At 47.4% G+C, this 57,671-nt stretch carries 54 protein-coding genes and 1 riboswitch; of the genes, 5 read left to right on the forward strand and 49 right to left on the reverse strand.

The window, feature by feature from the left end:
• Positions 1 to 373: 373 nt before the first annotated feature.
• Positions 374 to 1,273 (reverse strand): hypothetical protein, encoded by a 900-nt coding sequence (locus ACFPYJ_RS07190; RefSeq protein ID WP_379187406.1) that lies wholly within the window; start codon positions 1,271 to 1,273, stop codon positions 374 to 376.
• Between the two features lie 527 nt (positions 1,274 to 1,800).
• Between ACFPYJ_RS07190 and ACFPYJ_RS07195 the strand changes: the two genes are divergently transcribed.
• A complete protein-coding gene (locus tag ACFPYJ_RS07195; RefSeq protein WP_379187407.1) occupies positions 1,801 to 2,118 on the forward strand; it encodes a hypothetical protein in 318 nt (105 codons plus the stop codon).
• A gap of 65 nt (positions 2,119 to 2,183) precedes the next feature.
• Here the strand turns inward: ACFPYJ_RS07195 and ACFPYJ_RS07200 are convergent, their stop codons facing one another.
• The 8 genes from ACFPYJ_RS07200 to ACFPYJ_RS07235 all read right to left on the reverse strand — a co-directional run bounded on the left by ACFPYJ_RS07200 (position 2,184) and on the right by ACFPYJ_RS07235 (position 12,292).
• Positions 2,184 to 3,500 (reverse strand): deoxyguanosinetriphosphate triphosphohydrolase family protein, encoded by a 1,317-nt coding sequence (locus ACFPYJ_RS07200; protein ID WP_379187563.1) that lies wholly within the window; start codon positions 3,498 to 3,500, stop codon positions 2,184 to 2,186.
• Positions 3,501 to 3,653: 153 nt separating this feature from the next.
• Positions 3,654 to 4,940: a 2-oxoglutarate dehydrogenase complex dihydrolipoyllysine-residue succinyltransferase gene (gene odhB, locus ACFPYJ_RS07205; RefSeq protein ID WP_379187408.1), complete on the reverse strand. Its 1,287-nt coding sequence runs from the start codon at positions 4,938 to 4,940 to the stop codon at positions 3,654 to 3,656.
• A 4-nt stretch (positions 4,941 to 4,944) separates the two neighbouring features.
• Positions 4,945 to 7,833, reverse strand: a complete 2,889-nt coding sequence (locus tag ACFPYJ_RS07210) for a 2-oxoglutarate dehydrogenase E1 component (RefSeq protein ID WP_379187409.1) — start codon at positions 7,831 to 7,833, stop codon at positions 4,945 to 4,947.
• Between the two features lie 187 nt (positions 7,834 to 8,020).
• Complete coding sequence (locus ACFPYJ_RS07215; protein ID WP_379187410.1) at positions 8,021 to 8,509, reverse strand: disulfide oxidoreductase; 489 nt, start codon at positions 8,507 to 8,509, stop codon at positions 8,021 to 8,023.
• Positions 8,506 to 9,222, reverse strand: a complete 717-nt coding sequence (locus tag ACFPYJ_RS07220) for a DsbA family protein (protein ID WP_379187411.1) — start codon at positions 9,220 to 9,222, stop codon at positions 8,506 to 8,508. Before ACFPYJ_RS07220 ends, ACFPYJ_RS07215 begins: the two co-directional genes overlap by 4 nt.
• A 113-nt stretch (positions 9,223 to 9,335) precedes the next feature.
• The gene (locus ACFPYJ_RS07225; protein WP_379187412.1) at positions 9,336 to 11,294 is read right to left on the reverse strand and encodes an ATP-dependent DNA helicase; all 1,959 of its coding nucleotides are present in this window, start codon (positions 11,292 to 11,294) and stop codon (positions 9,336 to 9,338) included.
• 139 nt (positions 11,295 to 11,433) lie between these two features.
• Positions 11,434 to 11,634, reverse strand: coding sequence for a cation transporter (locus tag ACFPYJ_RS07230; protein WP_379187413.1), 201 nt, complete (start codon positions 11,632 to 11,634; stop codon positions 11,434 to 11,436).
• A 19-nt stretch (positions 11,635 to 11,653) separates the two neighbouring features.
• Complete coding sequence (locus tag ACFPYJ_RS07235) at positions 11,654 to 12,292, reverse strand: hypothetical protein (RefSeq protein ID WP_379187414.1); 639 nt, start codon at positions 12,290 to 12,292, stop codon at positions 11,654 to 11,656.
• 248 nt (positions 12,293 to 12,540) lie between these two features.
• On the opposite strand from ACFPYJ_RS07235, the gene ACFPYJ_RS07240 reads away from it, so the two are divergent.
• Positions 12,541 to 13,023: a C40 family peptidase gene (locus tag ACFPYJ_RS07240; RefSeq protein WP_379187415.1), complete on the forward strand. Its 483-nt coding sequence runs from the start codon at positions 12,541 to 12,543 to the stop codon at positions 13,021 to 13,023.
• A 156-nt stretch (positions 13,024 to 13,179) separates the two neighbouring features.
• On the opposite strand, the gene ACFPYJ_RS07245 is transcribed toward ACFPYJ_RS07240, so the two are convergent.
• Positions 13,180 to 14,418, reverse strand: a complete 1,239-nt coding sequence (locus ACFPYJ_RS07245) for a voltage-gated chloride channel family protein (RefSeq protein ID WP_379187564.1) — start codon at positions 14,416 to 14,418, stop codon at positions 13,180 to 13,182.
• Positions 14,419 to 14,593: 175 nt separating this feature from the next.
• A riboswitch (Fluoride riboswitch) is annotated at positions 14,594 to 14,657 on the reverse strand.
• Positions 14,658 to 14,777: 120 nt separating this feature from the next.
• Between ACFPYJ_RS07245 and ACFPYJ_RS07250 the strand changes: the two genes are divergently transcribed.
• A complete protein-coding gene (locus tag ACFPYJ_RS07250) occupies positions 14,778 to 14,933 on the forward strand; it encodes a DUF1540 domain-containing protein (protein ID WP_379187417.1) in 156 nt (51 codons plus the stop codon).
• A gap of 137 nt (positions 14,934 to 15,070) precedes the next feature.
• Here the strand turns inward: ACFPYJ_RS07250 and ACFPYJ_RS07255 are convergent, their stop codons facing one another.
• The 5 genes from ACFPYJ_RS07255 to ACFPYJ_RS07275 form a co-directional block, all read right to left on the reverse strand.
• Positions 15,071 to 15,871, reverse strand: a complete 801-nt coding sequence (locus ACFPYJ_RS07255; RefSeq protein ID WP_379187418.1) for a sugar phosphate isomerase/epimerase family protein — start codon at positions 15,869 to 15,871, stop codon at positions 15,071 to 15,073.
• 84 nt (positions 15,872 to 15,955) lie between these two features.
• Complete coding sequence (locus tag ACFPYJ_RS07260; protein WP_379187419.1) at positions 15,956 to 16,924, reverse strand: D-alanyl-D-alanine carboxypeptidase family protein; 969 nt, start codon at positions 16,922 to 16,924, stop codon at positions 15,956 to 15,958.
• 126 nt (positions 16,925 to 17,050) lie between these two features.
• The gene (locus tag ACFPYJ_RS07265; RefSeq protein ID WP_379187420.1) at positions 17,051 to 18,145 is read right to left on the reverse strand and encodes a sensor histidine kinase; all 1,095 of its coding nucleotides are present in this window, start codon (positions 18,143 to 18,145) and stop codon (positions 17,051 to 17,053) included.
• Positions 18,135 to 18,845: a response regulator transcription factor gene (locus tag ACFPYJ_RS07270; RefSeq protein ID WP_379187421.1), complete on the reverse strand. Its 711-nt coding sequence runs from the start codon at positions 18,843 to 18,845 to the stop codon at positions 18,135 to 18,137. Before ACFPYJ_RS07270 ends, ACFPYJ_RS07265 begins: the two co-directional genes overlap by 11 nt.
• Before the next feature lie 168 nt (positions 18,846 to 19,013).
• Positions 19,014 to 20,852 carry an ABC transporter ATP-binding protein gene (locus ACFPYJ_RS07275; RefSeq protein ID WP_379187422.1) on the reverse strand — a complete coding sequence of 613 codons (1,839 nt, stop codon included), beginning with the start codon at positions 20,850 to 20,852 and terminating at the stop codon, positions 19,014 to 19,016.
• A 242-nt stretch (positions 20,853 to 21,094) separates the two neighbouring features.
• On the opposite strand from ACFPYJ_RS07275, the gene ACFPYJ_RS07280 reads away from it, so the two are divergent.
• On the forward strand, positions 21,095 to 21,217 hold the full coding sequence (locus tag ACFPYJ_RS07280; protein WP_379187565.1) for a glyoxalase superfamily protein: 123 nt from the start codon (positions 21,095 to 21,097) through the stop codon (positions 21,215 to 21,217).
• On the opposite strand, the gene ACFPYJ_RS07285 is transcribed toward ACFPYJ_RS07280, so the two are convergent.
• From ACFPYJ_RS07285 to lepB, 6 genes are all read right to left on the reverse strand, one after another.
• Entirely contained in the window at positions 21,195 to 22,187 is a 993-nt protein-coding gene (locus tag ACFPYJ_RS07285) for a serine hydrolase domain-containing protein (protein ID WP_379187424.1), read from the reverse strand. The genes ACFPYJ_RS07280 and ACFPYJ_RS07285 overlap by 23 nt on opposite strands.
• Before the next feature lie 86 nt (positions 22,188 to 22,273).
• Complete coding sequence (locus ACFPYJ_RS07290) at positions 22,274 to 22,585, reverse strand: rhodanese-like domain-containing protein (RefSeq protein WP_379187425.1); 312 nt, start codon at positions 22,583 to 22,585, stop codon at positions 22,274 to 22,276.
• Positions 22,586 to 22,666: 81 nt separating this feature from the next.
• On the reverse strand, positions 22,667 to 22,978 hold the full coding sequence (locus ACFPYJ_RS07295) for a heavy metal-binding domain-containing protein (protein WP_379187426.1): 312 nt from the start codon (positions 22,976 to 22,978) through the stop codon (positions 22,667 to 22,669).
• A gap of 13 nt (positions 22,979 to 22,991) precedes the next feature.
• Positions 22,992 to 23,351, reverse strand: a complete 360-nt coding sequence (locus tag ACFPYJ_RS07300; RefSeq protein ID WP_379187427.1) for a DUF3889 domain-containing protein — start codon at positions 23,349 to 23,351, stop codon at positions 22,992 to 22,994.
• Between the two features lie 54 nt (positions 23,352 to 23,405).
• The gene (locus ACFPYJ_RS07305) at positions 23,406 to 24,335 is read right to left on the reverse strand and encodes a DUF4184 family protein (RefSeq protein WP_379187428.1); all 930 of its coding nucleotides are present in this window, start codon (positions 24,333 to 24,335) and stop codon (positions 23,406 to 23,408) included.
• A gap of 6 nt (positions 24,336 to 24,341) precedes the next feature.
• Positions 24,342 to 24,896 carry a signal peptidase I gene (lepB, locus tag ACFPYJ_RS07310; RefSeq protein ID WP_379187429.1) on the reverse strand — a complete coding sequence of 185 codons (555 nt, stop codon included), beginning with the start codon at positions 24,894 to 24,896 and terminating at the stop codon, positions 24,342 to 24,344.
• Positions 24,897 to 25,086: 190 nt separating this feature from the next.
• Between lepB and ACFPYJ_RS07315 the strand changes: the two genes are divergently transcribed.
• Entirely contained in the window at positions 25,087 to 26,295 is a 1,209-nt protein-coding gene (locus ACFPYJ_RS07315) for an MFS transporter (RefSeq protein ID WP_379187430.1), read from the forward strand.
• A gap of 54 nt (positions 26,296 to 26,349) precedes the next feature.
• Here ACFPYJ_RS07315 and ACFPYJ_RS07320 read toward each other — a convergent pair whose 3' ends face one another.
• The 28 genes from ACFPYJ_RS07320 to dapG all read right to left on the reverse strand — a co-directional run bounded on the left by ACFPYJ_RS07320 (position 26,350) and on the right by dapG (position 57,603).
• On the reverse strand, positions 26,350 to 26,838 hold the full coding sequence (locus ACFPYJ_RS07320) for a YlbF/YmcA family competence regulator (protein WP_379187431.1): 489 nt from the start codon (positions 26,836 to 26,838) through the stop codon (positions 26,350 to 26,352).
• Positions 26,839 to 26,900: 62 nt separating this feature from the next.
• Positions 26,901 to 28,496 carry a tRNA (N6-isopentenyl adenosine(37)-C2)-methylthiotransferase MiaB gene (gene miaB / locus ACFPYJ_RS07325; RefSeq protein ID WP_379187432.1) on the reverse strand — a complete coding sequence of 532 codons (1,596 nt, stop codon included), beginning with the start codon at positions 28,494 to 28,496 and terminating at the stop codon, positions 26,901 to 26,903.
• Between the two features lie 359 nt (positions 28,497 to 28,855).
• Entirely contained in the window at positions 28,856 to 29,425 is a 570-nt protein-coding gene (pduL, locus tag ACFPYJ_RS07330) for a phosphate propanoyltransferase (protein WP_379187433.1), read from the reverse strand.
• Positions 29,426 to 29,516: 91 nt separating this feature from the next.
• Entirely contained in the window at positions 29,517 to 30,383 is an 867-nt protein-coding gene (locus ACFPYJ_RS07335) for a 2-oxoacid:ferredoxin oxidoreductase subunit beta (RefSeq protein ID WP_379187434.1), read from the reverse strand.
• Position 30,384: 1 nt separating this feature from the next.
• On the reverse strand, positions 30,385 to 32,118 hold the full coding sequence (locus ACFPYJ_RS07340) for a 2-oxoacid:acceptor oxidoreductase subunit alpha (RefSeq protein WP_379187435.1): 1,734 nt from the start codon (positions 32,116 to 32,118) through the stop codon (positions 30,385 to 30,387).
• A gap of 193 nt (positions 32,119 to 32,311) precedes the next feature.
• Positions 32,312 to 33,259, reverse strand: a complete 948-nt coding sequence (locus ACFPYJ_RS07345; protein WP_379187436.1) for a dipeptidase — start codon at positions 33,257 to 33,259, stop codon at positions 32,312 to 32,314.
• 132 nt (positions 33,260 to 33,391) lie between these two features.
• Positions 33,392 to 33,652, reverse strand: a complete 261-nt coding sequence (locus ACFPYJ_RS07350) for a stage V sporulation protein S (protein ID WP_025335291.1) — start codon at positions 33,650 to 33,652, stop codon at positions 33,392 to 33,394.
• Between the two features lie 143 nt (positions 33,653 to 33,795).
• Positions 33,796 to 34,590 carry a TIGR00282 family metallophosphoesterase gene (locus ACFPYJ_RS07355; protein WP_379187437.1) on the reverse strand — a complete coding sequence of 265 codons (795 nt, stop codon included), beginning with the start codon at positions 34,588 to 34,590 and terminating at the stop codon, positions 33,796 to 33,798.
• Positions 34,591 to 34,665: 75 nt separating this feature from the next.
• Entirely contained in the window at positions 34,666 to 36,204 is a 1,539-nt protein-coding gene (gene rny / locus ACFPYJ_RS07360) for a ribonuclease Y (RefSeq protein WP_379187438.1), read from the reverse strand.
• Between the two features lie 180 nt (positions 36,205 to 36,384).
• A complete protein-coding gene (locus ACFPYJ_RS07365) occupies positions 36,385 to 37,116 on the reverse strand; it encodes a regulatory protein RecX (protein ID WP_379187439.1) in 732 nt (243 codons plus the stop codon).
• A gap of 66 nt (positions 37,117 to 37,182) precedes the next feature.
• On the reverse strand, positions 37,183 to 38,232 hold the full coding sequence (gene recA, locus ACFPYJ_RS07370; RefSeq protein ID WP_379187440.1) for a recombinase RecA: 1,050 nt from the start codon (positions 38,230 to 38,232) through the stop codon (positions 37,183 to 37,185).
• 391 nt (positions 38,233 to 38,623) lie between these two features.
• Positions 38,624 to 39,877 carry a competence/damage-inducible protein A gene (locus tag ACFPYJ_RS07375; protein ID WP_379187441.1) on the reverse strand — a complete coding sequence of 418 codons (1,254 nt, stop codon included), beginning with the start codon at positions 39,875 to 39,877 and terminating at the stop codon, positions 38,624 to 38,626.
• Between the two features lie 96 nt (positions 39,878 to 39,973).
• Complete coding sequence (pgsA, locus tag ACFPYJ_RS07380) at positions 39,974 to 40,558, reverse strand: CDP-diacylglycerol--glycerol-3-phosphate 3-phosphatidyltransferase (RefSeq protein WP_379187442.1); 585 nt, start codon at positions 40,556 to 40,558, stop codon at positions 39,974 to 39,976.
• Positions 40,555 to 41,883 carry a 30S ribosomal protein S12 methylthiotransferase RimO gene (gene rimO, locus ACFPYJ_RS07385; RefSeq protein WP_379187443.1) on the reverse strand — a complete coding sequence of 443 codons (1,329 nt, stop codon included), beginning with the start codon at positions 41,881 to 41,883 and terminating at the stop codon, positions 40,555 to 40,557. The genes pgsA and rimO overlap by 4 nt, the downstream gene beginning before the upstream one ends.
• Before the next feature lie 133 nt (positions 41,884 to 42,016).
• Positions 42,017 to 42,508 (reverse strand): YajQ family cyclic di-GMP-binding protein, encoded by a 492-nt coding sequence (locus tag ACFPYJ_RS07390; RefSeq protein WP_379187444.1) that lies wholly within the window; start codon positions 42,506 to 42,508, stop codon positions 42,017 to 42,019.
• A gap of 123 nt (positions 42,509 to 42,631) precedes the next feature.
• Positions 42,632 to 43,555 (reverse strand): helix-turn-helix domain-containing protein, encoded by a 924-nt coding sequence (locus ACFPYJ_RS07395; protein ID WP_379187446.1) that lies wholly within the window; start codon positions 43,553 to 43,555, stop codon positions 42,632 to 42,634.
• 17 nt (positions 43,556 to 43,572) lie between these two features.
• Positions 43,573 to 44,337, reverse strand: a complete 765-nt coding sequence (locus ACFPYJ_RS07400) for a DUF3388 domain-containing protein (RefSeq protein ID WP_379187447.1) — start codon at positions 44,335 to 44,337, stop codon at positions 43,573 to 43,575.
• Between the two features lie 149 nt (positions 44,338 to 44,486).
• On the reverse strand, positions 44,487 to 44,738 hold the full coding sequence (locus tag ACFPYJ_RS07405) for a DUF3243 domain-containing protein (RefSeq protein WP_379187448.1): 252 nt from the start codon (positions 44,736 to 44,738) through the stop codon (positions 44,487 to 44,489).
• A 128-nt stretch (positions 44,739 to 44,866) separates the two neighbouring features.
• Positions 44,867 to 45,598, reverse strand: a complete 732-nt coding sequence (gene ymfI / locus ACFPYJ_RS07410; protein WP_379187566.1) for an elongation factor P 5-aminopentanone reductase — start codon at positions 45,596 to 45,598, stop codon at positions 44,867 to 44,869.
• Between the two features lie 14 nt (positions 45,599 to 45,612).
• Positions 45,613 to 46,899 (reverse strand): EF-P 5-aminopentanol modification-associated protein YfmH, encoded by a 1,287-nt coding sequence (gene yfmH, locus ACFPYJ_RS07415; RefSeq protein ID WP_379187449.1) that lies wholly within the window; start codon positions 46,897 to 46,899, stop codon positions 45,613 to 45,615.
• Positions 46,900 to 46,902: 3 nt separating this feature from the next.
• Positions 46,903 to 48,183, reverse strand: coding sequence for an EF-P 5-aminopentanol modification-associated protein YfmF (gene yfmF, locus ACFPYJ_RS07420; protein ID WP_379187450.1), 1,281 nt, complete (start codon positions 48,181 to 48,183; stop codon positions 46,903 to 46,905).
• A gap of 128 nt (positions 48,184 to 48,311) precedes the next feature.
• Complete coding sequence (gene sleB / locus ACFPYJ_RS07425; RefSeq protein WP_379187451.1) at positions 48,312 to 49,100, reverse strand: spore cortex-lytic enzyme; 789 nt, start codon at positions 49,098 to 49,100, stop codon at positions 48,312 to 48,314.
• A 98-nt stretch (positions 49,101 to 49,198) separates the two neighbouring features.
• Positions 49,199 to 51,880 (reverse strand): FtsK/SpoIIIE family DNA translocase, encoded by a 2,682-nt coding sequence (locus ACFPYJ_RS07430; RefSeq protein WP_379187452.1) that lies wholly within the window; start codon positions 51,878 to 51,880, stop codon positions 49,199 to 49,201.
• A 131-nt stretch (positions 51,881 to 52,011) separates the two neighbouring features.
• Positions 52,012 to 52,233 (reverse strand): YlzJ-like family protein, encoded by a 222-nt coding sequence (locus ACFPYJ_RS07435; protein WP_379187453.1) that lies wholly within the window; start codon positions 52,231 to 52,233, stop codon positions 52,012 to 52,014.
• Entirely contained in the window at positions 52,230 to 53,048 is an 819-nt protein-coding gene (locus ACFPYJ_RS07440; RefSeq protein WP_379187567.1) for a ClpP family protease, read from the reverse strand. Before ACFPYJ_RS07440 ends, ACFPYJ_RS07435 begins: the two co-directional genes overlap by 4 nt.
• Before the next feature lie 209 nt (positions 53,049 to 53,257).
• Positions 53,258 to 54,934, reverse strand: coding sequence for a ribonuclease J (locus ACFPYJ_RS07445; RefSeq protein WP_379187454.1), 1,677 nt, complete (start codon positions 54,932 to 54,934; stop codon positions 53,258 to 53,260).
• Between the two features lie 487 nt (positions 54,935 to 55,421).
• Entirely contained in the window at positions 55,422 to 56,285 is an 864-nt protein-coding gene (dapA, locus tag ACFPYJ_RS07450) for a 4-hydroxy-tetrahydrodipicolinate synthase (RefSeq protein ID WP_379187455.1), read from the reverse strand.
• Between the two features lie 103 nt (positions 56,286 to 56,388).
• Positions 56,389 to 57,603 carry an aspartate kinase gene (gene dapG / locus ACFPYJ_RS07455; protein ID WP_379187456.1) on the reverse strand — a complete coding sequence of 405 codons (1,215 nt, stop codon included), beginning with the start codon at positions 57,601 to 57,603 and terminating at the stop codon, positions 56,389 to 56,391.
• Positions 57,604 to 57,671: the final 68 nt, after the last annotated feature.

Consider the following 57,671-nt stretch of genomic DNA (forward strand, 5'->3'; position numbering starts at 1 on the left):
CACCTCCCCCTACTACTAGTCTAATAAAATGGGGGCTACGACTCCAGTTTAATTAGGGGGCCGTGGAGTTTGGACTTTTTTAAGTGGATATATCCAGTATAGGCCCTGATTTGAATGAAATGAGGAGCAAATAACGATAATTTTCCAGTATAGAGAGGCCTGAAATTTTAAATGAGCTGCTACTCAAAGGAGGCTTGAAGCTCCGGAGTAATTCACCAACTTAACTTTATGAGTTGACAGCTTTAATTTACCCGCTGATGTTCTTATAGACTGCGAACATTAATTTGCCAGCTGCACCATGTATTCGCCACCTGCTGCTCCAATGAGCAGGCTCTATTCTTTCACCTGCTGCTGTGCTGATCGCCAGCGAACATTAATTTGCCAGCTGCTGTTCCAGCATTTGTCCGAGGCTCTCTTCGCTATCCCAGATGAGCGGCCGAATACGGTCAAAAGGCATTTTCATTTTATTCGCATCTGCCGAATGGACTACCCATAATACTGGAACATCGACACCGAGTGCATAACCGGCGGCGAAACAAGCTAAAGATGCCTGACCCGAAACATCTGCTATGAGAAGCTTACTCTCTGATATCAGCTGCATCGTTTGTGCGTTTAATGCTCCGGAATCGGTGATTTCCATCATACGCGGCAGATATCCGCACTGCTCCAGCTTTGGAAACAGCTCCTCCGGCCATTCCACACGCTGTTCACTTGTTCCTGAAACCAGCAAGAGACATGGCTTAAGGCGCTGCCCTCCGGCGCAAAGAACCGCTTCCTGCCATCCTTTATCGGTAAGCCAGAATTTTCCCCCGACCCGCTCGATATATTCTTCTCCCTTAAGCTTCTCAATAATGTAGACAAGCTCCTGCAGATTCATGGAATAAGTTAAGTTGTAGCTTGAGGACAGCTGATGAATAACGACCGCCTCTCCAGGCTTGCTGCAGTGACGATGCAGGTAACGCAGCAGCTTTATTCCTTTCTCTTCAATTGTCGTCGGAATAATCGGTGAGCTCTCGAACATCTGAATATCCTTATAGGACAAACGTACCTGTTCATCGCAATCCGTCATTTCTCTAATATAAGCCGAGATAACCGGAAACAACTGACGTTTCTCCGAATAAGACAACGCATAATAAGAATCGTAGCTCGCCCGGTCCAGTGCATATGTACCTCCTGGTGAACAGTTACAGCTAATATACCAGTCATCCATACCCTTTTGTTTAACAGCCACAATTTGATCGCAAAATAAACATCGTTTTGTTTCAGTTTCCATTTTTATAGCCTCCTAATCGTTTTTGTGTAATTTAGGCATCGTTTTTGCATCATTTTTGAAAATGAAAATATTAACTTTCTTTCAGCAAAAAACAACTTCGAAAACTTAAGCTTCGTGTTTTTGCGTAAATGAATAAAAATTAAAAATAGTTAATTTTCTTTAGTCAAAAACGGCTTCCAAAGCTTAAGCTTGGTTTTTACGTATTTTGAAGATAAAGTGATTTACCTTATTTTTGAACAAAAACCTACATCTAAAGTAATGACTTAAGTACTATAATCTTTCGCATATGTTACAGGAAAAAAGGGCGCCAGAGCGATTAGTATTTTCTCATGACATGTTTATTTTTCTCATACTCCCGTTAATAATTCCTCCTTTTCCCAAATTATTTGAAACTTTAACTTGTACAATAACCACACATGCCGCTGGTTAAACTACCAGACAGGAGGGTAATGAAACTGGAACTAAAAACCTATAATTGGAATAACAAATGCAGGTTCTTTCGATGAATCAAAGAAAGGATGATAACGATGAAAACCGCTTCAGATTTGCATCAAACCCATGATACAGTCCAGGAGACTGGAAGCTATGTTTGCTCCGCGGGAATTACAAAACATTTGGATAAGGGCGAAAGCTTCCCGGTATGCCCGAAATCCAAGCAGGAGACAGCGTGGCGCCATGTTGACCATGAACATCAATCAGGTGATAAAGTCACTGAATTCGGCGCATATGTGGACAAAGACGGGGAGCATGTCGAGCTGTTTGAAGGCGAAACCTTTCCTAGCTGTCCGAAATCCGGTCAATCCACGACTTGGAAGCACGATGGAACGATAGAAGTTAATGCCTGAATAGATAAAAGACGACCGATTGACAGCAGCAATCGGTCGTCTTTTATTCATTCGTCTTATCCATGCTAGTCCCGCTCATAGATCGAACCGGACCGGCTTGCAAAAAATTCCGCGTACACTTTTTCCGCGTAAGCATCCGTCATTCCGGCTATATAATCGGCAACCATTCGCTCCCACTGCCATTTGCCCCTTTGCTTCTCGAAGCTTTCGATCCAGTCAGGCGGAATGATGAGCCGGCCGGTTTCCTCTTCTTTAAAGCTGTCCCAAAGCCGCTTTATCATGACTTCACTTCGTTTATGCAGCCGCTGCACACGGAAGTCCTTGATCAAAGTAACCCACGCCAGCTTCTTCAAAATTTCCATCGTTCGCAGCAAATCCAAGTTTTGCTGTCCATCTTTAACAAAGGTAACCCGCTTCCAGCCTGTTGCCGGGTCGTCAATAATGCCGACGCCGCTGACAAATCTGCTCACCCACCGCGCCTTCATCTCACGCCTCGTACGAGAAGGCTCACGGCCGCATTCGTTAAAAATGATTTCCCATTGGATCAAATACTGATGAAGCACCTGCTTCACCATCGCTCTCATATCGACCTCATCCCAGCTCATCACCTCGTTACCGGGATCGTCGATAATCTCCTGTACGACATGGGAAACCAGCCAATCATCCTCGAACAAGCTGGTGTTCATCTGAATTTTTCCTGCACGTATGCCATCTTCTATGTCATGCGTGGAATAGGCAATATCATCGCACAGATCCATCAGCTGCGCTTCCAATGTCGCACAGCCTTCCGGCATTCCCCACAATTGACGAAGATGATCGATGCCCTGCCACTCTTCCCGGTATACTCCTTTTAAACGGCTCGGATCATCGATGCAGAACGGATATTTATTAATTGCAAGAAGAACGGCTGCTGTCAAATCCAAACCGCTATCGCTCCCTGCCCGCTTCTCCAGGAACATCAGGATGCGGAAATTCTGAGCATTCCCTTCATAGCTGAGACCATGCTCCTCAAGCAGCAGCCGGTTAAGCACTTCTTCCCCCTTATGGCCAAACGGAGGATGTCCCAGATCATGAGCGAGCGCAGCAATTTCAACAACTTCCGGATCCAGCATCAAACCCGGATGCTGTTTGGCATGAAGAAAGGGGTAGCTCTTCCCAAGGCGTCTTGCGACTTCCCTGGCGATTTGGGATACCTCAAGTGAATGCGTCAGTCGCGTACGATAGTAATCCCCTGAGCCTGCGCCAAAGACCTGCGACTTCCCCTGAAGTCTTCGGAAGGCCGGAGATTGAATCAGTCTGGCATAGTCCTTCTCGTACTCATCTCGGTCCTCACTGGAGTGGATGTTCTCGGAGTCATCCAATCGGATTTTGCGCAATTTCATATCCATCCACTTCCTCTCCTTATCTTTAAACTTTATCTATAGTTTTATTGTATGAATAACACCCGTGAATAGCAAATAAAACCAAACAAGCCATTGCCCGCCTGATCGCGGACAACAGCTTGTTGGACTTCCTCGGAGACCGTCTTCCGCTAGTTATACTTCAAGCAGCAGAGCTTCTGGGTCTTCCAATAATGTTTTCACCGTCACCAGGAAACGCACCGCTTCCGAACCATCGACGATACGGTGATCATAGGAAAGCGCGATATACATCATTGGGCGGTTTTCCATTGTTGTTTCGTCAATTGCTATCGGACGCAGCTGGATTTTGTGCATACCCAGAATACCAACCTGCGGAGCGTTAAGAATTGGCGTTGACAGCAAAGAACCGAATACACCGCCGTTCGTGATCGTGAACGTGCCGCCCGACAGGTCGGACAAGGCTAGGGTATTGGAACGCGCTTTGCCGGCAAGCTCTGCAATTTGCTTCTCGATGCCAGCGAAGCTAAGACGGTCTGCATCGCGAACGACAGGCACGACAAGACCTTCTTTAGCAGAAACCGCTATTCCGATATCATAGTACTGTTTGACCACGATTTCGTCGCCTTGAATTTCTGCATTGAGCAGCGGAAATGCTTTAAGCGCTCCGATAACAGCGCGGGTAAAGAAGGACATGAAGCCGAGGCCAATATCATGCTTTTCTTTAAATGCAGTTTTACGGCGATTACGAAGATCAAGAATCGCTGTCATATCCACTTCATTGAATGTTGTAAGCATGGCCGCTGTCCGTTGTGCTTCAACTAGACGGTTCGCAATCGTAACACGGCGGCGTGACATCTTGCGGCGCTCATGCGGTTTGCCTGGATCAGCAGCTGGAGCAGATGCTTGGGCTGCAGGTGCGGCTTTAACCGGTGCAGCAGCAGGTTTTTGAATATGAGCCTGGATATCTTCCTGGCGGATACGGCCGATCGGATCCTGCGTTTGTACTTGTCCAAGATCGATGCCGCGCTCTCTTGCAAGCTTGCGGGCAGCAGGCGATGCCGCGTAAGCCGAAGAACTGTCACTTCCAGCTGCAGCAGGTGTGCTTGCTTGTGCTGCAGCTGGAAGTTGGGATGCCGCTGCAGGAGCCGTTTCTACCGCAGCAGGGGCCGCTTCCACAGCTGCCGGTGCTGGTGTCGGAGCTGCTGCTGGCGCACTTGCAGCTGCTGCACCGCTGCCGATTTGAGCAATCGTTTCGCCAACCTGAACGGTTTCGCCTTCTTTGCTAAGGAGCTGAGCAATGACGCCGCTCTCCTCCGCACTGATCTCTATGTTAACCTTGTCCGTTTCGAGCTCTGCGAGTACGTCGCCTTGGTTGACTTGGTCTCCTTCTTTCACATGCCATTTGGCAATTGTGCCCTCCATGATCGACTCGCCCATTTCAGGAACTTTAACTTCACTCATGGCTCTATTCCCCCTGTGTGGTTGTATTTAATGTACTTTTATTTAGTGCTACGGAAAGAATCCGCTGTTGTTCCATGTTATGGACAAACTGGAATCCGCTTGCCGGGCTTGAGCGTTTCGGACGGCCGACATAACGAACCGTCGCTCCCTTAGGCGCGCGAGCGCGGATGCGAGGCTCGATATAGTTCCAAGCGCCCATGTTTTGCGGTTCTTCCTGAACCCACAAAATTTCTTTCAGGTTCGGGTACCGGTTGATGACTTGCTCCACGTTCGCTTTAGGGAAAGGGTACAGCTGTTCGATACGAGCGACATGAAGCCAATCAAAGTTAGTTCCTTCTTCTGCAGTCATAGCTGCTGCAAGGTCTACGGATACTTTACCGGTACAGAACACAAGACGTTCAACCGCAGCGGTATTTCCGCCAAGACCCGGCTGTTCGAGGACCGGCTGGAACGCACCTTCGCTAAATTCCTTTGGGTCAGAAGCAACGTTAGGGTTACGGATAAGACTTTTCGGAGACATCACGATAAGCGGTCTTGCTTCATCGGTATTCGTGATTGCCGCTTGGCGGCGCAGCAGGTGGAAATACTGTGCAGCCGTAGTCAGGTTAGCGATCGTAAGGTTATCCTCTGCTGCAAGCTGAAGGAAACGCTCCAGACGTGCGCTTGAATGCTCAGGACCCTGCCCTTCGTATCCGTGAGGAAGCAGCATAACAATGCTGGATTTCTGCGACCATTTCACACGTCCGGCTGTTATGAACTGATCAATGATAACCTGAGCGACATTCGCGAAATCACCATATTGACCTTCCCAAATAACAAGCGTTTCAGGTGAAAATACGTTATATCCATAATCGAAGCCAAGAACAGCTGCTTCGGACAACGGGCTGTTGTATACCGCAAAGGAAGCGTTCGCCTGCGGGATTTGATGAAGCGGACAATAGGTTGCCCCGGTCACCACATCATGAAGCACCAGATTCCGGAAGGCAAAGGTCGCCCGTTCCGAGTCTTGACCGCTAAGCCGGATCGGTTTGCCGCTCTCAAGGATGGTTGCGAACGCCAGCGTTTCCGCGAGTCCCCAATCCACTTTATTGCCTTCATCAAGCGAGGTGGCACGGCGCATCAGAATACGCTCAAGCTTCTCATAGACGTTGAAGCCGGCCGGCCATTTCAACAGCTCCTCATTGATGGCTTTCAGCTTCTCAAGAGGTACGCCTGTAACCAGTTCTTTCTTCTGGCGGCGGCGTGACGGCTCTTCGACTTGGCGGTTTTGTTTATCATTCTCTTTCACTTCATCAAGCGCTCTCTGCAGGATGTTAAGGCCTGCTTGTCTCATTTGGGCGACCTGTTCATTCGTGATCAGCCCTTTTTCTTGAAGCTTCTCCGCATAGATGATGCCAACTACCGGATGTTTACGCAATTTTTGGTACACAAGCGGCTGTGTAGTCTCCGGATCATCGGTTTCATTATGACCATGACGTCGGTAACCGACCATATCAATGAGGAAATCCTTCTGGAAACGTTGGCGGTATTCACATGCCATACGTGCAGCTGCAATACAAGCTTCAGGATCATCCGCACTGACATGGACAATCGGAATTTCATATCCTTTTGCCAGGTCACTTGCATAATAAGTCGAACGTGAGTCACTGCTCTCTGTTGTAAATCCGAGGCGGTTGTTCACGATGATATGGATGGTTCCGCCGCTTCCATAACCTGGAAGCTTCTTGAAATTCAATGTTTCAGCAACGATACCTTCGCCTGCGAAAGCTGCATCACCATGCATGATGACTGCTGCCGCACTGCCAAAGTCCGCCTTCGGGTAACCAGGGGCGGTGCGATCATCCTGCGCTGCGCGGGCAAAGCCCTGCACGATTGGATTCACATATTCGAGATGACTTGGGTTGTTGGCAAGTGTCAGTCGAGTTTCAACCGTTTCGCCTTCTTTAACCGAACGGTGTGCACCCAAATGATACTTCACATCACCGGTCCAACCGATATTAATGCCTGTTGAGCCTTCAGAAGGAATCAGATCCTTATTCGGTGCATGATGGAACTCGGAGAAAATCCCCGTATAAGGTTTACCCAGTACATGGGCCAACACATTCAAACGGCCCCGATGCGCCATACCCATCAGAATATGCTGCGCTCCATCATGGGCAAGATCCCGTACAATCTCGTCCAGTATCGGAACGAGCATATCCGTGCCTTCAATGGAGAACCTTTTTTGCCCGACGAAAGCACGCTGAAGAAACGTTTCGAACTGCTCGACATCAATCAATCGATTGAGGAGCGCCGCACGTTCCTTAGCGTTCATCGGTTTTGCAGCCATGCCGGACTCCACTTGACGTTTCAGCCAAATGCGTTCTTCCTGCTCATGGATATGACTGAATTCAATACCAAACGACTTTGTATATACCTCTTTCAAGTACTGGATCGCTTGCCATCCGTCGCGTACTGTTTCAGGAGCCTCTTCCCAAATCAGTGAAGCAGGAATAGCGGCAAGATCATCTTGAGTCAAATTAAAAGTTTCTGGCTCGAGCAGTCTCGTATCCGGAGCCGTACCTATGCCAAGCGGATCATTATCAACGGCTAGATGACCGTAAGTGCGGATGTTCCGAACAAGCTTGCCCGCATCCACCACTCTTTTTAGAAAAACCGGATCCATCAATTTAGCTCCGTCAACCTGAACCGGATTCGCTTGAGGTACTGCGGCAGCGCCGTTAGCAGCCTTCGTTGAAGGTGGTGCCCCCCATTGCGCGAACGTTTCGCGATACACCGGATCTACTGTTTCCGGGTTTTCCACATACTTCTCGTACATCTCCTGTATGTACCCAAGATTGGGTCCATAGTACTGCTCCCAGGGCGACTGACTTATGTTGTTGTCTGCTGCCATTGCCTTTACCTCCGCTATCTAAAATAAGGGACATAAATAACGCCTACTATCTTATTAACCCTTTAATCACGCATCCATACATTATAACAGAAACTTCATGCTTTCGACAAAGCTCTACAGACCGTTATTGTGTCATTTCTTATAACAAAATACCGCAATCCTCTTAAGGACTGCGGCATGATTAGAATTATTTTGATTTTCGGCCGACCAACAGCAGCAGTGTGATAAGAATAAATGCAATTCCCGCCATAAAAGGGATCGTCACGACTCCGCCGAACCAGTCCAAATAATCCTTGTTACAGGGAATTCCTTGCGTACAGGGCAGGATCTTGGCGAAAGCGGGAATTTTTTGCTCTGCATAGTGGTAGATCGAGATGAGTCCTCCGATGATTGAAAGCGGCAGCACATAACCAATCTGTTTACGGTCGTTCTTATAACTTGCGATGCCAAGCAGGATAACAATAGGATACATGAAGATCCGCTGGAACCAACAAAGCTTGCAGGGCACAAAGCCCATAACATCGCTCAAATACAGACTCCCGCTGACGGCCACAATAGAAACCACCCAGGCTAAATATAACGCATATTTACTGCAAAAGGCGATAAATCCCTGAGGTTCTTCCACGAAATCCAAATCTTCAGCAGAATCATCTATGGGCTGAACATCCTTGATCATTTGAGATCCTTTTGCGCCTGTTCGATCGCTTTCTTGAGCGCTTCGTAATCGAAGACATCTTCAAACATTACCCCATTGATAAACAGCGTCGGCGTAGATTGAACATTAAGCTGTCTTGCCTTCGAATTGTGGCTGTCCACTTCGGATTGATATTTGGCGCTCGTGATGTCGCTATTCAGCTTATCGTAATCCACATCCAATTTCTCTTGTTTAGCCAAATTGGTAAGGAACTCCGGTGTCGCCCATGTTACATGCTCTTGGCCTTGGTTCTTGTAAATGGAATCATAAAAACCCCAGAATGCTTCATTGTTCTGATGGTAGATCGATTGCGCCGCAAGTGCAGCGGTTACAGAGTCAGGATCAATAATAGTGAAATTCATGAATGATAACGAGACCGTTCCATTATCAATGTAGTCTTTCTTCAGCTGCGGCTCGATTTCCTGGCTGAAAATTTTGCAGGACGGACATTTGTAATCGCCAAATTCGACGATTTTTATTGGCGCGTCTGTTTTTCCGAGCGTTGGGAGCTCATCGTAATTAAAAGATACCACACCCGGTTTTGGAGCAAAAATAACTGCGACGATGATTAATGCTGCCACAACAATTCCGGTAATCCAAAACAGTTGCTTCATTCGCTTACGCTGCTTCTCTTGCTGTATTTGCTGGATCTTTCGCAAGCTCTTGTACTCGGATTTTTTCGTTGCCTGTGCCATAAGAATTCTCCATCCTTCACATTTAATAACTCTCCCGAATCTAGCACTTCGGGCGATAATACTTAAATTGTAGTGGTGCCTATAATAGAAGTCAATTGGAGAAAAACCGACATTTAGAGATTTACGGAAAGCTCCTGCATAGTTACACCTTGCGGCAGAATTTGTTTGACTTTCTCCCTGACCTGCTCGTCAATAATCGCATGACCAAGGATCGACACTGTGCCGCTGTCCTCACGCATACGTATTAAACGACCTATACCCTGCTTCAGACGAAGCAGCATATGAGGCATGTCCACCGTTTCAAAAGGATCTGAAGAATCTCTGCGTTTGGCAGCAAATACAGGATCGTTGGGAGGGAATGGCAGCGACCAAATAATAACCTGCGATAAGGAAGGCCCAGGAATATCAAGCCCCTCCCAGAGCGTCACTGCGCATAGGACGCTGAGCTCATCATTTTGAAACTCACTGATCAGGTGGCTGATCTCACTGGTTCCCTCGAACAGGAAACGGTAACCGGCCGAATCGGGATGCTGTGCGCTCTCCTTCTTGAATACCTCCAGCTCTTCCCGGGAAGGAAAGAGAATGAGCGCTCTGCCTTCTGTCAGCCGGAGCAGCCCTAAAGTCTGCTTCAGCTTCTCCTTCTCTTGTTGAGAGGAATAGGGCCGTATTGGAGCAAACACTTTCATCTGACGCTCATAATCGTAAGGTGAAGCGATGGAGAAGGACAAGCTGTTCTCTACACCAAGGCTTTCAGATAGATAAGCGAATGAACCGTCAACGGACAAAGTTGCGGAGGAGAAAACGATCGGCATTTTCTTCGAGAAGACCCGCTCCCTCAAAACTTCCTTCACTAATTTAGGCATAATCACGAGTGTCGTACCCTCGAGGTCTTCCTGCACCCAAGTAATTAATCCTGTCGGCTGTTTGAATAAACTGAGCGCAAGCTGAATCATCTCCAAATGCTCTTCGACAATCTTCAGCTGGTAATCGTCAAGCGTGAATAGAGCGCTCTCGAACACAAGCTCCTCTTCGATTGTGCCCAGTATATCCTGAAAACGATTGATCTCACGCAGCAGTTCAGCGCTCAATATGACTTCTTTACGGTCTGAGGCAGCAACCTTGCGGCTTGTCATATTAAGCATATGGAAGAGATTCTCACTCTGATCAATCGCTTCATCAATAGCAACGGCTAAGGATTCCCTTACTTCACCATTCAACAGTCTGGTGATAATCGATTCAAAGACAGCATGCTTCAGTTTGTAAGTGAGGGCCTTCTGTGCGGCGTTTTCAAGTAAATGCCCCTCATCAAAAACAACCGAGCTGTGCTCCGGCAGCAATGGCAGCTGACCTTCGCGTTTCCTCGCTTCATACGTCCAAATATGCTCCATATAGAAATCATGGGAACAAATAATGATATCGGCCGCTTTGCGGTAATGCTCCCTTGATAAGGTCTGTCCACAGCGGTGCCGTCTAGTGCAGACGAGGCAGTCCTGGAAGACATCATAGCCAACCTTGCCCCACTGTTCATCCGTAAGCTCCGGATAATCCTTTCGATTCCCATAAGGGGAGAACACTTGCATTGTACCAGGGGTATGAACGAAATCCGGAAGTCCGCGGTAAATTTGATGAAAGATCTCAGGATCATCGATACTGCCCTTCGCATCATCGAGCTTGTTCAGACATAGATATTGATCCATCGATTTACCGAGTCTGGCATCAATCGTTAAATTCAGATGCCGAGCCAGCTTGGCAATATCACCTTCCGGTTTCACCAATTGCTCAATCAACGATTCATCCGCGCAAGCGATAATGGCAGGCATTCTCATATAACGCGCATAGTTAATGGCATATAACAAGTACACGAAGGTCTTACCTGTCCCAACGCCCGCTTCGGCAAAAATCGTCTGTTTCTCGCTGTAGGCTCTCTCCAGTTGAAAAGCCATGTAAATTTGCTCATCTCGGACCTCAAACCCTGCTTCAGGCAGCTGTTCATAAAAAACATCGGCTATCCAATCGCTTGCTTGTTCAATAAAGGATAGCTTAGGATCAAATTCAAATGGATATGGACTCACTAGTGCTGGCCTCCAGCTCATTTACGTTTTTTCATCTATATAGACGTTAAATAATCATTGTAACATAGATCCTGCTTGCAGGAAAAGAAGTCCAGGACTCACACCTGAACCTCAGAAGTTTTGAATCTCCTTCTTGAGGTTAGACCACATCAAATCCCAAATCCTCGATGGTTTCCTTAATCTGCGCAAGGGTGATCTGTTTGACCTCGTAATTCACGGTCACACTGTTCCCGGATAAATTCACCTTGGCGGCTGCACCCTTCTTCTTCAAGGCTCCCTCTACACTGTTGACGCAGTGCTGGCAGGACATCCCCTTAACCGTCAATGTTATTGTAGACATCTCATCGCTCCTTCGTGCTTTATCGTACGGATGAATGCTCGTGAATATCCGTTTCCTTCTGATTGTTTGCCCGATCCCCGCTGTTCTGAAAGAGAAACACCGAAGCAATGGCTGCAATTCCGATTCCAAACACAAGGGGATGAAGAAGCGAATATTTGGGTTTATGCAGCTCGGGCAGTTTGTCAGCTTCAGCAGTCGAAACAGCCGAAACAGTCGAAGTGGTTGAAGCTGGCTGAGGCGGGACGGCTTCCTCGGTAATGAGCTGCTGCAGAACGAGAAACACGAAGACCATTACAATATCCACAAACAGCAGGATGACATTCGGATGATTCGTTGCCATAACGCCAAGCATAGCCCCCATCATCCCGCCCATAATCCCGGCGAGTATACCATCTAATGCCGCCATAACGCTGACAGGCTTCCCGCTTAGATATCCGCATACCATCCCGAACAGCACAGCCGCAACAGTAGGACTCGTCAAATCCGGCTGATATACAACGCCTGCAATGGTACCGAAAGCTATGCTTGCGATCATGCCAATTGTCATAGCAATCATCATTCCCGCCATGCAGCTCAACCAGAGCCGCCTCTTATAGGTACGTAGGATGGAATAGCCGCTAAAGACGAGCAATACAACCGTACTGAATGCCACAATCATTAGATTCCCTCCACAAACAGGCTGCATTTGTTCATGTTATGGCTAAAGAATCGTGGATATTCCAGCATTTCTGAACGTCAAGAGGCAATCCATGAATATTTTCTAATCGAATTCTCATTATTCAACCGAACCCGTTGATGTTGTAAGTGAATCCGGTTCCCATGTAAATAGTGGGAGCTTTTGCTGTGATATAGTGATTGAGGCAGTCAAGCAACGCCAAACAAAAAAACATATTAGGGGGAATCAACATGTTGAATAGCAAATTCGCAAAATTGGTCGCAGGCGTCACATTGAGCTTTACTTTAGTAGCAAGCGGCTCCGCCGTCCTTCCACCGAAAATGGCGCATGTTGCGTCCGTCTCTGCTGCATCTAAATCAAGTAATATCATAAGCACGGGTAAACGTTATCTGGGTGTTCCTTATAAATTCGGGGTTTCTTCCTATCGAACCGACCGCTTTGACTGCTCTTCGTTCACACAACGGATTTACAGACTTAATGGCATTAATCTGCCAAGAACGTCTAAGAGCCAGTCCAAAGTAGGCAGATATGTATCGCGCAGCAATCTTCGCCCAGGCGATTTGGTTTTCTTCTATAAGCCAATCCATCACGTTGGCGTTTATATCGGTAACGGTAAGGTCATGCACACTTACGGTAAACCGGGAGTTACAATCTCCAATATGAAATCAGGCTGGTGGAGCAAGCATTACACGACTGCAAGACGCGTCCTGTAGATATTTATTGAATGAGACAAGCCTTGCAATCCCTATTCCAGGGATTGCAAGGCTTTATTTGCATGGGGAACGCTGTCAAATTTCCTTTATCCTCTATAGTGACAAGCTTTAGTCCGTCCCCCGTAAGATGGTTTCTCCAAAGATCCTCTTTGGCGATCAGCTTTTTTTGCGGATGGAGGCAAGCGTCGAGCCATCGGCGACCTGCAGCCAGTGAAGCTTGCTGACACCAATCTGCTGGGATGTATAGATGCCTGAATGACCCGAGAATAAATAGCTGATAATACAGGCAATGAACATATAGACTACTGCATCGGAGCCGAAAAGCTCAATACCGAGTATGAAGCATGCAATCGGCGTGTTGGTTGCTCCGCTGAAGACACCGATTAAGCCTAAGCCTGCGAGAAAAGGCGCACTTACCTGCAGTAAACCTGCAAGAGCATTGCCAAGCGTCGCTCCAATGACGAAAAGCGGTGTCACCTCACCGCCCTGGAAGCCGGCGCCAAGGGTGATGGACGTTAGTATGATTTTCCATAAAAAAGCAAATGAATGGACGGGTTCATGAAAAGACTCGACCAGCAGCGGGATACCGAGCCCCAAATAATCGCGTGTGCCAATCAGATAGGTCAGTGCGATGACCAATAGCCCGCCGATTATACTTTTGACCATGACATTTGGAAAGAATCTGCGAAATTGATCCTTCAGATAGTGGGTCAGCTCGCTGAATATCCGGCTGGTCAGTCCGAAGAGAATCGATGCAAAAATAACCTTCAGCAAAGCGAGCAGCGTTAAGCCAGGAATTCCGCTCATGGCGTAATGAATATGGTGAATGCCCCAAGCCTTCGTAACCAAATCTCCGACAAAGCTTGCGGTAAAGCATGGAACAAGTGCTTCGTAACGTAAGACTCCGATCGTTATCACTTCGATACCGAATACCGCACCTGCAACCGGCGTTCCAAAAACCGAGCCAAATCCGCCGCTTATTCCGCACATCAGCAGGATCCGCCGGTCAAGGGGCTTCACGCGCAGCAATTTCCCAAGCCTCTCCGCCAAGCTGCCGCCCATCTGAACCGCTGTTCCTTCCCTTCCGGCAGAGCCGCCGAACAAATGAGTCGCCAGCGTACCGATCAGAACAAGCGGTGCCATACGAAGCGGTACCGGCTCATTGCCACCTTGGACTTGCTCAAGCAGCAAATTATTGCCCTTAGCCGCATTATTCCCAAGCTTGAAGTAAAGATAACTGATGAGAGCACCGCCAGCCGGCAGTAAAAATAACAACCAGGGGAGCTCAAGCCTCGTGCTTGTTACTTTATCCAACAATGCCAAAAACAAAGCGGAGGCGCTGCCGGATAAGAGTCCGACCAGCACGCCATAGAAGATCCATTTGAAGAGATTCATCGGCAGCTCCGGCACAGAACGGCCAGCCCGCCATACTTGCTTCACTCTTCCACGCAGGCCTGAGCTTGAATCCTTATAGGCTGCTGTTACCTTCACCTGCATCAAACTGACCTTCTTTCCACATCTCTTATAGAGAAACCTGTGTACATAAAAACAGACTCCTACCAGCGCAGCTGCGCTGGTAGGAGTCATTAGCCCGGATTCAAGCGGTTCTGGCGAACTCCATCGCCTTATTAACTAAGCTCATCATAAAGCAGCCTGTATGTGGAATCAAGTATTTTTTCACGATTTCCAATAACCGAGTATAAAACCACTATGAAATCGCCCATCCTAAATAGAATGGAGGAGGTGAATCCGTCATGGCTAAAGATGTTCTATGCGAAGTGAATTCCTGCAAGTACTGGGCTGCAGGCAACCACTGCAACGCATCGTCGATTTATGTTGTCAGTCACCGCGGCAAACAAGCTAATAACTCTGAAGAAACAGATTGCAAGACCTTCGAACCGAAAATTTAAATCCCAATCAGAAAGAGCCGCCTTTGCGAGAAGGCGGCTCTTCTCCTTCTCTAGATGTAGTATAACCAATGATGATAATAATTATCAGTGAGAATGAAAATTATTACGACTGGCTAATGAGTGTGCTTATTGAAGGATTAACCCCTTTTCGGGAAGTTCTCACGGAACCGCTGCGCGATGAAATCATTCACCTGCCACAAGTCAGCAACCGGCTGGTTGGTATGCGGAAGGGTATGCAGATAGCCTGGAGGACCAAACTCAGGAGTCACTGTGGCGTAAGCAGCTCCCTGTGCTTGACGCAGGTTCAGAATTTGTTTCCACCATTTCTCGAACAGCTCCAGTTCATAAGCATATTCCTTCGCGGATGGATCCGGTACCTGCGGGCCTTCCGGGTAACCGACACGCGCATGTATATGTATCGTACGCTTGATCGCAAGCTCAAGATCAGCCAGATTATCAGCCAAATGCGATTCACATACACAGACCCAGTGACTGAAATCCGCCGTGATCTTCAGTTCATCGAAGGCTTCCAGCAAATTTGCAGTCGTCCAAGGCGTAAACATGGCGCGCTGGCGATGGGTTTCATGACCAACCGCAATGCCGGCTTGACGTTCAATGACGAGCGCCTGCTCGAAGAAGCTTGCCTGCTGCTCGAATGTCTCTCTGTCCAGAGAGCTGTGTGAATTGATAAGCACAGGCTTAAAGGCGGCAGCTTGCTGCACCTGCTGAGCAAAACTGTCGGCATGGTTGCCACCTGTGAAGATCTGGGCGATATAGTCGAAATTATATTCCTCGAGAAGCTCTTTAAATTCAGCTTTATCTGCTTGGGACGGAAGTGCAGCCTCTATGCCATGAAAGCCTGCTTCCTTCGTACGCTTAAACTGCTCGCGGTAGGTGCCCTCCACCCCCCATAAAGCTTTGAAAATATTCACTTTCATCGGTATTGCCCCTCTCCTATGACTTCGAAATAGCGATCTGCTTAACTATACGGTCAAAGAGGTTCAAGTTTCAATCCAAAATACTCAATGCTTATTAAACCCAAGCTGCAGCAGCGACTCCGCATCGCTCCAAACTCCTGTTGACGTCGATTGCAGCACGACCGCTATCAATTGCTTTGCATTCGAGCTGGCTGAAGCAACCACGCAATAGCCTGCTTCCGAGGTGAAGCCCGTCTTGATTCCGCTAGCCCTTTTATAGTAAAAGCCGCTGTCCTGTTGAAGCAGCTTATTGCGGTTCACCAATGTTTGAGCCCCGCTTCCTGCATGAATTTGATACTCCGTCTCACTCACCAATGTACGGAACAGCTTATTCTTCCTCGCTTCCTTGGCAATAAGCGCCAAATCATAGGCAGTTGAATAATGATTCGGATCATGCAGCCCATGCGGATTAACAAAGTGGGATTCTTTAGCCCCAAGCGCCCCAGCCCTCTTATTCATGAGCTTGGCAAACTCATCGATCGCCTGCTCCGCCGGCAGGGTCTTCCCCGTTTCCTGACTCATGACATAACGTGCAATCGTTCTGGCCGCATCATTACCCGATGGAAGCAGAAGCGCTGCAAGTAAATCCTTGAGCGTGAGCTGTTCTCCTTCGTATAAGCCGGCCGAGCTCTCGTCGGACGTTCGCATGCGCACCTCATCCCCTACCGTCACTCGGTCATTCGGATTCCCTTTCTCGAGTGCGATTAGCGCGGTAAGCATCTTCGTCGTACTAGCCGGATACAGCTTCTCGTGAATGTTTTTGCTGAACAAAATGCGGCCTGTCTTCTCATCCATGACGAGTGCGGCTTCCCCTTGTACATCCTGAACCGCTATTCCTTCGTTATGCTCCGTAGTAATTGCGGCGAGCGCTTGAACCCCATCGGAAGTGATCTCCTGCAGGGTACTCCAATTTGAAATTGCGGCATACGACACCAATAATACCATGATGGATATGAATGATTTTCTCAACCCGGCTATGCTCAACAAGAGACTTGCTCCTCTCTGATCTTCCATCCGTTACTGTTATCTCCGATTATGAGCGCCAAACTTTAAATGGCACGTAAGAAAAGATTACGAAAAGATAACGAAATCCTTAAGAAAACGAAGGAAGTCCGCCTCAGAGGAATAAGGCGGACCTATTTATTGCGTATATTCTTTTATGGTCACGGTAAACACTGTCTGCTCCAGCGAGCTTCTTGCCGATAAATGGCCGCCATGCAATTCGACGATCTCCTTGGCTATCGCAAGCCCAAGTCCAGACCCTCCGGAATGAACGGCGCGGGATTTTTCCACCCGATAGAACCGCTCAAAGATATGAGGCAGATCCGATGCCGGTATGACCTCTCCGTAGTTAATAATATCGATTACGATCTGATGCTTATCCTTATAACCGGTAATATCTAAGTACAGTCCTTCACGGCCATATTTGATCGCATTGGTGAGCAGGTTCTCGAATACCCGCCGCAGCTTGTTTCCGTCCGCTGACACGATCAGCTGCGAAGATTCAAACTTCATTCTCGGCGTGAGGCTCGCTTGTTCAAATTGAAGCTGAAACTGCTCCGTCAACTGATGCAGCATTTCAACGAGATTGATTTTACCTTCCCGCAGCTTCATCTCATGATTGCGCAGCCTGGTATATTCGAATAAATCTTGAATGAGCTGACTCATCCGCTCGGATTCCTCATATACAAGGGAAACATAATAACGAAGCTCTACCTCATCCCGGTACAGATCCTGCTCGATCAGCCCCAGATAGCCCGTTATCGATGTGAGCGGCGTTCGCAAATCATGCGATACATTCGTAATTAATTCATTCTTCGTCTGTTGGGCTTTCCGTTCCTCCACCAAGGCCATGTCCAGCCGTTCCACGAACTGATTGATGTGAACAGCCAGCTGCTCCAACCCTTCGACCTGCCTAATCGGCACCTTATGCTGAAGATCCCCGCGGGCTATTCGCTCGACATCCTCTGTCATCTGGGCCAAATAACGCTGATGGCGCAGCTTCCGGTCCCTTGGGAAGAAATAAGCGGCTGCCACGATAAAAATCATTACAATGGCGATCACATATATTTCGGGATATCCGATGTTCCAATTGAACCAATTGAAGATCTCCCTGGGGCTGAGCGAAGCAATCTTGGAATAAAAGAACGTTCGGCTGAGTGTGACCAGAACAGCTAAGCCGACTACAGACACGAGAGCGCTCCAGAATAAAGGGACCAGCCATCTAAGCTTCAATTTTGTAGCCAACCCCCCATACGGTATGAATGAGCTTCTCGCCATCCATTTCTTTAATCAGTTTCTCACGCAATCTGCTCATATGCACGGTTACGGAGTTGTTCGATTCGTAATATTTCTCTTTCCAGACCAGCTCAAAAATATCCTCCGAGCTGAATACGCGTCCGGGTTGACTGGCAAGCAGATACAAAATATTAAATTCAAGCGGCGTCAGCTTGATCGGACGGGCCTCGAACGATACCGAATGCGTCATTTTATCAATTTGAAGGGATTGAATGTGGAGAATATGCTCTTGTGCCGGCTGCTGCTGCATCTGCGTCTTCGCTTGTGATTGATAATAGGTCCTTCTTAACAGCGATTTCACCCGGGCAACCAGCTCCAGCGGGTTAAACGGCTTAACCAGATAATCATCGGCCCCCGTCATCAATCCGGTTATTTTATCCATATCGCCATCCTTGGCGCTAATCATAAGAATCGGCGTTGTCCTGGTCTCACGGATCCGCAGACAGACGCTTAAGCCGTCTAGGCCAGGCATCATAATATCCAGAATAACGAGATCAATCGGCTGATTCTCTATAATTTCAAGTGCCTGCAGCCCATCACTGGCTTTATGGATGAAATAGCCCTCGTTCAAGAGATATATTTCAATGAGCTGAGCAATCTTTGGATCATCATCGACGATAAGCAGTTGTCTGTTCACTTCACTGTCCCACCTTTAAATTAAACTTCCCTTAAGCTCCGTTCGCCATCGTTAGACGACTTGTACTAACAAAAAGTTTAACAAATTCTCCACCCAGCCGTAAAGAAGACGAAAACGACCATCCTAGAGGGAGATGATCGTTCCTGTTCGGCTCACAGCCCTGCCGATTTACGATAACAATGCCGTTTCATTCGCGCCTGCGTTATTCAGACGCAGCTGCTGGGTCGCAAATTCCCGGTACAGCTCATGCGACTCCAAGAGCTCGAAGTGCGTCCCGCTTCCGGTAATCGTTCCTTTCTCCACAAATAGGATCTGGTCCGCGTCCACCACCGTCGACAGACGATGAGCGATAACGAGTGTCGTTCTTCCGGCCATCAGATTCTTCAGCGCTTCCTGTACGACGACCTCCGACTTACTGTCCAAGCTCGATGTCGCTTCGTCTAGCATTAAGATCTTCGGATCCCGCAGGAGCGCCCTGGCAATTGCAATACGCTGCCGCTGGCCGCCGGAGAGCTTGACTCCCCGCTCCCCGACCTCAGTTTCATATCCTTCCGGAAGTTCACTGATGAACAAATCGGCATAAGCCATCTTTGCCGCCTTTAAAAGCTCCTCACTGCTAACCTCACGTTCCAAGCCATAACACATATTAACCCGGATGCTCCCGGCAATCAGAGGGCTCTCTTGAGATACATATCCGAATAAGCTGCGCCATGAAGGCAAGGAAAACGAATCAATGGAATCTGAGCCGAAGGTGATCGTCCCCGAAGTCGGCTTATAATAACGCTCCAGCAAAGAGAACAGTGTGGTTTTGCCGCCTCCGCTCGGTCCAACGATAGCCGTTACCGAGTCCGGTTCGGCTCTGAAGCTCAGATTGCTCAATACCTTATCTCCATCGGCACCATAACCAAAGGAAAGATGATTAACCGTAATCGGCAGATCGGCCCGATCAACCGGCTTACCTGTTACATGATCTTCTTCCTCATAATCCAAAATTTCAATAATCCGTTCTGTAGCGCCGATTGTCTTCTGGAACTGGGTGAAGAAGGTCGTGATTTGACTCATCGGCATCACGATTTGAATCAAATAGAGGATAAACGCGACCAGTTCGCCGGCAGACAGCGCTCCGGATGAAACCCTCATACCGCCATAACCGACAATAACGACAAGAAGCATCATAATGACGAAGAACATAAGCGGTGCAATCATAGCCTGTACCTTGGCTTCCTTTAAGCCGAAACGGAATAAGCTCTTGATGCGTTCATTGCCGCTCCCATATTCTCTAGCTTCTGCATTCGATGACTTTACAAGGCGGATTTCCGAGAGAACCTGCGTCAGAACAGTCGTGAAAGAAGCGGTTTCCTCCTGCAGCCCTTTGGATATCTTGAACATCTGCCTGCCGAGCGGAACGAGAAACAACGCAGCAACCGGAATGACGCCGAGCATAACAGCCGTCATTTTCCAATCCATATAGAAAAGGACGATGATCGAACCGATAATGGAAACCACTCCTGTGAAAAAGCCTGTCGTATGCTCGGCGATGAGTGACTTCACGACACCCGTATCATTCGTCATCCTGCTGATCGTCTCTCCGGTACGATGGTTGTCGTAGTAGCTGACAGGCAGCACCAGCAGCTTCCTCCAAAGACGGTCTCGCAGCGCTGCAACGATCTTCTGGCCGATCCGGTTGAGCATATAAATGGACAGGCCGCTTGCTATGGTCTGAACGATGAATATACCGCCAATTCCGCCAATCTGGCTCCAGCTCAAATTGTTTAAAGAAAAGCCGTCCACCAGATTCTTCGTAAACAAAGGAATAACCAATCCGACCAGAGTTGAAGCCATACTCATGATGACCGCGATAGTCAGAAGCGGTATCGATGGTTTGGTGTTACGGATGAGCGAGAGAAAAAGTCTCCACTTCGCTTTTCCAGCTGCAGCTGGTGCAGCTTGTTTTACTATTTTCTCCGAAACAAGGTTTGACTCATTTAATTTAGCCGTATCCATCATTTTGATGTCCTCTCTACCCTTAAAGATGGGGCTTGATTGATGTATGGATGCATGTCATTTCATGATCTCTATACACCAAGCATACAATCGGTTTTTGAACGGAATATGAACAGATTGACTTCACCTTGAAAAAAGTGTCATGATCAATTTATCAAATGCATTGGGGGCGATTCATTCATGTCAAATGATCTATTGTTTCATTCGGTTATCCCGATTTTGCGCGCGCCTATCAAGGCCAGCTCATCGCACAGAAATACAAATACGCACGCCCAGGTGTCGAAACAACGCCTTGGAATTCTTTAGATGTCCGGGTCACCGACCCATTCGGCAACCGAATTACCTTCACTCAGAGATTGCCGGAATAATATGCTCAAACAATAACTGCTTAGAAGCCATCGCGCTGCTCTTATCAACCGCCTCCCTGCGGACTACGACGACCGCATCACGTTCTGGGATCACAAAGATATACTGCCCGCCGTATCCTTTGGCAAAATAACAGGAAACGACGCCGTTATGCTCCTTCGAAGATATCCACCAGTGATATCCATATTCTCCGAAGATCGGCGGCTCATAATGCTGAAAGCCTTTATGGTGTACGCATGTAGAGCTGTCGATCCAGGAGGATGGGATAAGCTGTTCCCCATTCCAGCTCCCCTTCTGCAGATAGAGCTGACCGAATTTAGCCATATCGAGCGCGGTAAGATGCAGGCCTGCACCGCCCTCGGAAACTCCGCCCGAGCTGTTCCATCTGGACTTTCGGAACCCAAGTCTTTTAAACAGATGAAGTTCAGCGTATTCACTTGCCGACAGCTCCGTGGTCCGCGTCAAAATCGCCGAAAGCAAGTGAGAAGCACCGGAATTATAGGTGAACACTTCGCCCGGAACGTGAGCCATCGGCTGTTTCACAATGAAATCAATCCAGTCCTTCGTTCGTTTCATCTGCCAATACGGTTTATCAAACTCCGGCCATTCCAGCCCCGCCGTCATCGACATCAGATCCTTAATGCGGATGGATCGCTTACGCTCATCCGAATCCTTGCGAATCTCTTCAAAATAATCGGCTATCGGCTGATCCAAGCTGCTAATATAACCCTGCTCCACCGCCATGCCAATGAGTGCGGATAAAAAACTCTTCGTACTCGAATAGATAGCCCCGACACGGTCGGTCTGCTTGACATGCCATTTCCACCGAATCGTACCATGGTGCACTACAATAACGTCCTTTATTTTCCAAGCCAGCAGTTTAGGGAGCAATTGATTCAATCCAAGCCCGTCTGCCTCATCAGGCTCATAACCGCAAGAGAGCAGGTTCCTCTCGTCCATCGTATGCTGCATATCTGGCCCGCCTTTCAAAGATGGTCAAACAAAAAGGACTCCCGCTTTTATACGGAAATCCCCCTCATTTGTACGTTTCTTAGCAATTATTCGCCTGTTACGACCTTGCCCGGCCAGCTCAGCATGCCGCCAACCATATTTACAACCTCATACCCCTGAGCTGACAAATAATCACACGCTTTACCGCTGCGGTTGCCGCTGCGGCAAACCAGATAAATCGGTTCTGAGAAATCATGAAGCTCGCCAACACGCTCAACAAATTGAGACAGCGGAATACTGACAGCTTCACCAATATGACCTGATTCCCATTCATCCGGTTCACGAACATCAATCACACTCAGCTTCTCGCCTTCGCGCAGCTTGGTCTCCAGTTCACTTGCCGTAATTTCTCCATACATATGTAAGCAGCTCCTTGTGGTTAAATGATCACAAATCTTCCTCTCATTTTACCTGCGGGAACTGGCTGCTGTCCAGTTGTATTAGATCTTCACAGCTGTACCGCTTACCGCAACCATCAGCATGCCTTCACGGACCACTTCATAATCGATGTCGATGCCCACCAGCGCATTCGCGCCAAGACGTGCGGCATGATTGGACATTTCTCCAAAGGCGACATCTCTTGCTTCCTTCAGCTTGGTTTCATAAGCGCCGGAGCGTCCGCCGACAATATCTGTAATGGAAGCAAACAGATCACGTACAATGTTCGCCCCCATGATGGCTTCCCCTGTTACCACACCAAGGTATTCTTGAATCGGACGTCCTTCAATCGTTGGAGTCGTTGTGATGATCATCAATCATTCCTCCTCATATTAATGGATATTGCCTAGCTCGCCCATGGACCTCGCCGTCTTCGGTAAACTGGATCCTCACAACACGTTCAGACTTTCGTTCAAACCAAATCCGAACGGTTACCTCGAATTTATGCGATCCCTTATCGAGCAGCAGTCGGAAGGTTTCTGAAGCTATTTCATTCGCACCTTCGCTCCGGCCCACATGCTTGTAATCGACAATGTTGGCATTGTAACGCTTAACCGTTTCTTTCATAGCCAATCTTCCCCACTTCGCATAATCGGGCTCCGCGGCCGCGGCCTGCGGTATAAACCCGATCAGCAAACCAACTAGGAGCAGCATTGTGACTACCGGCTTTAAAGTAGATTTCATCATCTGGACACCTCCATAACTTACTTAAGAAGGTAGAATACCCCATCTGATGAAATTTTAATCTTTGCCGCAGATTCGGCTGGCCGTCAGCAGAAGAATGGACAATAAGAGCAAATAACCTAACCATATAGCCGTTTCACTGGACCAACCTGCCGTTCGTTCCGCTGTTTTATACAGCAGAATTAGGAACCAATACATCACCAGGAAAGCCGCGCCAAGCACCAATCGCCCCCTTTGGATTGACATATACAACAGGGACGACAGATACAGCCCGAATAATGCAGCAGTCAGCGGCGCTACGATGAAGATCCCGAGCCATAATCGGTCATAGGAAAAATAATATTTAAACAAGAATAGCAGGACGCCCATACCAACCGCACATAACCAGAGCAGAGCTTTAACATGAGGGACAGCCCGCTGCTCCGGACGCTGCTCTATCCGGTTCTCTTGGCGCCACTTTTTGAAACGTGCAAGCAGCAGCAGAGCCGGAACAATTAATCCGAGCAGCGAGAAACCGTACTGCATCCACTGATAAATACCTTCTCCGCCATACTCCTCCTTTAATAAGGGAAATTCATTGACGAATGTTCCTGACCGGTGTGTCCAGCCATCCATAAACATATGCGTCAGGAAGCCAATGAACAGCGAAATAAGAAAACCAACCCAGGCTTTAGGGGAATTAATCTCCCATCTGGCTCTTGTCATGCTTTGTACAAATCGGTCAAGTCCCCAAATTGAAGGTATAAATTGCGGCAGCACCGGCTTCACAACAAAATGAAAAGCAAAAGCGAGTCCAATACATAACGGAAGACCCAGCACAAAAAAACCGGTTAAGGAATGGCCTATCGTTCGATACGATTCCATGGCTGCAAAATACTCAAGATCCGGCGCCATGCTTCCGAGCAGCAGTCCAGTCACACTAAGCCATTTGGGAGCAGCTCGGTATAACGGAACGGAATAGAGGGGATGCGAGAAAGTGAATGGCATCAGATTCTAATCCAGTTGGCCAAACTTTTGCAGCGGCCATAGGCGGAAGATTGCCCGTCCTTCTAGACTCGACATCGCGATCGGACCAAGCTCGCGGCTGTCTTGACTGTTCTCACGGTTGTCTCCCATAACAAACACTTCATTAGCGGGTACTGTGAACGGAACGGCCATACCGTTTGTGAAAGTCGTCCCTATTATGTAGGTTTCCTTTAATGGTACATCATTAATGTACACGGTTCCGTTCTTTATATCGAGCTTATCCCCAGGCAAGCCGATGACCCGCTTAATGAGACGCTTGTCGCTTTCAGGTCCGTCAATGATGACAATATCGCCCCGGTTCGGCTTCTCGAAGTGATAGGAGATTTTGTCCTCAATCAATCGTTGACCTTCCACAAGTGTATGCTGCATGGATACATTTCTTACCTCTGTCTGTGCAAAAGCATAATTCTGGATGAGTAATGCGACGACGATCGCGATCGTAAGGGAAACCGCCCAATCCCTCAGCTCACGCCTCCAGCTTTTCTTAATAATCTGATTCATTTGCGGCTGTTCCGTGTTCATGCTTCTTGTTCTCCTTCCAAAGCTCCCCAGGATGCATTGCAAACTTCTATTCTTATACGATTGAAGATGCGGTTTAGTTGCTCTTCCTAATCGTTTCAATCTTCAAATTTCGCCAAAAAAGGATTGCTCCCGCCTCCCGCATGCGATAAAGTAAGGAAACTGAGCCTAATACTTAAAGGAGTGAATACACTTGCAGCCTCAAACCGCAGCAGTTTTAAATCAGCCGTCCATTGCAGCTTCCCGCTTCGATCATGCCATATTTATAACCGTAACCCTGCTTTATTGGTCTACGTTATACGTTTATGTCCCTATCCTCACTCCTTTCATGAAGGAAAGCGGCTATTCGGATCTCTTAATCGGCTTTGTCCTTGGCAGCTATGGATTTACTCAAATGTTTGTCCGTTTTCCTCTAGGACTCTTATCCGATAAGCTTCACAAACGAAAACCGTTTCTCATGCTGGGCTTGCTGACAGGTGCGCTGAGCTGCCTGCTCTTCACCATACCGGGGTCGTGGCTTTGGCCCTTAGCCGGCCGTATTATGTCCGGAGTTTGCGCATCAGCATGGGTTGCATTCACCGTTCTGTATGCCGGATATTTCGTTTCCAAGGACGCTACCAAAGCGATGAGTAATATTAGCTTCATGACGGTTACCGGGCAGCTCATCGGTATGATTCTCAGCGGCTGGCTTGCCGGCGCTTACGGCTGGAACGCCGCATTCTATGCAGGCATTGCACTGGGGTTGGTAGGACTTATACTTGCCATGGCAGTTAAAGAGCCCCGCGAAGGCGTTACTCGAGCTCCCATATCACTCAAGCATCTTCAGGAGGTTGTACGGACGCCTTCGCTGATTCAGGTTTCAACGTTATCTATATTGGCGCACTGCGTTCTATTCATTACGATGTTCGGCTTTACACCGCTTAAAGCAATTGCGCTCGGGGCGTCAACCAGCCAGCTGACGGCAATCGTAATCGCCTTTATGGTCCCGCATGCCGTTACGTCCCTCTTCAGCGGGCGTCTGATTGCACCCCGTTATGGAACATGGAATGTCATTCTGATCGGATTCGCACTCAGCGCTACTTTCACCATTGCGATCGCTTACTCGCCATCGCTCGGCTGGCTGTATGCCACACAGGCGCTCAACGGTCTGGCACAGGGGCTTTATTTCCCTTTGCTGCTTGGACTTGCTATTCAGCCCTTCGAGCCTTCCAAACGAGCTACCGCAATGGGCTTCTACCAAGCCGTCTATTCGGTCGGCATGTTTGCCGGTCCTTTTCTGGCTGGATTCGTCAATGAAAGCTTTGGCCGTGATTACGGCTTCTGGCTTGGCGGCGTCTTCGCCATTATAGCCATTATCTTATCTCTGATCTGGAAGCGGTCACCGAACAATACGATCCACTAATAACAAAAAGAGCACCTGCCGCCCGGCAGGTGCTCTTTGTATATACGATCCTAACTATTCAATGCACTCTTCAGGGTCAACCGGTGAAGCATCTTCCACATTAATTTTCTCGGCAACGGTATCGCGAATAATGGAGACAACCGTTTGCAGCAGATAATTGATATCGGACTGGCTTTGCTGGAATTCCGAGATAATCGGGATACCATCAAGCTCGTCCTGCAGCTCATCAATCTCCTTCTCAATCTTCGCAACCATATCTTGATTTTTGAACGTCGTCTCAAAAGCAACGATTTCCTTCTGCTTCTTCTTAATCTGAGCGATTAAGGACTGAATCCGGTCATTGCCTTGAATTTGCTTCTCGGCACGCTGGTAATGCTGCACTTCCTCGGAGGTGTAGATCATACCGGCCAGCTCTTTCGTTTTTGCCATAATATCGGCACGGACAATAATATCCTGTGTATCAAATTTCGGCACGCTGCAGTTTGAGTCGTGGTCGTGATCATGGTCTTGCGTATGTGATGCTGCTGTTTGCTCGTTAGCCATCTTAATTTCCAACTCCTCGGATTAGTCAATATTAGGTCCTGTCTATGATCAAGTCATGCCTATCAAGAAACCGCTTCTTGCGTCATTGGAGCTTCGGTAACTTCAGCCTTCATATACCAAGTTTGGGTCTCCGTAATGCGGACCTGCACGAATTGACCGATCCAGTCCTTCGGACCTTCCAGATGAATCAAGGCATTTGTCCGTGTGCGGCCTGACAGAACATGCGAATTATTCTTGCTTTCACCTTCAACGAGCACCTCGACGACTTCACCTACCATGCTCTCGTTGTTGGCCCTGCTAAGTTCAGCGATTAGCGCATTCAGCTTAGCAAGGCGCTGTTTCTTCACTTCAGCCGGGATGTTGTCTTCCATATCAGCTGCCGGTGTACCCTCTCGCGGCGAATAAATAAATGTATAGGCCGACGAGAAGCCTACCTCGCGCATGAGAGACAGCGTTTCTTCGAACTGCTTCTCCGTTTCGCCAGGGAAACCGACAATGATATCCGTGGTTAGCACAGCTTTCGGGATCGCCTGCTTGATCTTGCGGACAAGCTCCAAATACATCTCACGCGTATATTTGCGGCTCATTCGTTTCAGCACCTCTGTGCTTCCAGATTGAACCGGAAGATGAATATGCTCCACGAGGTTGCCGCCAGTTGCAAGTACATCAATCAAATGATCATCGAAATCACGCGGATGACTTGTCGTAAACCGGATCCGCGGAATATCGATCTTCCTCATATCGGCCATCAAATCTCCGAATCTATACGAAGTATCCTCGAAATCCTTGCCGTAGGCATTCACATTCTGGCCAAGCAATGTAATCTCTTTGAAGCCCTGACGTGCCAGCTCGCGCACTTCCGCAATAACATCCTCCGGGCGTCTGCTCCGCTCCTTGCCCCGCGTATACGGGACGATGCAATACGTACAGAATTTATCGCAGCCATACATGATATTCACCCAGCCGCGCATACCTTCACGCTTCTTCGGCAGGTTCTCAATAATGTCGCCTTCCTTGGACCACACCTCGACAACCATTTCTTTACTGAACATGGCGTCCCGCAATAGATGAGGAAGCCGGTGGATATTATGCGTCCCAAAGATCACATCGACGAAGGAATGCTTCTGCATGATGCGCCCCACGACGGATTCCTCTTGGGACATACAGCCGCATACCCCGAGAATTAGTCCGGGTTTTTCGATTTTGAGATGCTTCAAATGTCCTAACTCACCGAACACCTTATCTTCCGCATTCTCACGCACCGCACAAGTATTAAGCAGGAGAACATCCGTCTCGCGGCGGTCTTCGGTAGCGGTATAACCCATCTGCTCGAAGATCCCTTTCATGACTTCAGTGTCATGCTCGTTCATTTGGCAGCCATAAGTCGTAATCATATACTTCTTGCCTTTGCCAAACTGCTCCATCTCAGGAGGGATCGCAGATTCATAATGAACCTGAATGCCTTCCTTACCCCGGCGCTTCTCGTCTTTGTAATTTGGCGCAGAGTTTATCGTTATATCACGGCCTTTAATCCGGTAGGTTGTTTTCCCGTCTTCTTCCTTCAACACCTTCGCACCCGTGAAATCGAAGTACTTGGAATAATCCTCCGGAGCCTTATCAGCCTTCTGGCTGGAGAGCTTTTCATTCTCGTTTGTCATGCGTTCTCACATCCCTTTATCTCACAAACACGTAATATACAATTCAAAAATAAATTATATCATACCTTCATGCTCGATAGCCATTGTCCAAAAAAGAGATTCTCTAATTAGCAAAAAGGGATCCTTCCCAAGCGGCGCCGGAAGAATCCCTTTCCATTTAACTTTGAACAGGCTCACTTGACTTTGCAGCACGTCCGCCTATTTCGATAGCGTTGCAGCAGATGAGAGCACCTCTGCCGAAGAGGCCGGCTGCTGCTGTGCAGATGCAGATATATGCTGGATTCCTTGAGCGGATTCCTCTACGATTGTCGGCAACATGTCCCCTCTTCTTATTTTTCAGAGCTTCCTTCGGTCTATTTCTATTGGAGGATTTCAGCTTCATCCCCTGTTTTGGCGCCTGCTGCGTTGGCCTCATCGGTATCGATATGCAGATCAAGAGCGTAATCATCGGATACCCGTGCAATTACATTAGCAAGTACTAATCCGCGTTCTCCGGATAAACGAACCGAAAGCCGCTGTTTATCCTCAATGCCTAAGCTTTCAGCATCGCTTGTATGAAAATGAATATGGCGTGCGGCTACTATGACACCCTCTTCAATAGCAATCTCGCCTGCCGGACCTTTAATCGTAATTCCTGCTGAACCGGCGATATCACCTGATTCCCGGACAGGCGGGTTAATGCCCAAGCTGAAAGCATCCGTTCGCGAAACTTCCAGCTGTGTTCGTTTACGGGCCGGACCAAGTATCCGGACCTTCGCGAAGCTCCCTTTCGGCCCAATTACCTCGACGGTTTCATTAGCTGCGAATTGTCCTGGCTGAGATAGAGGCTTCATTGAAGTCAGCTCGGTTCCTTGTCCAAATAAGAAGGCTACATGCTCCTCTGATAAGTGAATATGTCTGGCGGAAACACCTACAGGTACTCTACTCATTAATTCAACGCCTTCTTTCGCCTCTATGTATGAAAAGGCACACAGCCTGATGGTGATGGGCTGCATGCCTTCTTGGTTCATCCGTGAATGATTATCTGAACTCGGCGACTAATTTATTGAATTGCTCTTGTGACAAATCAAGATCTTGATTAGCCAAGCCGCTCTCGTTGAAACCTGTAACGAGGTCCTCGTAGGATTTGCGCTCTTTGTTTTGGTAAATAAGGCCTGTGAGCATCCCGTTGGTTTCCATAATTTTCGTCATTGCCGTTACACGATTCGATGAATCGTAATCTGGGAATTGATCCAAATTAACGATATTCTCTTTAAACCAATCATAGGTGTTTACTTTGTTGAACGTTACGCATGGGCTGAACACGTTAATCAAGGAGAACCCTTTATGCTGCAGACCTGCTTCGATTAAAGCTGTCAGCTGCTTCAGATCGCTTGAGAAAGACTGCGCGACGAACGTTGCACCTGCGGACATCGCAATTTCCAGCGGTGAAAGCGTCGTTTCAATTGAACCTTCAGGCGTAGACTTCGTCTTGAAGCCTTCCGCACTCCGCGGTGAAGTCTGACCTTTAGTCAGTCCATAGATTTGGTTATCCATAACGATATACGTTACGTCAACGTTTCGGCGAATCGCATGTACAGTGTGCCCCATGCCGATTGCAAACCCGTCGCCGTCACCGCCGGAAGCGATAACGGTCAATTCCCGGTTTGCAAGCTTAACGCCTTGCGCGATCGGAAGCGCACGGCCATGAATACCATGTAATCCGTATGCATTAATGTAGCCGGAAATACGGCCGGAACAACCGATACCGGAGATTACCGCTAGACTTTCAGGCTCAAGGCCTACATTTGCCGCAGCACGCTGTATGGCTGCTTGTACGGAGAAATCTCCGCAACCCGGGCACCAGTTTGGCTTTACATTATTACGAAACTCTTTAAACGTCGCCATCTTAGATCATCTCCTTGCATGCTTTGTGCACTTCGGAAGGCAAGAACGGATTACCGTCATATTTCAGAACATTTTTGATTTTGTCGGCAAAGCCGGCATGAAGCTTCACTTGATCCGCCAGCTGTCCTGTTGCATTATTTTCAAGCACAACAACTTTCGCCGCACTTTCCAGATATGTTTTCACCAGTTCAGTCGGGAACGGGTGAATTTGGCGGATCGTAATATGGTTCGTTGTCACGCCATCTTGTTCAAGACGAAGGCGAGCCTCGTCAATTGTTCCACCGGTGGAGCCCATACCGATTACGAGAAGATCCGGATTCGCATGAGGGGCATCCGCACGAACCGCATCGCGGATATACATGCTGTTAAGCTTATTAAGACGCTTATCCATCATATTCTTACGATTAACGGCACTCTCGGAAGGACGGCCTGTTTCATCGTGCTCGACGCCGGTAACATGGTGAATCCCGTTCTTGTCACCAGGAATAACGCGTGGCGATACGCCGTCTTCCGTTAGTTCATAACGTTTGAACAGATGATTGGTTTCAAGCTCAGGCAGCTCGCGTACGAGTTTACCACGGCTAATAGGCACTTTATTGAGATCCAGCTCTTCACAGGACTGTTTGCCCAGCGACAGCTGGAGGTCAGTCATAAGAATAACAGGTACTTGATACTCTTCCGATAGGTTGAACGATTCAATCGTATCGTAGAAGCAGTCCTCCAAGGAAGCAGGCGCGATAACAATCTTAGGAATCTCACCGTGCGTACCGTAAACCATGGCATTGAGGTCAGATTGCTCTTGCTTGGTCGGCAATCCTGTTGAAGGGCCTCCACGCTGCGTGTCAACGATGACGAGCGGAGTTTCTGTCATACCAGCCAGACCGATCGCTTCCATCATTAGGGACAATCCTGGGCCTGCTGAAGCAGTCATTGTACGCACACCTGCGTAGTTAGCTCCGATTGCCATCGTTACAGCTGCGATTTCATCCTCGGTTTGAATAACCGTTCCACCAAACTTCGGCAATTTCTTGATCAGATATTCCATGATTTCCGATGCCGGGGTAATCGGGTATGCGGACATCAGCCTGCAGCCGCCAGCAAGTGCGCCAAGCCCGATGGCTTCATTACCGATCATAAACAGCTTTTGCTTGCCATCTGCAGGGTCAAGCTGGAATTCCTCAAGCGGACCCCCGGCAAGCTCAAGAACGAAATCAGAACCGCGCTTAACGGCTTCGATGTTCTTCTCAACGATAGCTGCACCTTTACGTCCAAACTCTTCTTCTACTGCTTTATTAAAAACGTCGATAGGCAGACCGAGAAGCGCCCAAGAAGCGCCGGACGCTACCATGTTTTTCATGAGCGATGTACCAAGGTCTTCGGCAATCGACGTAATTGGCACAGGGAATAGTCTTGCATTAATACCCTCTGGAAGAACCGGGTTGAACTTAGCATCCGCCACGACTACACCGCCTTGGCGCAGTTCATGAGCGTTCAGATCGATACTTTCTTGGTCAAAAGCCACCAAAATATCTAAATCGTCAGAGATTGCTAGCATTGGTTTAGTGCTGATTCTAATTTTATTATTCGTATGTCCGCCTTTAATTCGTGACGAGAAATGACGGTACCCATACAAATAGTAGCCAAGCCGGTTAAGCGCCGTCGAAAAAATACGATCCGTACTTTCGACCCCTTCACCTTGTTGACCACCGATTTTCCAAGACAATTGACTAATCAAAATGCCCATCTCCTCTTCTTGATGAACGTACGTTCTTTCGACATCATTCAACATAGCATATCTAGTTTTCTTTTCAATAGTCAAGTAAATTTTATGTCTGTATCTGTTAAAAAGCAAGGTGTAACCGCTATTTCCACACATAGTTCTTTTCGATCGAATCCATATCGCAAAGAGATGGGATAAGAATAATCATTCATTTGGGCAGATGCTTTGATAAGAAGCCAATCGTGTTTTTGACGAGAAATGATTTGACCTGTTCCTCTGAATAATACCGCAAAAGCGCTTCCACCAGCTTACCTGTCTCTCCAGGATGATGAAGCCCGGTGACATGGACATCGATCCCGTCAAAATCAGACCCAAACATAAGATGATTCTGCCCGCCTAATTCACATAGCCGTTCAACATGCTTCAGAACGTCATCTATGTCTGCACGACCGCCTGATCGAACAAATTGGGGAACAAAAGTCAGTCCGACTAACCCGTCCACCGCAATAATTGCCCGCACTTGATCGTCCGTCAAATTTCTGGGATGATCGCAAATGGACTTCATGTTCGAGTGGGAAGCAATAAACGGTTTCGTTGATGTATTGACCAGATCCCAAAATGATTGCTCACATAGATGTGACACATCTAACAGTATACCCAAGAAATTGCATTCTTCTACTATAGCCAGGCCTTTTTTTGTTAATCCGCCTTGTCTTGGCTCTAATACCCCGTCTGCTGCCCAGTTCGCATGATTCCAAGTCAGTCCCAGCGCTCTTACGCCCAGCTTAAATAAGATGCGCAGCATCGCGGGATCTCCCTGAAGACCGTCCGCTCCTTCAAGCGACAGCAGCGCCCCGATTGATCCTCCGTTTAATAGCTTCGCAGCATCTTGGGCTGTCCGGACGAAACTCATACCGGGGGCGGTCAGCACCTTACGGTAAAATAAATCAATCGACTGTAGAATCGGAACCATCGACTTTTCCATTTCGTCAGGAATATAAACGGCAAACGTTTGCATAATGGACTCCGCCTGCTGCAAACGTGGAAGGGTTACATCTAATTTATCGGATGAATCATGAATAAATGAAAGTGTATTATTTTCCAGAAGCTTCCACAATACATCGCAATGAAAATCAGTTGATTGCCATTTCTCCATATTCACTCCATCCCCTCAACTAATAATATGTATTACCACTGTTCCGTGCCTGCATTAGCCTAGCCTGCACGCAAAAAAACCTGTCTACAAAGTAAACAGGTTAAGGATTCACGTTGTATACACTCTACGGCGTTATCTCGGCTCGACAATAAGCTTAATCGCAGTCCGATCCTCTCCATCAATCACAATGTCTGTAAAAGCAGGGATACAAATGAGATCCACACCGCTCGGTGCTACGAATCCTCGCGCAATCGCAACCGCTTTTATAGCTTGATTCAACGCACCAGCCCCGATCGCTTGCAATTCAGCTGCACCACGTTCACGAAGAACACCGGCCAGCGCCCCTGCAACGGAATTTGGATTGGACTTTGCTGAAACTTTTAAGACATCCATGGATAGTACCTCCTCGGGAATGATGGATGAACCACTATTATCATAGTATTCGAGAGGGGCGAGAAAATTCCTTCTTATTTGGCGAACAGTTTGCAAACTGTTCAGAATTGCGAGAATTTTCAGAGTTTCATACAATTCTGCTGCTACAGGAACATTAAATCGGTTTCGGTCAATCGAATCTTTTGAATGCGCTTCGCCATTCCAGTTGATTCATCCATATCGACTAACACCGCATGAAAATGCCAATCTCCTTCATCGACTACAAAACGGGCTGGCAGCTGTGTCTTAAACTTATAAATAACGGCTGCACGCTCCATACCCAGCACGCCTTCCTTCGAGCCAACCATCCCTACATCGGTCAAATATGCCGTTCCTCCAGGCAGAATGGTATCGTCATTCGTCTGTACGTGGGTGTGAGTTCCGACGACAAGCGACGCACGGCCATCCAAGTACCAGCCCATTGCAATTTTCTCGGAGGTTGCTTCTGCATGGAAATCAAAGAGGATGCATTTGGTTTTGGATCGCATAGCATCAACAAGCTCATCTGCTTTGCGGAAGGGACAATCAATGGGGGGAAGAAACGTTCTGCCCTGCATATTAATAATTGCAAGCTCTTTGCCGTTTGCCTTAATGATGGCAGCATCTTGTCCGGGGGCTTCTTCGGAGAAATTGGCCGGTCGTACAATACGGGGTTGATCGTCAATCCATTCAAAAATATCCCGATTATCCCAAGTGTGATTACCCATTGTGATTCCGTGGACACCTGCATCCAATAACTCTTTAACGATGGCTGCTGTAATTCCTCGTCCAGCTGCCGCATTCTCGCCGTTAGCAATGATGATATGCGGATTGTATTTGGTCTTGAGGGCTGGGAGTACTTTCTTAACTGCAGCTCGGCCTACGTTACCGACAATGTCGCCGATAAATAAAACATTCATAACATAACCTCTCTTATATAGACTAGAAAAGTGGCTGACGAGCAGCCACTTTACCAGTTTCATTCATGATTTTGTTTATTTTGCATATTCAACTGCGCGCGTTTCGCGGATGACGGTCACTTTGATATGACCCGGATAATCGAGTTCGCCTTCGATTTTCTTCGTAATGTCACGCGCTAAACGGAACGCCTCTGTATCGTCGATTTTATCCGGTTGGACCATGACACGAACTTCGCGTCCGGCTTGGATAGCGTATGATTTCTCAACACCTTCGAACGATTCCGAAATATCCTCAAGCTTCTCTAGACGTTTTATATACGTTTCAAGCGTTTCTCTTCTAGCTCCAGGTCTTGCAGCCGACAATGCGTCTGCAGCGCCTACAAGCATAGCAATAACCGATGTCGCTTCGCAATCGCCATGATGGGATGCGATACTATTGATAACAACCGGATGCTCCTTGTATTTCTTTGCTAGCTCTACGCCAATTTCGACATGTGAGCCTTCCACTTCATGATCGAGCGCTTTACCAATGTCATGCAATAATCCGGAACGTTTGGCCAGCGTTATATCTTCGCCTAGCTCCGCTGCCATGAGTCCTGTTAAATAAGCTACTTCCATCGAATGCTTCAGGACGTTCTGACCATAGCTGGTACGATACTTCAAACGGCCTAGAATTTTGATTAAATCTGGATGTAAGCCATGAACACCGACTTCGAATGTCGCCTGCTCACCATACTCACGAATCCGTTCGTCCACTTCTTTACGGGATTTCTCAACCATCTCTTCAATGCGAGCTGGATGGATACGTCCGTCAGCGACGAGCTTCTCAAGAGCTGTACGAGCGATTTCACGGCGAATTGGATCGAACCCGGACAAGATGACCGCTTCTGGAGTATCGTCGATGATGAGATCGATACCGGTCAGTGTTTCCAGTGCGCGAATGTTACGACCTTCACGCCCAATGATACGTCCCTTCATCTCTTCATTCGGCAAGGATACTACAGATACAGTTGTTTCAGCCACATGATCGGCTGCACATCGTTGGATGGCGAGCGAAATGATGTCGCGAGCCTTCTTATCGGCTTCTTCCTTGGCTTGCTGTTCGATTTCCTTAATCATTTGAGCAGTTTCATGACGCACTTCCTGCTCAACATTATTCAAGATAATCTGTTTAGCTTCTTCCATGGTCAAGTTCGAAATTCTCTCGAGCTCACTAAGCTGCTGCTTGTAGAGCGAATCGATCTGATCTTGCGTTTCCTCGATCCGTTTCTCTTTGTTGGTCACTTGTTCGTCTTTGCGTTCCAGTGCTTCTATTTTCTTATCCATGGACTCCTCTTTTTGGAGAAGCCGTCTTTCAAGACGCTGTACCTCATTACGACGTTCACGAATGTCTCTCTCAGCCTCGGTACGGAGCTTGTGGACTTCGTCTTTCGCTTCGAGAACCGTTTCTTTCTTCAGCGCTTCTGCTTCTTTCCTAGCATTGTCAACGATCTGACTTGCAGCCTGCTCGGCGCTTGAAATTTTGGCCTCGGCGATTGACTTTCGAATAAAATAACCGATCCCAAAGAAAACAACACCAACAACGAGAGTGATCGGGAGCCAGATATACCACATCTTTCTCACCTCCTCGTTGCATTCACCAAAGCAAACGCTTGGGACGATATTTTGTTTTCTACCGGTTTTCAACCCGAACCATACACTAAATTTGACGAAAATAATCGTTTTGAATCAATTTTTGGAAGGAAAATCGATTCAAAAAGAAAGAATACATTTTCATTTTATCTTTTGTGAAAATCAATTGTCAAGCATATGCCCTTCTTCATCATCTTCCATTCCCTGCGAGACGGTATTTATTGCATGCTTGACTACATCGCTCGGGAACCCTCGGCGCAGTAAAAATCCAGCTAGCTTATGCCTTCTCTCGCGTGGTTCACCTTTAATATAAGGCCATTTTTTGTTTGCTGCACGGACGGCAGCTTCGATCTCGGTTTCTTTATCCAGATCATCAGATGCTTGCTTTGCCGTTGATTTGTCAATGCCGTGCATCTGCAGCTCTTGGCGCAGAAGCCGCCGTCCTTTCAGCTGATTGCTCATTCGCTCTACAGCAAACCGATTCGCGTATGAAGTATCATCAACCAGCTTCTCCTTCTTCAAACGTGCAATGGCATGTTCCGAAGTTTCTTCATCCATTCCCTTACGTGCTAGGTATTGCAATAATTCTTTATGCGTCCGAGGTCTTGCACCAAGGTAAGAAAGACCTAGTACATAAGCACGATGTCTGCTGTCCTCTTCGGTAATTTGCTTTAGTTCATCCGGATGAATTTCCCGATCCTTAAATAATCTGAACTTAATGAGTAAATCCTCGTGAACTGAAGTAAACGGCTCTTCATGATCAGAGATATAAATATGATAGCGTTGTTTTGCCCGCCGATCCTGCTTCACAGCTGTGATTCTTAACATTCCTTCTGCTGACTGAGCTTCTTCCTCGTCGTACATCCCTGTCTCCCCTCCATTCCCCACATTCATAAAGAAGAGCACCCAATTAGGTGCTCTCCGGCCAATCTATAGAAAGATGTCAATGCGCAGAACGGTTTAATCTAAATCCAGGTCATCCTCGGACTCGTCATCTTCGCTAAAAGAAGCATTCACAGCATTCGCAGAAACATTACTTGCATCGCGAATTTGCTTATCGATTGTTGAAGCGATATCGATGTGATCCTTCAAGAATTGCTTCGCGTTCTCACGGCCTTGTCCAAGGCGCTCGCCATTATAAGAGAACCAGGCACCGCTTTTCTGCACAATATCCAACTCTACGCCGATATCAATGATACTTCCTTCACGCGAAATGCCTTCTCCATACATAATGTCGATTTCGGCTTGCTTAAACGGAGGTGCTACTTTGTTCTTAACAACTTTAATCCGTGTCCGGTTACCAACCATATCATTACCTTGCTTAATCGTTTCAACTCGACGAACGTCTAGACGTACAGTGGAGTAGAACTTCAATGCGCGACCGCCTGGCGTTGTCTCCGGATTACCGAACATAACACCAATCTTCTCCCGCAATTGGTTAATGAAGATCGCAATTGTCTTGGATTTACTGATCGCACCAGACAATTTACGAAGCGCTTGCGACATTAGACGAGCCTGTAAGCCGACATGGGAATCACCCATTTCTCCTTCAATTTCCGCTTTAGGTACGAGAGCTGCTACGGAATCGACAACGATAATATCTACTGCGCCGCTTCGTACAAGCGCTTCCGCAATTTCAAGCGCTTGCTCACCGGTATCCGGCTGTGAGAGCAGCAATTCATCGATGTTTACGCCTAGCTTGCTCGCATACACAGGATCCAGCGCATGCTCAGCATCAATAAATGCAGCTTGTCCGCCGGCCTTTTGAACTTCTGCAATTGCATGCAGAGCTACCGTTGTTTTACCGGAAGATTCCGGCCCGTATACTTCAATGATTCGGCCTCTTGGTAAACCACCGATACCAAGCGCAATATCTAATGCAAGGGAACCGCTAGAAATCGTTTCAACCTGCATATGAGTGGATTCTCCGAGCTTCATAATGGAACCCTTACCGAATTGTTTCTCTATTTGGCGCAATGCCATATCGAGCGCAGCACGACGATCTGCCAACGAACTCACATCCTTTTATCATTATAGTTGTATGATACCTTGTTTTGATGATGTTGACAAGACTTTTTACGAACATATATTCTTATTCTTCTCATTGGCCAATGAGTGAGCAGAAATGGCTGTGTCAGCTTCTCGGACTGAAGATATGTGAACAAGCGTTCGCATTTACATTGACCTTGTAGCAGACACAGATTTCTTCCATTGATGCTGCAGAGAAAGCAAGTGATCATCTACACTTCCTCTGGCGGGAAATAAAAAAAGAACCGCAGCAAAGTAATCTTCGCCACGGTTCTTCCGTCAACTATTGTCGATTATAGCCGATGCTTGTCATTCTGGCAAGCTGCTTATTTACATATAATCCTAATATTCAAATATTCGGTAACGACACCAATTATTCAGCGCTGCTTAACACCTGCCAGAGTCGATACAGTACGGCTTTGGCTGCTCGAACCCTTATTATTCCGCGGCTGCCGCTGAGCTCTGCCGTATGGACGATTGTCGGCTTCCCCTGCTCTGCGATGCCGAAGTATACAAGCCCTACGGGCTTGCCTTCTGATTCCGATGGACCTGCCACACCTGTTAAAGAAACGCCAAAATCGCTTCCGGTCAGCTCTCTTACACGTTCCGCCATGAGTGATGCCGTTGATTCACTGATCGCACCCGGCGCACCCGGCCCCTCCAGTTGAGACATTGGAATGCTTAACAGCTTATGTTTCATAAGGTTCGTATAGGTTACAACTCCCCCTAGGAATTCGCCGCTGCTGCCTGGGATATTCGTAATGAGCTGAGCAAGCAGACCTCCTGTCAGGCTTTCAGCACTAGCTAGCTTCCGTCCTGATTCTCTGAGCAGACGTAAGACCGCTTCCTCGAGCGGGATGTCTTCACGGGCAAACAGATGCTTGCCAACCCGCTCCTTGATCCGCTCCTCCGTCTGATCAAGTCTCACAGACGCTTCTTGCTCAGATAACGCCTTGGTTGAAATTCGAATCGCAACTTCGCCTTCCTTCGCATAAGGGGCAATCGTAGGATCGGACTGCTGCTCGATTAAATCGATTATGGCCTGCTCAAGACTGGACTCGCCGATTCCCGCAAACTTAAGCAGGCGGGAATACAGCTTGCGCTCTTCGCCTAATATCGAACGAAGCCAAGCTTTCGCCGGGCCGTCAAACATCGGCTTCATCTCACGGGGCGGCCCTGGCAGAAGGACATAATGAGTGCCGTTTACACTCATCGCGTTGCCGACCGCAAGTCCCGCATCATTCATAAGAGCATCACTGCCTTCAATGATATTGGCTTGCCTGCGATTGCTCTCCACCATATGGATGCCGCGGCTTGCAAACATCGTTTCAATTTTCACCATTGAAGGTTCATGAATATGAATAGCTTTGCCCAAATAAGCGGCGAGTGCATCCTTCGTCAAATCATCGAGCGTTGGACCAAGGCCGCCGGTGAACAAGATCAGATCCGCACGAGAACGCGCCAGCTCGATCGCTTGGCGAATCCGGGTGTCATTATCACCGACAACGGTCTGAAAATAAACATCAATACCGAGTTCAGCAAGTCCTTGTGACAAATAAGTCGCATTCGTATTAACTGTTTGACCAAGTAAAAGCTCCGTACCGACAGCGATAATTTCAGCGCGCATGCTAATAGCTCCTATTCTAAGTAAAAGATGGTATGGAAAAGCATCATCCCTTTAAGATGCGGAGGAATGATGCTGATCATCGTAACCTATGTAATCCTATTCCGTTAACGGAATAAGATTCTTATTTTTAACAAAATAGTCAATTCCCGAATAGACCGTAATGAGTGCAGCTGCATAACTTGCGATGAGATCAAACGGGAAATCCAAGAAAGCAAAAGGGAAGTTGTTCAGCAGAAGCACGATAATCATCGTGATTTGAACCGCTGTCTTCCATTTTCCCCATTTACTTGCTGCTAATACCGTGCCTTCGAGCAAAGCAATTTGTCTCAGACCTGTAACTGCAAACTCACGGCTGATAATCACGATCGCGATCCAAGCGTCAAGCTTATCCATTTCAACCAATGAAATAAGCACGGCAGCAACAAGAAGCTTATCTGCAAGAGGATCAAGCAGCTTGCCAAGATTTGTAACGATTTTGTTCTTGCGGGCGATATAGCCATCAAGTCCATCGGTGCTTGCAGCCACAATAAAAACAATCGCAGCCAAAATCTGATTCCATGTAATCGAGAAGTCAGATCCAGAGATGGTCAGCGGCTTCAAATCTACATTAATAAGCAGTAAAACCATAATGATCGGAACTAAAAAGATGCGGATAAGCGTTATACGGTTGGCTAAATTCACGCTAGCCCCTCCCCGGACATATCAAATTCAAATGCATGCGTAATACGCACTCTTTGAATTTCGCCAATTCCAGCGGTACAGTTTGAAATAAACACTTCCCCGTCTATTTCAGGCGCATCATAAGGAGAGCGTCCGATATAAACGTCGCTTCTTCCATCATAACGCTCGACAAGAACGTCAATTTCACTGCCAATATGTTTACTGCTGTTATCTTTGGAAACTTCACGCTGAATTTCCATTAATGTGTTCGAGCGCCATTCCTTCACGTCATCCGGCACCTGGTCAGGAAGACGGACAGCAGGTGTATCTTCTTCATTGGAGTAAGTAAACACACCAAGACGATCGAATTTCATCTCACGGACAAAATCGCAAAGCCGTTCAAAATCTTCTTCCGTTTCACCAGGGAATCCGACAATAATCGATGTTCTTATGGCTACATCAGGAATGCTTGCGCGAATCTTAGCGACTAATTCTCTTGTATCGCGTTGACGGCCTGGACGGCGCATACGCTTAAGGATGGAATCTTCGCTATGCTGCAGCGGCATGTCGATATAGTTACAAACTTTAGGATTGTTCGCAATCGTTTCAATCAGCTCATCGGTGAAGAAACCGGGGTATGCATAATGCAGTCTTACCCATGCGATCCCTTCTACTTCGCTGACACGGTTAAGAAGCTCCGGGAGCATGAACTTATCGTACAAATCCGTGCCGTAATTTGTCGAATCCTGTGCAATAAGACTAACTTCCTTAACGCCTTGATCCGCCAGCTGCTGAACTTCAGCAATGATTGACTCCATAGAACGACTGCGGAAATTACCGCGCATAATCGGAATAGAACAGAAGGTGCAGGCATTGTCGCAGCCCTCAGCAATCTTTACATAAGCCGTGTAGCGCTCTGTTGATACAAGGCGAGGCAGCTTCTGGTCGTAGTCAAAGACCGGATTACCAACCTTAATCGGCTTCTTCCCATGAAGAGCCTCGTCCACGATATCATTGATATGGTGAAAATCACCTGTGCCAACGATTCCGTCAATCTCAGGCATCTCATCCATTAATTGTTTCTTATACCTCTGTGTTAAACAGCCTGACACGATCAGTGCTTTGAGCCGTCCAGTCTGCTTAAACTCTGCCATATCCAAGATTGTATTAACGGATTCTTCCTTGGCAGCGTCAATAAAACCACATGTATTAACGATGATGACTGTCGCATCATCTGCTTGCTCGACCAGCTGATAGCCGCGTTCATTAATCAGACCGGACATTATCTCCGAATCGACTAGGTTCTTCTCGCAGCCTAGAGTAACTACTTTCACACGTTCTGTCATTCTTAATCCCCCAAATTCCTGCGTAAAACTATCTTTACAAGTATAATACATGGCCTAAACGGTGTCAAAATAGCAAATAGTCCCATCTTGCGCATCATTTGCGCTTAATCAGAGGGACTATTTAATCACTAATTTAGCGGTAATTCGTAAACTGCAATTCAATTTGCAGATCCTCTGCGCGAAGCAGGTTCATTACGGCTTGAAGATCATCACGGCTTTTGCCGGTTACGCGGACTTGATCGCCTTGTGTTTGACTTTTCACCTTCAGCTTGGAATCGCGGATAAGAATGTTAATCTTTTTGGAAATATCCTGCTCAATGCCCTGCTTCAATTTGATCCGCTGTCTGACAGTTCCTGCCGAAGCAGATTCGATTTTACCGTACTCCAAATTCTTGATCGGTACGCCGCGTTTAGTCATCTTTGTTTGCAGGACATCAATTACGCTCTTCAGCTTATACTCGTCATCAGATATGACAACGAGCTCTTCCTTTTCAATCTTGATGCTGCTCTTGCTGCCTTTGAAATCAAAGCGGCTGTCAATTTCCTTTTCTGCTTGAGATACTGCGTTTATCAGCTCTTGCATATCCACCTTGGAAACGATATCAAATGAACTTTCTGAACTCATGCTAATCGCAACTCCTTATTCATTTTATCATGTCACGTATTATAACCGATCTTGCTTCCCAAGAAAAGGCATCCCCTCCGCTTTATGCGGCGGGGATGCCTGAATGTACAGCAGAATGCTCAATTACTCGGTTTGCGTTACAGGCGCATTTGGTGTTTCCGTACCCGCTGCAGGCGTTAGCTGCATCTTGTGCGAACCTGTCTTGTTTCCGTCTTCTATCAGAACGCCATCGATGGTCACTTCGGCTTTATTTGCATGTGCCATGTTTAAGTAGACAGGTCCTTCAACATCAAGAGAAGCTGTTTCTGTATCCTTCAGAGTTTTGGAAAGTAGAATCTTCCCTTTACTGCTTGTCTGATTGATGCCGACCCAGCAATCCCCCCCTGTTACTTTAAATTCAATCTTATGGGTTCCGCCTGGAGATACCTGGTAATAGTCTGTACGGCCAGTTGTTTTTTCAAGAGTAAGCGTTGTCTGAGGAACAGTTGGAACAGGGTCTGGATCTGGAGTTACTGGAACTGTGTTCGTATCTTTAGAACCTTCCACAGGCTTATTCGTGTTATTGTCCGTTTGGGCCGGACTGTTATCGGTGCCCTCAGGCGCCTTCGTTTGATCGGTCATTTTGGTCTGATCCGCTGAATCTACATTGTCCCCGCCAGGCTTGGCTATCGCGTATACATAGACAAGTATAGCAATCAAAAGCAGGAACGACCACATAAGCATGCGGAATCCCCATCGGCTGAGCCGGTCTGAGGACTGTCTTTGGGCTCGGCGCGGCCGCTGAATGGGTTCTACAACCTGCTCAGGGACAGCTGAGGGAATCTCCTTCTGATACAGATGTAGAACTTCTTCCGCGTCAAGACCTACTGTTTCCGAATAGTTTTTTACAAATGCCCGCACATAGAAGGAGCCTGGGAGCACTTTATAATTACCTTCTTCTATCGCTTCTAGATAGCGCTTGCGTATTTTAGTCAATTCTTGAATATCATCCAGAGAATATCCGCGCTGCTCCCTCGCTTTACGAAGTAAAGCACCCAAATCCGACATGACCACACCTCCCTTTCTTAAAATTCGTTATAGCCCGTCGTGAAGGACTCGTAGGAAATCTCTTCGTCCGGAGTATTGCGAAGCTCAATAATATAATCAAATGCACTATAATCGTAAGCTGACTCTTTAATAAAAATATCAGGATGCTCAATGACTTTCGTTGATGGCATCGCCATAATTTCTTGCAGCAGGGCATGATGCTTTTCGTTGGATCTAATTGTACTCACTATCCCATCAATGATAAAAATATTATTCGGCGTCATTTCTTCTTCAGACAGCTGGCTTCTGACGGTTTGGCGAAGAAGCGTCGAAGAAACAAACGTCCAGCGTTTGTTTGAACATACACTACCTGCAATTATCGACTCTGTCTTGCCTACCCGCGGCATGCCGCGCAATCCGATGACTTGATTCCCGTCGCGCTTGAATACCTCCCCTAAGAAATCTACGAGAAGGCCCAGCTCATCCCGGGTAAATCTGAATGTCTTCCGGTCATCGGAATCTCTTTCAATATAACGCCCGTGACGGACAGCCAGCACGTCAACAAGCTTAGGCTCGCGCAGCTTCAAAACGGTGATGTTCTCTACCTTCTGAAGCATTCGTCCAAGAATCTCGATTTTCTCATCATCATTGGTTTGGAGAAGCATTCCGCGCGTACGGTTCTCAACACCATTAATCGTTAAAATATTGACTTCCAGCATACCAAGAAGAGAAGCGATATCCCCTAATAAACCAGGACGATTTTTATGTATTTTATATTCCATGTACCACTGTTTGTACTCCATTAGGCACCTCGCTTGAGGATATATAGATAAGTTCATCATTTTAGTATCAAAAAGATTATTCTACAATATTCGTCAAAATCCTGCAATGCTAACATGAAAGATTGCAGAAAAGCCTCCTTTTTGGGAGGCTCCTCTGCATTTGGAAGCTGTTACGATTTTTGTACAAGCTTCACCATTAGCCTTGCAATCGTTTTTCGTTCCTCTTCATCGCCTACATCCCAAAGTTCTTTCAGAGCACGCTGCTGCTCATTCTTGGGATCGATTTTCTCATCGAGGAACGATCCAATTTCAAATGCGAGCTTCCCAATCGAATCTTCGCTTAATCCAATACTCTTGGCCTGCTCTACCCGGTCGGATAAAAACTCTTTCCATGTGTCAAAATTAGTAAGGACGGTTGCCATGTGTTGTTCTCCTCCTTCGAGTGTTGGCCGCTTTCCGGCAACAGCATTATTGTGCTCTCGAAGGTTCCTTCTTATTCGACGATGAATGATGCTAAAAAGTTTCAGCTGTGAACGATACAGGTTTTATTCTAAGTTAACCATCCGCCATTAGGACTAATGATTTGTCCCGTAATGTATGCAGACTCAGGCAAAGCCAAGAAATAAACCAGTGAAGCAATCTCATCCGGCTGAGCAAACCGGCCTACTGGAATTTCAGATTCCAGAGCATCCTTCTCATTCTTGTCAAGGTTGTCCAACATCACGGTATCCACAGCACCTGGGGCAACCGCATTTACGGTTACGCCGGAAGGGGCCAGTTCTTTGGCTAATGCTTTGGTAAAAGCATTCATGCCGCCCTTGCTAGTGGAATACAGGACCTCGCAAGAAGCGCCGGACATCCCCCATATGGAGGAGACATTTACAATTCGGCCAAAACGCTGAGAAATCATAGCAGGCATGAATAACTGCGTACAAAGAAACATTCCCTTTAAATTAATGGAAATAACGTCATCCCAGTCTTCTTCCGTTACATCGGCAAGCATGCTGTAATGGGCAATACCTGCATTATTCACAAGAATATCCGGAAGCATATGATGAGCTTGCAGCTTCTCGCGCATCCGGAGCAGCTGTTCCTTCGAACGGATATCCGCTGTAACCGTCATGACGTTTGCTGCACCAAGCCTCATACAAGCGCGAGCAGTTTCATTGGCAGCTTCATGCGCATTATTGTAATGAATGACGACATTCATACTTTCCGCGGCGAAGCGGCGTGCAATCGCCGCTCCTATGCCCCGGCTTCCCCCAGTTACGAGTACCGTCATTTCTTTCAATGTTTTCACTTGCTGTCTTTAGCCACGATGGACACGGCCATCCGCTCCCAATTGAAATGTTCAAGCAGCCTCGCATTCGCCTCTTCCAAGGTAATGCTTTCATAAACCGGCAGCAGCTTGAATAAGTCAGCACCGCGGAAGCGATAGCGCGTAAATTCACCGGCAATAGTTTCGGGGGAGTTAAGCATGCGCAGATAGCCGCCGATTTTTTTCCTTTTGGTCCGTTCGAACGCTTCTTTCGTTAAACCGACCACTTTTGTATTTTCAATTGCCTCGCGAAGTCTTCGCAGCAGTTCATCTGGATCCTTCGTTTCTCCCCCAAGCACGGAGAACGCATAATCTTCACTGCTGTTATACTCATGACCGAACGAATCCGAGATCACATTATCATCATACAAAGCGTTATAGATAGGTGAGCTTGAACCAAGCAGCGTATCGAGCATCAGCTTTGTTGTAAGCTCTGTGCGAAGCAGTGCATCCGGCTCAAGCGGTTGTCTGGTTTCTTTGAAGCCAATCATAACTTTAGGGAGTGAGACAGGCAGTACAGCTGTTTTACGCGGGATCTTAACTGAAGCCGGCTCAGGGTCAAAATATCTCTTGATTGAGCCCTGCGCTTCAAAAGATTTCTTAGCCTGATTATTGCGAACAAGCTCCATAACTTCATCCGGTTTCACTCCGCCAACGATAAACAGGAACATATTCGATGGATGGTAAAAGGTTTCATAGCAGCTGTATAACGTTTCTTTATCGATTTTTCCAATGGACTCCGCAGTCCCGGCAATATCAATATGAACCGGATGTTCATGATACAGCGCATCAATTAGACCGAAATAGACGCGCCAGTCCGCATTGTCTCGATACATGTTGATTTCCTGTTCAATGATGCCTTTTTCCTTCTCCACATTCTCATCGGTGAAATAAGGATTTTGGACAAAATCGATCAGTGTCTCCAAATTGGCTTCGATTTGCTCTGTCGCCGAAAATAAATAAACGGTCCGATCAAAGCTCGTATAAGCATTCGCTGAAGCGCCTTGGGAAGCAAAGGTTGCAAAAATATCGCCTGTCGGTTCCTCGAACATTTTATGCTCCAGGAAATGAGCAATACCGTCCGGTACGGAGATCGGTTCTTGTTCCCCCACAGCAAAACGGTTATCTATGGAGCCATACTTGGTGGAGAAGGTTGCATAGGTTTTGCTAAAGCCCGGTTTCGGAAGCACCACAACTTCAAGGCCATTCGGGAGCACTTCTCGGTACAATGTTTCTTGAACGCCTGGATATGCTAACGTTTCCATTGCTTAACCCTCCTTCCCATCGCGCAGAAAATATATCGTGTCCAGCTCGGTTTTGCGAGCCACGGTTGCAATTTGTTCTGCTGTTACCGACTGCACCTGTTCCATCAGCTGCTGGGCAGTACGCTCACGCCCGGATAGAACAGCATTGAAGTCAAACGCAATCATTTCATTCGCTGAATCCTGCAGCTCCCGCAGGTGATTGGCAATCATCGCTTTGGTTTGATTCATCTCCAAATCACTGTAAGAGCCTGAGCGCATACTTTCCAGCTGCTGCTCAATAATGGCTGTCGCCCGTTCAAAATTCGCGATCTCAATACCCGATTGAATCGTGCAGATGCCTTTATGGCCATCAAGACGTGTGGACGCATAATAAGCCAGGCTTGCTTTCTCACGGACATTTAGAAACAGCTTAGAATGCGGATATCCACCCAGAATCCCGTTATACATGAGAGCTGCAGGATAGTCATCGTCGGCATAAGAAGTGTTTATTCTCAGCCCCATGTTGAGCTTGCCTTGACTGACATCCATCTTCTCAACAATTGTACGGACTTCTTTGACATTCTTCTTTACGGCAGGCAGCATGTATGCGGAAGGCTTATTTCCTTTGATCCGGAAAGCTTCCGCTACCAGTGTCTTCACTTCATCAAGCGACGTATCTCCTACAACGTAAAGATCGAAGGAGGCATCAGCAAGCCACTTCTGATAAGAGGCTGTCAGTGATTGCGGCGTAATGGCGTCAATATCTTCAAGCCGTCCCAGCGGATGCAGGCGGTATGGCTCATCCTTGCACATTTCTTCAAGACACCGTTCGCCTGCATAACGAATTTTATCATTAATAATGGATTCCAAGCGTTTGCGCAGAGTGTCCTTCTCTGCATCTACGTATTTGGTCCGAAGATGTCCGTTCTCCGAAGCCGGGGATGTCAAAACTTCACCAAGAAGCCTTAGTGAAGAGCTCAATAGCGGCTGATTGGAGGAAACGAACCGATCGTTAATAACATCCATACGAAACTGGACGATTTGAGCATCGCCGCGTTTGTATACATCAAAGCCAAAGCCAGCCCCGTACAGATCATCCAGACTTTCGCGAAAAGCAATTGTCTCTGGAGTTGAAGCCGTTCCGCGTCTCAGAACAAAAGGAATCAAGGCAACCGGAGTAACGGTCTCCTCCGCAAGCGGCAAACCGGCGTATAAAGAAATGGAGAACGTCTTAAAACGCTGAGTAGGTAAAACATGCAAACGAATGCGATCAATCTGACCACGTTCAAATCGGGATTTGCTCAAGAGTCGCGTCCCCTTCCGCTCAAGTTTATAAAGTCAATCTATTCCATATTCATTGGATCTATTCCATTCTACCTGATCGGAAATGGAAGAAGCAACCCGCAGAGTAGACGGGCTGCTTCATGAAGCGGCTACATACAAAAAATATGTTTCCCGATCGTTTTTACCTGCGGACGTGACCAAATCCATTTGGAGGTTGCCGTGTCCGGATTGAAATAGTAAATACAGCCCCCGGTCGGGTCCCAGCCATTAATAGCTTCTTGTACAGCTTTCTTCGCGTTAACATTGGGAGTCAGCCAAATCTGTCCATCAGCAACAGCTGTGAACGCGCCCGGCTGAAAGATAACACCAGAAACCGTGTTCGGAAAACTTGGCGACTTGAGGCGGTTAAGAATAACGGCCGCTACCGCAACTTGTCCGACGTAAGGCTCACCTCGGGACTCGCCGTATACCGCGTTTGCCATTAGTTTGAGATCATTCGCAGATAATCCAAGCTTTGAGGATTTGGCTAGATCTGCGCTGCTGTTTGAAGACCCTGAGCCCGCACTGGGCTTGTTAGCTGCGCCTCCGGCTGACGGAGACTCCGCAGCAGTAGGTCTCCAGTTTTTCGTAGCTTCCCAGAGCTTGAGCTTCGTCTTCGAGCCTACGACGCCATCGGACTTCATGCCGAATTTCCACTGAAACCAGGTGACCGCATTTTTGGTTGATGTACCGAACTGGCCATCTACTTTCCCGTTAAAATAACCTAGACTCTTCAGACGACCTTGAAGCTCATAGACATCTTTTCCTGAAGATCCGACCTTTAGTGTTGCACTGCTAAAGGTTTCAGCTGTTTTACCGCTTCCTGCATGCTTGAGGGTGAACGCACCGAACAACAGAAGGACGATAACTAATGTTATCGCAATTAATCGATTTTTCATTCTCGGAATCTGCCTTTCTTCTGCAAGTGGGCTTGCAAAGTAAGCGAAGCATGATTCTAGTATGAGAAATCGGGGTGGCTTCTATGCACGATTTTACCTTAAGAACTAATCTTTCCTGCATCATACTGATCCATGGTCAAAAGCACTTCCCGCGGCTTACTGCCTTCATACGGTCCGACAATGCCTCTTGCTTCCATTTGATCAATCAGCCGTGCTGCACGGGTATAACCAATTCTCATTCTTCGCTGCAGCAAAGAGACTGAGGCTTGTTTGGCCTCAAGTACGATACGAATCGCCTGATCGTACAATTCATCGAGCATTTCATTATTATCTGCGGCCGCATCGTCAATTTCTGGAACAAGATCTTCTTTGTATTCCGCTTCTGCTTGACCGCGGCAGTAGCCTACAACCGCCTCGACTTCATGATCCGAGAGGAATGCTCCCTGCACCCGGATTGGCTTAGACATTCCCACTGGGAGGAAAAGCATATCTCCCCGCCCTAATAACTTCTCAGCTCCAGCCATATCGAGGATTGTTCTGGAATCGACCTGCGAGGATACGCCAAAGGCGATCCTTGAAGGGATATTGGCTTTAATTGTGCCTGTGATAACATCCACAGAAGGACGCTGAGTCGCAATGATGAGATGGATCCCCGCTGCACGCGCCATTTGAGCCAGCCGGCAAATCGCATCCTCTACGTCATTTGCAGCCACCATCATCAAATCGGCGAGCTCGTCTACGATAACTACGATGTAAGGCAGTACGGCAGAAGGGTTGGGCTCAGCCATCAGATTGTTGTAACCTTCAATATTACGAGTACCTGATTTGGAGAAGGCTTCATATCTTTTCTCCATTTCCACAACGATCTTCTTAAGAGCAAGCGATGCACGCCTTGGATCCGTAACGACCGGTGCTAACAAATGCGGAATCCCATTGTATACGTTAAGCTCAACCATCTTGGGATCGATCATGAGGAATTTCACTTCATCAGGTCTTGCTTTATACAAAATGCTCGTAATAATACCGTTAATACAAACCGACTTCCCTGACCCTGTCGCCCCGGCTACCAATAAGTGAGGCATCTTCGCAAGATTGCCCACGATTGTTTGTCCTGAAATATCTCGGCCAAAAGCAATCGATAGGTTGGAAGTCGAGTTCAAAAAGGAAGGTGTTTCCATAACTTCACGCATGGTGACAACCGAAACTTCCGAATTAGGTACTTCAATACCAATCGCTGACTTCCCGGGAATCGGCGCTTCCATACGAATCCCCTTCGCTGCAAGTGCAAGGGCAATATCATCTGACAAACCAACAATCCGGCTTACCTTTACCCCAGTTGCCGGCTGCACCTCGTATCTTGTAACAGCAGGCCCCCGAACGACATCGAGCACCTTAGCGCGTACGCCGAAGCTCTCCAAGGTCGCTTCAAGCTTACGTCTGGATTCATTCATATCGCTTGTATCCCCTTGTCTCCCGCTTCCAGTCGGCCTGGCCAGCAGTGAAAAGGATGGAATCTGATAAGGAATCTCAATTGGCGCCCTTGATACAGCCTGCGTGCCGTCTGCAGACTCTGCATCACCGGTTTCCATCGCTGGACTGAGCTGAGAAAGCGGTACAGCTGGCGTTGGCAATGGGAGCTCCTCGCCTGCGATATCATCTCGCTCCAACCGATGAGTATGTACAGATGGATTCGTCGGTTGATGAAGTGTGGTACTTGTTCCGGGCTGCTCAGCATATTCCGAACTTTCTTCCTCATCCCAAGGGAGAGTTTCAGGAATATTCGAATGGTTAGGTTCAAAAATCGACTGGTCCAGCTCTCTGCTGTCCGAGTGCCAAGCATCGTCCCCGTGATCCTCGTCTTCTTCCCAAGGCGCTCGGCTGCGCGTTTGACCTTGAACAGGAGATGGATGCCCGTCCTCCATTTGCCAGTCGCTGTCATGAACCGTTGAATGCCCATCTTCCTGATGATTCTGCACATCATTAAACCAAGAGAAAATAGGCGATCTTCTTCTCCTTGGCGCTGCGGGAAGCTGTTCAAAATCTTCATCATCATCATCGTCCAGAATATCAGCGTCGTCCAGAGATCCGCCGCCGCTTCTGCTGCTTGAATTTGAAGAAGTAGCAAGTCTTGCTGTGCGGTTAGGCGGAAAGAACTTCATTCGCATTAAGGATAGCAAGCGGCCTCCGCGGCGGCGTAAAGACTTCGCCAAATCGACATAGGATTTGCCGGTCATTAGCATGATTGCTATCGCAAACATAACGATCATGATAAATTTCGCACCAAAGTAACCAAACAGCCAGTAGAGAGTCGTATACTGAATCGCTCCTATGTACCCTCCGCTTACTGATTGCTTCGGCAGTCCGGCTTCTAAGCCCTTTGAAGGTGCATCAATAAGAGCCCCTCGGACATCGCTGCCAAGCTCATGCAGAATATAACTGGCGGTTAAACCTCCGGTCGGTTCTGTCTTTTGGTCCATTACAGCTATGGAACTCATCAGTGTGAACCCAAGAATAAGCAGCAAAATACCTGTCTTACGGCTTGTCCAACCCGAAGGCCAGGCACGCTTGACCATGACGACTAGGCCGATGTAAATGCCCACTAAAGCAAGTACGAAATAAAATTTGCCCAACAATAAACCGAATAGCTTTGACAATGAGCGGCCGACCGTAGCTTCCCCGGATAAGGCAATAACAGAAACAGTAATGAGCAAAATCCCATAGACTTCATATTTGAGACTCGCACCGAGCGAGTTCCTTTTTCTTTTTCTTTTCTTTGCCAATTCAGTCACCTCTGCTAGCCATTATACCATATGGGGCAAACCCAATGTGTTATTAATATCCAGATTTAGCACGATCCTGCGTTAGAGGAATGCAGACCCGCCAAGGCTTTAGCAGAGGTTACACTGAATATCTACATGACTGAACCGTAGGCAATCACAGTGCCGGGAGACAGCTCAGGACGGAGATATGCATCGAGCGGACAGTCCATTAACCGTATTATTTTTCCTATCCCTGGCGATATCGGTTCAACCTGCATACGTATCCCCGAGATTGTAATATCCACAAATGGTCCAAGTTGATCCTTGAAACCTTCAAATACAAGCTCAAGCGGCATAGAGGTGTAAATAGTCATTGGGGAAGCCCTCCTGAAAATGGATTAGCTTGATTTGTTTGATTTGTTTGATTGGTTTGATTGGTTTGCATGGTTTGCATGACTTGATTAGCTTGATTAGCTTGATTGGCTTGTTTGCGCTCATCAATCAACCGGTTCAGCTGGCTCAAGGCTTGTCCAATACCTCCGACCTCATCAATCAAACCGTATTTGACGGCATCTCCGCCAATTACCGTCGTTCCGATATCTCTTGTCAGTTCGCCTGTCTTGAACATTAGCTCCTTAAACTTCTCTTCCGTAACATTGGAATGCGAGGTCACGAATCGAACAACGCGCTCCTGCATTTTTTCCAAATATTCGAATGTTTGAGGCACCCCAATAACAAGACCATTCAAGCGAATAGGATGAATCGTCATCGTCGCTGTAGCAGCAATGAAAGATTTATTGGCAGCTACAGCGATCGGTACGCCGATTGAATGTCCTCCGCCAAGAACAAGAGTAACAGTAGGTTTGGTCAATGATGAGATCATCTCAGCTATCGCCAACCCTGCTTCGACATCTCCTCCAACCGTATTTAGGACGATCATGATCCCTTCGATTTTGAAGTTCTGTTCAGCCGCCACAAGCTGTGGAATCAGATGCTCGTATTTTGTTGTTTTGTTTTGCGGCGGAAGCACCAGATGCCCCTCTACCTGTCCGATAATCGTCATACAATAAATATTGGATTCAGCTGCCGGCGTCATCGTTTGTCCAAGCTGTTGAATCGTATCCACGATCGGATTTATTGATTTGACCGTACCTGGATCAAGCTGCGGCTGTGGCTGCGGTTGTTCCATTCTTACCAAATTCCCCTGTTCGTCATCCCACATAATCGTACCTCCCTGAGTGTATTTGCGTGACTCTGCATAGTATGGAATGATGTAGTCGAAATATACAAAAACCTGCGTTGGGTAGCTGAAGGTTGAATGGCAAAACAAAAAACGATCCCCCCTTCCAAGCATGTTTCCAGCCTGAATAGAAGAATCGTTTAGTAAAAACAAATAAATTATACTTCCATGATAATTGGTAAAATCATAGGACGACGACGAGTTTGCTCGTATAAGAAACGACCAAGCGCATCTTTCACATTCGTTTTGAGCGATGCCCATTCATTCACTTTATCATTCATTAGCTTCTGCAGAGTCGAAGTCACGATGCGGTTTGCTTCTTCAAGCAAACCCTCTGATTCGCGAACATAAACGAATCCGCGAGAGATAATATCAGGACCGGAAAGGATTGCTCCATCCTGTTTGCTCAGTGTTACAACAACTACAAGAATACCGTCCTGTGAAAGAAGCTTCCGGTCACGAAGTACAATATTCCCGACATCGCCAACTCCTAAGCCGTCAATAAGAATATTGCCTGCTGGAACCTTGCTTCCCTTGCGTCCTGCTCCGCCTTGAAACTCGACGGTATCTCCATTATCAATAACGAAAATATTCTCTCTCTCTATGCCAACAGCTTCTCCGAGCAATGCATGCTGACGCAGCATCCGATATTCACCATGGATAGGAATGAAATATTTCGGTTTAATCAAATTTAGCATGAGCTTCAATTCTTCTTGGCTGCCGTGACCTGATACGTGAACTCCAGATACGGAGCCTGGTCCATAAATGACATTTGCACCTAGACGGAACAGTTCATCAACAGTACGGCCAACATAGCGCTCGTTGCCGGGAATCGGAGTCGCTGCGATAACAACAGTATCTCCAGGTAAAATATCGATTTTACGGTGAGTGGAGCGTGCCATGCGCGTAAGCGCGGACATCGGCTCGCCTTGACTGCCTGTTGAAAGGACGACTACTCGGTCCGCAGCCATTTTATTGATTTCTTCCGGCTCAATCAGCATGCCTTCAGGAATGTTCAAGTATCCTAGATCCGAAGCGATGGAAACCACGTTAACCATACTGCGTCCAACGACTACAATTTTACGCTTTGTCGCTGCAGCAGCGTTTATTACTTGTTGAATTCGGTGTACATTCGAAGCAAATGTCGCAACGACTACACGTTGAGTTGCTTTGCGGAAAATATCTTCAAACTCCACACCGATATTGCTCTCTGATGGTGTAAAGCCCGCACGTTCCGCATTTGTGCTGTCAGACAGCAGAGCAAGTACTCCACGGCGACCGATATCAGCAATTCGCTGAAGATCCGCATATTGGCTGTTTACCGGCGTGTGATCAAATTTAAAGTCACCCGTATGAACAACCGTGCCTTCAGGCGTGTCCAAGCAAACACCGACGGAATCCGGAATACTATGGTTTGTTTTGAAGAAGGACGCTTTAATGGTGCCTAATTGTACTTCAGAATCTGCGTTGATGAGAATACGTTTTGTTTCACCAAGCAAGCCCGCTTCTTTCAATTTGCCTTCAATTAATCCAAGCGTAAGCTTCGTGCCATACACCGGCACGTTCAAATTCTTCAATACATAAGGCAGACCGCCAATGTGGTCCTCATGTCCGTGTGTAATGAGAATACCTCTTACTTTATCCCGGTTTTCTGTTAAATACGTAATATCCGGTATGACAATATCAATACCGAGCATATCTTCCTCTGGGAATTTCAATCCTGCATCCACGACAACGATATCGTTGGCATGTTGAACGACATACATATTTTTTCCGATTTCACCGACGCCGCCCAATGCAAAAATGAGCAACTTATCATTGTTCTTCTTAGACAAGTTTATCTATACCTCCTATAATTTTACGGAACAAACGCATTCCGCAAGCATGATATTCTTTTATTACTAAACGCTTTCAAACATTGATGGATTGCTTTTCTAAATGAAGTATAGATTGCAAAAAATATGTTATTTGTGCGAATCAAACTTAGCAACTGGTTGTCCAAAAACTCAAAAAATCCAAGTCTTGGATCCGTTGACTAACGTCATTTATATTCAGAAATCCCTTGCAATTGTTCCAAAATACGACAATGTTTCCTCCCACAGGAAACACTTAGCTCGTACCTTATAACTAGTACTGTTGGACGCCGCTCCAAACGTTAATCCTTTTTATTATATTTGCCGCACACCGTCACTTGCTTATATTATACATGATAGAAATTGCGAAAAACAAGTAAAGGCTAAAATCCCCCATTACAAAAAGAAAAAACCGATGCAAGCGCATCGGTTTTAGTCGAGTGCGTCAATAGAACGATGGTTGGAAATGTTAGCTGAGAAGCCCTTTTAGCACTTCCAAATCTGCGTCAGTTGCCGCGACGAGCGGTAACCGCACTCCCCCAGCCGGTATTCCTCGAAGAGCGAGTGAACCCTTGACCAGCACTGGATTAGGAAGTTCGAATAACTCTTTGAAAACAGGATGCAGCTGAACGTGAAGCTTCGCGGCTTCTGCTACATTCCCATTCAAAAATGCCTCGATCATTTGCTTCATTTCACGACCTACGACATGGCTCGCCACACTTACTATGCCATGACCACCAATCGACAGCACAGGCAGAGCCACGCTATCGTCACCACTATATAGACGGAAGCCTTCAGGGGCACCAGCCACAATCTGTGTGACCTGATCCAAAGAAGCACATTCCTTAGTTGCCACAATGTTAGGGATTTGCGCCAGACGGAGTGTTGTATCTGCCGACATGCTTGCAACCGTCCGTGACGGAACATTGTATAACATAATCGGAAGCTTAGTCGACTCTGCAATGGCTTTAAAATGTTGAAAAATGCCTTCTTGAGTAGGTCTATTGTAGTAGGGAACAACAAGCAGAATTGCGTCAACTCCACATTCTTCAGCAATATGTGTCAAAAGAATGGAATGAGCTGTGTCGTTGCTGCCGGTTCCGGCAATAACTTTGCATCGTCCGTTCGCACGTTCAAGCGCAAATGAAAATAATGCTTTTTTCTCATCATCTGTTAAGGTTGGGGATTCGCCAGTTGTGCCAGACACAACGATGCTGTCGCTTAATTGATCATCAATCAAATAATCAATGACTCGGCCCGTTGCATCCCAATCAATCGAACCATCCGCATCAAAAGGTGTAACCATCGCGGTAACTAGTCTTCCGAAATCCATTTATGACTCCTCCTAAAAGTTTTCCGAAGGAAAACTTACTTCGGAAGGTTATGCTTAGGTTTCCGAGGTTAAGCTCACTTCGAAAACCATGTCTGAATTAGAATTACTGATGGAGTGAAAATTTTGCATGCAGAGCTTGAAGGGCTTTAGCCATGAATGCTTCCCTTACAAGCACCCAAATCGTTGTATTTGAATCGGCAGATTGAAGAATCGGTATTCCCTCTTCCGTCAGTGCTTCCACGATGCGGGCCATAATACCTGGAACGCCGTTCATTCCTCCGCCGATTACAGAAATTTTTGCGCATCCGCTAACGGCTTTTGGATAATAGCCGATTTCATTCAGAACTGCTACAGCTTGATCAGCGTCGGCATCAAACACGGTGTAAACTGCCCCGCCTGGATTAACATTAATAAAATCAACGCTTATATGATGATGGGCCATCGCTTGAAACACATGCAGCTGCATATCGGAATGACCATCTTGGGCATGCACTGTAATTTGCGTAACCCCGCTCACATGAGCGACCCCAGTCACATAGCGGTCGCGAACGATCGCTGCCTGCTCCGCATCAAGCGAATCTGTGACAAGTGTTCCTTCCTCCTCAGAAAAAGTCGAACGGACTCGAAGCGGAATACGCGCTTGCTGAGCAATTTCGACCGCTCTTGGATGAATGACCTTTGCCCCTTGTCTAGCCATGTTACAAATTTCGGCATATCCCACTACAGACAAGGGCCGTGCATCTTTAACAATTCTAGGATCAGCAGTCAGAATGCCATTCACATCCGTATAGATATCGATGCGTTCTGCCCGAAGCGCTGCACCAAGTGCTGTCGCCGATGTATCACTGCCGCCTCTTCCTAGTGTTGTAAGCTCACCGGTTTCCGTTACTCCTTGAAATCCAGTCACGATGACAACTTGACCCTCTTGTAATGCTTTATGAATAGCTTCCGTGCGTATCTCAAGTATACGCGCTCGGCCAAATTGGCTATCTGTAATAATGCCGGCGCCTCCGCCTGTTAAAGCGACAGCCGGTATAGAATTCGAGCGTAAGATGCTGCACAACACGGTCGCAGAAATCATCTCTCCACACCCAAGAAGCATATCTCGCTCCCGTGGCGGAAGATTATCGCCATGTTCGTGAATAAGAGATAATAACGTATCCGTTGCATAGGGCTCGCCTTTACGCCCCATAGCAGAGACGACAACGACCAGGTCTAGCTGTCGTTGCCGTTCTCTTGAAATATGTCCTAGTACATACCTTCTTGCCTCATCGGTGGAAAGTGATGTACCTCCGAATTTCTGTACAAGGATCCCCATGGTCAAACCTCCGCAATCGAATCGTAAGACGTCGACCGGACCGTTACCTAATAAACGGATCTGCTAAG

The sequence above is a fragment of the Paenibacillus solisilvae genome (assembly GCF_042656405.1).
GTDB classification, from domain to species: Bacteria; Bacillota; Bacilli; order Paenibacillales; family Paenibacillaceae; genus Paenibacillus_Z; species Paenibacillus_Z solisilvae.

Bases quoted from the DNA above. Each gene is read 5' to 3' on its own strand.
- ACFPYJ_RS07195 (WP_379187407.1), top strand. From the start codon at position 1,801: ATGAAAACCGCTTCAGATTTGCATCAAACCCATGATACAGTCCAGGAG.
- ACFPYJ_RS07220 (WP_379187411.1), bottom strand. From the start codon at position 9,222: ATGGCACAGGCAACGAAAAAATCCGAGTACAAGAGCTTGCGAAAGATC.
- ACFPYJ_RS07345 (WP_379187436.1), bottom strand. From the start codon at position 33,259: ATGGAGAAATGGCAATCAACTGATTTTCATTGCGATGTATTGTGGAAG.
- rimO (WP_379187443.1), bottom strand. From the start codon at position 41,883: ATGACAGAACGTGTGAAAGTAGTTACTCTAGGCTGCGAGAAGAACCTA.
- ACFPYJ_RS07435 (WP_379187453.1), bottom strand. From the start codon at position 52,233: ATGACTATTTACACCTCTATGCCGCTTGAGCTTGTATTTGAAGGTTTC.
- dapG (WP_379187456.1), bottom strand. From the start codon at position 57,603: ATGGGGATCCTTGTACAGAAATTCGGAGGTACATCACTTTCCACCGAT.
- ACFPYJ_RS07365 (WP_379187439.1), bottom strand. From the start codon at position 37,116: ATGAATGTGGGGAATGGAGGGGAGACAGGGATGTACGACGAGGAAGAA.
- ACFPYJ_RS07400 (WP_379187447.1), bottom strand. From the start codon at position 44,337: ATGGAGTACAAACAGTGGTACATGGAATATAAAATACATAAAAATCGT.
- sleB (WP_379187451.1), bottom strand. From the start codon at position 49,100: ATGAAAAATCGATTAATTGCGATAACATTAGTTATCGTCCTTCTGTTG.
- dapA (WP_379187455.1), bottom strand. From the start codon at position 56,285: ATGGATTTCGGAAGACTAGTTACCGCGATGGTTACACCTTTTGATGCG.
- ACFPYJ_RS07190 (WP_379187406.1), bottom strand. From the start codon at position 1,273: ATGGAAACTGAAACAAAACGATGTTTATTTTGCGATCAAATTGTGGCT.
- ACFPYJ_RS07305 (WP_379187428.1), bottom strand. From the start codon at position 24,335: ATGCCATTCACTTTCTCGCATCCCCTCTATTCCGTTCCGTTATACCGA.
- ACFPYJ_RS07390 (WP_379187444.1), bottom strand. From the start codon at position 42,508: ATGAGTTCAGAAAGTTCATTTGATATCGTTTCCAAGGTGGATATGCAA.
- ACFPYJ_RS07240 (WP_379187415.1), top strand. From the start codon at position 12,541: ATGTTGAATAGCAAATTCGCAAAATTGGTCGCAGGCGTCACATTGAGC.
- ACFPYJ_RS07300 (WP_379187427.1), bottom strand. From the start codon at position 23,351: ATGATGAAATCTACTTTAAAGCCGGTAGTCACAATGCTGCTCCTAGTT.
- ACFPYJ_RS07255 (WP_379187418.1), bottom strand. From the start codon at position 15,871: ATGAAAGTGAATATTTTCAAAGCTTTATGGGGGGTGGAGGGCACCTAC.
- ACFPYJ_RS07440 (WP_379187567.1), bottom strand. From the start codon at position 53,048: ATGGAACAACCGCAGCCACAGCCGCAGCTTGATCCAGGTACGGTCAAA.
- ACFPYJ_RS07405 (WP_379187448.1), bottom strand. From the start codon at position 44,738: ATGGCAACCGTCCTTACTAATTTTGACACATGGAAAGAGTTTTTATCC.
- odhB (WP_379187408.1), bottom strand. From the start codon at position 4,940: ATGAGTGAAGTTAAAGTTCCTGAAATGGGCGAGTCGATCATGGAGGGC.
- ACFPYJ_RS07355 (WP_379187437.1), bottom strand. From the start codon at position 34,590: ATGAATGTTTTATTTATCGGCGACATTGTCGGTAACGTAGGCCGAGCT.
- ACFPYJ_RS07210 (WP_379187409.1), bottom strand. From the start codon at position 7,833: ATGGCAGCAGACAACAACATAAGTCAGTCGCCCTGGGAGCAGTACTAT.
- ACFPYJ_RS07235 (WP_379187414.1), bottom strand. From the start codon at position 12,292: ATGATTGTGGCATTCAGTACGGTTGTATTGCTCGTCTTTAGCGGCTAT.
- ACFPYJ_RS07395 (WP_379187446.1), bottom strand. From the start codon at position 43,555: ATGTCGGATTTGGGTGCTTTACTTCGTAAAGCGAGGGAGCAGCGCGGA.
- ACFPYJ_RS07290 (WP_379187425.1), bottom strand. From the start codon at position 22,585: ATGTATGGAGAAATTACGGCAAGTGAACTGGAGACCAAGCTGCGCGAA.
- ACFPYJ_RS07215 (WP_379187410.1), bottom strand. From the start codon at position 8,509: ATGATCAAGGATGTTCAGCCCATAGATGATTCTGCTGAAGATTTGGAT.
- rny (WP_379187438.1), bottom strand. From the start codon at position 36,204: ATGTGGTATATCTGGCTCCCGATCACTCTCGTTGTTGGTGTTGTTTTC.
- yfmH (WP_379187449.1), bottom strand. From the start codon at position 46,899: ATGGAAACGTTAGCATATCCAGGCGTTCAAGAAACATTGTACCGAGAA.
- ACFPYJ_RS07285 (WP_379187424.1), bottom strand. From the start codon at position 22,187: ATGCAGCATACGATGGACGAGAGGAACCTGCTCTCTTGCGGTTATGAG.
- ACFPYJ_RS07335 (WP_379187434.1), bottom strand. From the start codon at position 30,383: ATGGCGACGTTTAAAGAGTTTCGTAATAATGTAAAGCCAAACTGGTGC.
- ACFPYJ_RS07375 (WP_379187441.1), bottom strand. From the start codon at position 39,877: ATGCGCGCTGAAATTATCGCTGTCGGTACGGAGCTTTTACTTGGTCAA.
- ymfI (WP_379187566.1), bottom strand. From the start codon at position 45,598: ATGACGGTACTCGTAACTGGGGGAAGCCGGGGCATAGGAGCGGCGATT.
- ACFPYJ_RS07320 (WP_379187431.1), bottom strand. From the start codon at position 26,838: ATGGCTAACGAGCAAACAGCAGCATCACATACGCAAGACCATGATCAC.
- ACFPYJ_RS07200 (WP_379187563.1), bottom strand. From the start codon at position 3,500: ATGAAATTGCGCAAAATCCGATTGGATGACTCCGAGAACATCCACTCC.
- ACFPYJ_RS07350 (WP_025335291.1), bottom strand. From the start codon at position 33,652: ATGGATGTCTTAAAAGTTTCAGCAAAGTCCAATCCAAATTCCGTTGCA.
- miaB (WP_379187432.1), bottom strand. From the start codon at position 28,496: ATGACAAACGAGAATGAAAAGCTCTCCAGCCAGAAGGCTGATAAGGCT.
- lepB (WP_379187429.1), bottom strand. From the start codon at position 24,896: ATGAACACGGAACAGCCGCAAATGAATCAGATTATTAAGAAAAGCTGG.
- pduL (WP_379187433.1), bottom strand. From the start codon at position 29,425: ATGAGTAGAGTACCTGTAGGTGTTTCCGCCAGACATATTCACTTATCA.
- ACFPYJ_RS07250 (WP_379187417.1), top strand. From the start codon at position 14,778: ATGGCTAAAGATGTTCTATGCGAAGTGAATTCCTGCAAGTACTGGGCT.
- ACFPYJ_RS07275 (WP_379187422.1), bottom strand. From the start codon at position 20,852: ATGATGGATACGGCTAAATTAAATGAGTCAAACCTTGTTTCGGAGAAA.
- ACFPYJ_RS07245 (WP_379187564.1), bottom strand. From the start codon at position 14,418: ATGAATCTCTTCAAATGGATCTTCTATGGCGTGCTGGTCGGACTCTTA.
- ACFPYJ_RS07230 (WP_379187413.1), bottom strand. From the start codon at position 11,634: ATGTCTACAATAACATTGACGGTTAAGGGGATGTCCTGCCAGCACTGC.
- ACFPYJ_RS07295 (WP_379187426.1), bottom strand. From the start codon at position 22,978: ATGATCATCACAACGACTCCAACGATTGAAGGACGTCCGATTCAAGAA.
- ACFPYJ_RS07260 (WP_379187419.1), bottom strand. From the start codon at position 16,924: ATGGAAGATCAGAGAGGAGCAAGTCTCTTGTTGAGCATAGCCGGGTTG.